We start from the raw sequence: 44,581 nt of genomic DNA, 5'->3' as shown, positions 1-44,581 counted from the left end.
GACCGCGCACCGGTCATCCCGCACAACCCATCACGGTCAATCTCGGCGGTGATCGCCACCATGCGGGCATCAATGGCATTGCGCTGACCAGCCAACTCCGCCAACTCACCAAACAACACCTCCAACCGCTCCTTCGGGCTCACCACCACCGCCGAAGACGAAGCGATCGAAGACATAACCCCATCCTCACAACCGGCCACGACAAACCACGGCCCCAAACCCCTAACCCCCGAGCGCCCAGACGCGCCTTATCCACAGCCACGAATTCATCCACAAACGCGCCCGACGGCCATCGGACCGGATCACCGGTGACTCGTCGGTGCGCCCGCGCTCAATGGGCAGCAGTCACACGCAATACGAAAGGAACCATGTCATGTTCGAAACACCGGTTACCGTCGTCGGCCACATCGTCAACAATCCCGAGCGCCGGCAGGTCGGAAGCCAGGAGGTAATGAAGTTTCGGGTAGCCAGCAATTCGCGCCGCCGGACAGCGGACGGCGGTTGGGAGCCGGGGAACTCGCTGTTCATCAACGTCAATTGCTGGGGCAAATTAGTCACCGGCGTCGGGGCCGCGCTCGGCAAGGGCGCCCCGGTGATCGTGGTCGGCTTCGTCTACACCAGCGAGTACGAGGACCGTGACGGCAATCGGCGTTCGTCGCTGGAGATGCGCGCGACGTCCGTCGGGCCCGATGTTTCACGCGCGACGTGCGGATCGAAAAGCCCGGCTACACCGGCCCCGACGTGGAACCGTCCGGCGCGGTCGCCGACACCGCACCCGAACCGGTCGCCGAGGACGACTCGGCCGAATCCGGTGACGGTCCCGAGGACCCCAGCCCGCTGTCTCTGTCTGCCTAGCTGACGGCGTCGGGTTACCGCCGTCGGGTGATGCCTAGGATGGTTCGCGAGATCTTCTCGAAGACCAGAAAGGCAAAACCGCGGCATGGCTGAGTTCATCTACACGATGAAGAAGGTCCGCAAGGCGCACGGCGACAAGGTGATCCTGGACGACGTCACGTTGAGCTTCTTCCCGGGTGCCAAGATCGGTGTCGTCGGCCCCAACGGCGCCGGCAAGTCGAGCGTCTTGCGGATCATGGCCGGTCTGGACAAGCCGAATAACGGCGATGCGTTCCTGGCCAACGACGCCACGGTCGGCATCCTGCTGCAGGAGCCGCCGCTGAACGAGGAGAAAACCGTTCGCGGCAACGTCGAAGAGGGATTGGGCGAGATCAAGGTCAAGCTCGACCGCTTCAACGAGGTCGCCGAGCTGATGGCCACCGACTACTCCGACGAACTCATGGAGGAGATGGGCCGGCTGCAAGAGGAGCTGGACCATGCCGACGCGTGGGACCTCGACTCACAGCTGGAGCAGGCGATGGATGCGCTGCGCTGCCCGCCGCCCGACGAGCCGGTGACCAACCTCTCCGGCGGTGAGCGCCGCCGGGTGGCGCTGTGCAAGCTGCTGCTGTCCAAGCCCGACCTGCTGCTGCTCGACGAGCCGACCAACCACCTGGACGCCGAGAGTGTGCAGTGGCTCGAGCAGCACCTGGCCAGCTACGCGGGCGCGATCCTGGCCGTCACCCACGACCGCTACTTCCTGGACAACGTCGCCGAATGGATCCTGGAACTCGACCGCGGCCGCACCTACCCCTACGAGGGCAACTACTCGACCTACCTGGAGAAGAAGGCCGAGCGGATCGCGGTCCAGGGCCACAAGGACGCCAAGCTGCACAAGCGGCTCCAGGAGGAACTGGCCTGGGTGCGCTCCGGTGCCAAGGCGCGCCAGGCCAAGAACAAGGCCCGGCTGCAGCGCTACGAAGAAATGGCCGCCGAGGCGGAGAAGACCCGCAAGCTCGATTTCGAGGAGATCCAGATCCCCGTCGGTCCGCGGCTGGGCAACGTGGTGGTCGAGGTCGACCACCTGGACAAGGGCTACGACGGGCGCACTCTGATCAAGGATCTGTCGTTCACGTTGCCCCGCAACGGAATTGTCGGCGTGATCGGTCCCAACGGCGTCGGCAAGACCACGCTGTTCAAAACCATCGTCGGTCTCGAGCAGCCGGACAGCGGCACCGTCAAGGTCGGCGAAACCGTCAAGCTGAGCTACGTCGACCAGACCCGTGCGGGCATCGATCCGAAGAAGACCGTGTGGGAGGTCGTCTCCGACGGGCTGGACCACATCGTCGTCGGCCAGAGCGAGATGCCGTCGCGGGCGTACGTGTCGGCGTTCGGATTCAAGGGGCCCGATCAGCAGAAGCCGGCCGGTGTGTTGTCCGGTGGCGAGCGCAACCGGCTCAACCTCGCGCTGACGCTCAAGCAGGGCGGCAACCTGATCCTGCTCGACGAGCCGACCAACGACCTCGACGTTGAAACCTTGGGTTCGCTGGAGAACGCCCTCGAACAATTCCCCGGATGTGCGGTGGTCATTTCGCACGACTGCTGGTTCCTCGACCGCACCTGCACACACATCCTGGCCTGGGAGGGTGACGACGACAACGAGGCCAAGTGGTTCTGGTTCGAAGGCAACTTCGGTGCATACGAGGAAAACAAGGTGGAACGACTTGGAGTCGAGGCCGCCAGGCCGCACCGGGTGACGTACCGCAAGCTGACGCGGGACTAGTGTCACCTTTGCCAGCAGCCCGCAGCGACGCGCCCGGTTCGGTCGCCGAGAAGTGGGGTGACTGGGCGTAGTGCCATCCGTCCTGAGTAGGGAGCTAACGGCATGACGATCGGGTCCGGACCGAAGCAGGAAACTACGCCGTGGACCGCGTTCTCCTCGATGTCGGACGTTCCCGCCTGGATCTGTAAGGCCTACATCGAGACCTATCGCGGCCCCCACGACAAAGAACCCGGAACCCTCGAACCCGGCGCCATCGACCTCAACATTCCGGCCGCGATCCTCACCCCGGCGTTGCTGAGTGCCCATTACCGGCTCGGCCAACACCGGATGCCCGGCGAAAGCTGCGTCGCGGTCTACCCGCCCGAGGATCCCGCGGGTTTCGGGCCCGCGCTGCAGGTCGTCACCGACCATGGCGGCATGCTGATGGACTCCGTCACGGTGCTGCTGCACCGACTCGGCGTCTCATACTCCGCGCTGATGACCCCGGTGTTCGACGTCCAGCGCAGCCCGTCGGGCGACCTGCTCAGCATCGAACCCAAAGCGCCCGGCACACCGCAATACGTCGGCGAGGCGTGGATCCACATCCAGTTCGTGCCGTCGGTCGACACCAAGGCGCTCGCCGAGGTCGAACGGGTGTTGCCGAAGGTCCTCAGCGACGTCCAACAGGTGGCCGCGGACGCGTCGGCGATCATCGCCGCGCTGAGCAACCTGGCCGCAGACGTCCAGAACAACATCGGGGGGCGCTTCACCGCGGCCGATCGCGAAGATGTCGCTGCGCTGCTGCGTTGGCTGGGTGAAGGCAACTTCTTGTTGCTGGGCTACCAGCGGTGCCGGGTGCACGACGGCCTCGTCTCCGGCGACGGGACAAGCGATCTCGGCGTGCTGCGCAGTCGCACCGGTTCGCGCCCACGACTGACGGACGACGACAAACTTCTGGTCCTGGCCCAGGCCACCGTCGGCAGCTACCTGCGCTACGGGGCCTACCCCTACGCCATCGGGGTGCGCGAATACGTCGAGGGCGGCGTGATCGAGCACCGCTTTGTCGGATTGTTCACCGTCGCCGCGATGAACGCCGACGTCTTGGAGATCCCGTCGATATCGCGGCGGGTCCGCGAGGCACTAAGGATGGCCGACAGCGACCCCGTCCACCCGGCTCAGTTGATCCTCGACGTGATCCAGACCATCCCGCGCTCGGAGCTGTTCACCCTCAGCGGCGAACGGCTCTTTACCATCGCCAAAGCCGTGGTGGATCTGGGATCCCAACGGCGCGCGTTGTTGTTCGTGCGCGACGACCGGCTGCGCTACTTCGTCTCCTGCCTGGTGTATGTGCCTCGCGATCGCTACACCACGGCGGTGCGGCTGCAGATCGAGGGCATCCTGGTTCGCGAATTCGGCGGGACGCGACTGGAATTCACCGCCCGCGTCAGTGAATCACCCTGGGCGCTAATGCATTTCATGGTGAGACTGCCCGAAGATGCGGGCCCGGTCGACGTCTCGGAGAAGAACCGGATGCGCATCCAGGCGTTGATCAGCGAGGCCGCGCGCACCTGGTCGGACCGCCTCGTCGCCGCCGCACCCACCGGAGCGATCTCGCACGCCGACGCCGAGCACTACGCCAGCGCTTTCACCGAGGCCTACAAGTCGGCGCTGACGCCCGAGGACGCGATCGGCCACATCAAGATCATCAAGGAGCTGACCGACGATTCGGTCAAGCTGGTATTCACCGATCGTGGCGAGGAAACTGCGCAACTGACCTGGTTCCTGGGCGGGCACAGCGCCTCGCTGAGCCAGCTGCTGCCGATGCTGCAGAGCATGGGTGTGGTGGTGCTCGAGGAGCGTCCGTTCACGGTCGTCCGGCCGGACGGGTTGCCGGTGTGGATCTACCAGTTCCGCATCTCGCCGCACCCGACCATCCAGCTGGCGCAGACGCAGGCCGACCGCGACGCGACGGCGGAACGCTTCGCCGATGCGGTCACCGCGATTTGGCACGGCCGCGTCGAGGTCGACCGGTTCAACGAGCTGGTGACGCGCGCCGGGCTGAGCTGGCAGCAGGTCGTGCTGCTGCGTGCCTACGCAAAGTACTTGCGGCAGGCCAACTTTCCCTACAGCCAGGCCTACATCGAATCGGTGCTCAACGAGCACCCGTCGACCGCGCGATCGCTGGTGCGGCTGTTCGAAGCGCTTTTCGATCCCAACACCGCGGGTTCGGCGACCAGTCGCGACGCGCAGACGGCCGCCGCCGCGGTCGCCGCGGACATCGACGCGTTGGTCAGTCTGGACACCGACCGCATACTGCGTGCCTTCGCGTCGCTGGTGCAGGCGACACTGCGCACGAATTACTTTGTGACACGCGAAGGTTCTGCGCGGGCTCGCAATGTGCTGGCGATCAAGCTGGATGCCCAACTGGTCGACGAGCTTCCGCTGCCGCGGCCCAAGTACGAGATCTTCGTCTACTCACCACGCGTCGAGGGTGTGCACCTGCGGTTCGGCCCGGTGGCGCGCGGCGGGTTGCGCTGGTCGGACCGGCGCGACGACTTCCGCACCGAGATCCTGGGCCTGGTCAAGGCGCAGGCGGTCAAGAACGCCGTCATCGTGCCGGTCGGGGCCAAGGGTGGATTCGTCCTCAAGCGACCGCCGCTGCCCACCGGCGATGCCGCGGCCGACCGCGACGCGACCCGCGCCGAGGGCGTCGCCTGCTATCAGCTCTTCATCTCCGGATTGCTCGACGTCACCGACAACGTCGACCACTCCACCGGCAAGGTCAGCCCGCCGCCGCAGGTGATCCGTCGCGACGGCGACGACGCCTATCTGGTGGTCGCCGCGGACAAGGGCACCGCCACCTTCTCCGACATCGCCAACGATGTCGCCCACTCTTACGGCTTCTGGCTGGGCGACGCATTCGCGTCCGGCGGCTCGGTCGGCTACGACCACAAGGCGATGGGCATCACCGCCAAGGGTGCCTGGGAAGCCGTCAAGCGACACTTCCGCGAGATGGGTGTCGACACCCAAACCGAGGACTTCACGGTCGTCGGCATCGGCGACATGAGCGGCGACGTGTTCGGCAACGGCATGCTGCTGAGCAAGCACATCAGGCTGATCGCCGCGTTCGACCACCGGCACATCTTCTTGGACCCCAACCCCGACGCGGCGGCGACGTGGCCGGAACGCCGGCGGATGTTCGAGTTGCCGCGGTCCAGCTGGGAGGACTACGACAGGTCGTTGATCAGCGAGGGTGGCGGGGTGTACAGCCGCGAGCAGAAGGCGATCCCGATCAGCCCGCAGGTGCGCCAAGCGCTGGGCATCGACGGCGAGATCACCGAGATGGCTCCGCCCAACCTGATCAAGGCGATCCTGCTGGCGCCGGTGGACCTGCTGTTCAACGGCGGCATCGGTACCTACGTCAAAGCCGAGTCCGAGTCCGACGCCGACGTGGGGGATCGTGCCAACGACCCGGTGCGGGTCAACGGAAATCAGTTGCGCGCCAAGGTGATCGGCGAGGGCGGCAACCTGGGCGTGACCGCCCTGGGTCGCGTCGAGTTCGACCTGGCCGGCGGGCGGGTCAACACCGACGCGATGGACAACTCCGCCGGCGTGGATTGCTCCGACCACGAGGTCAACATCAAGATCCTGATCGACTCGCTGGTCACCGCTGGCAAGGTGAACGCCGACGAGCGCAGCGCGCTGCTGGAATCGATGACCGACGAGGTCGCCACACTGGTGCTCGCCGACAACGAGGACCAAAACGACCTGATCGGCACCAGCCGCGCCAACGCCGCAAGCCTGCTGCCGGTGCACGCCATGCAGATCAAGTACCTCGAGGAGAACGGCGTCGACCGCGAACTGGAAGCGCTGCCGTCGGAGAAGGAGATCGCGCGGCGCACCGAGGCCGGTCTCGGGCTCACCTCGCCCGAGCTGTGCACGCTGATGGCGCACGTCAAGCTGCTCCTCAAAGCGGAGATGCTGACCACCGAGCTGCCGGAGCAGGACGTCTTCGCCTCACGGCTGCCCAAATATTTCCCGACACCGTTGCGCGAACGGTTCGCCCCGGAGATCCGTACTCATCAGCTACGCCGCGAGATCGTCACGACGATGCTGATCAACGACATGGTGGACACCGCCGGCATCAGCTACGCCTACCGGCTCACCCAGGATGTCGGCGTCGGGCACATCGACGCGGTGCGCACCTGGGTCGCCACCGACGCGATCTTCGGTATCGACCAGATTTGGCGCGGCATCCGCGCGGCTGACATCCCGGTCGCGGTGTCGGACCGGATAACCCTGGATACCCGCCGGCTGATTTACCGGGCCGGACGCTGGCTGCTCAACTATCGTCCGCAGCCGCTGGCCGTCGGCGCCGAGATCAACAGGTTCGCCGCCAAGGTCAAAACGCTGACCCCGCGCATGTCGGAATGGCTGCGCGGCGACGACAAGGCCATCGTCGAACAGGAAGCCGCGGCGTTCGCCGCGGAAGGCGCGCCCGAAGAGCTGTCCTACCTGGTGGCGGCCGGGCTGTACCGCTTCAGCCTGCTCGACGTCATCGACATCGCCGACATCACCGAGACCGATCCCGCCGACGTCGCGGACACGTACTTCGCGCTGATGGACCGGCTGGGCACCGACGGCCTGCTCACCGCGATCTCCGCGTTGCCGCGCTACGACCGCTGGCATTCGTTGGCGCGCTTGGCGATTCGCGACGACATCTACGCCTCGCTGCGGTCGCTGTGTCTGGACGTGCTGGCGGTGGGGGAGCCGGACGAAAGTGGGGAAGAGAAGATCGCGGAGTGGGAGCACATCAGCGCGTCCCGGGTGGAGCGGGCGCGGCGCACGCTCACCGAAATCTATGCCAGCGGCGGCAAAGACCTCGCGACGCTGTCGGTGGCGGCCCGGCAGATCCGTCGCATGACCCGCACCAGCGGGCGAGGGACATCCGGGTGAGCGTCGGATACGTCGCGTCGGTGCCGGTGCGCTGGTCGGACATCGACATGTATCAACACGTCAACCACGCCACGATGGTCACGCTGCTGGAAGAGTCACGGGTTCCCTTCCTCAAGCCGGCCTTCGAGGTCGACATCTTGGAGATCGGGCTGCTGATCACCGACGTACGGGTCACCTACAAGGCGCAGCTGAAGTTGGTGGATTCGCCTCTGCAGGTGACCATCTGGACCAAGCAGCTGCGGACCGTAGACTTCACGCTGGGCTACGAGGTGCGGTCGGTCAGCGCCGATCCGGAGTCCAAGCCGGCCGTCATCGCCGAGTCGCAGCTGGCCGCCGTTCACATCCAGGAGCAGCGGCTGGTGCGACTTTCACCACAGCATCGGGAGTATTTGCAACGTTGGCTGCGTTAGCCGATCGCGGATTGTGGCTGGGCCCGGAATCGATGCAGGCCCACCGCGCCGACCTGGCCGCGTTCGTCGATCACGCCATGCGACTTGATGATGCCGCGGTCGTTCGGTTGCGGGCTCGATCTTCGGGTTTGCTAACCGCCTGGATGGCAACGGGTTTCGACGTGCTGGCCAGCCGGGTGGTGGCGGGCCGGCTGCGGCCCGAGGGCATGACCGTCGCAGCCGACGGGCTGGCGCGCGGGCTGTCGGCGATGGACGGCACCGGCTACGTCGATCCGTGTTTCGCGATGGACTCGTCGTGGCGCAGTGCGCTACCGCCGGAATCCGGCTTCACCTACCTCGACGACGTGTCGGCGCAGGTGATGATGGACCTGGCGCAAGAAGGCGCCCGGCTGGCCAAGGAGCACAGCAGCTCGCACGGTCCGCCGGCGTCGCTGCTCGACCAGGAGGTGATCCGGGTCAGCTCGGCCGACGTCAGCGTGGGACTGCCGATGCGTTGCGTGTTCGCTTTGGCCGCAATGGGTTTCCTGCCGCAGTCAAGGGATGCAATCGACGCGAACGAAATGATCCGGGTCCGGACCCTTCCGGCCTGGTTGCGTCTGGACGCGCGTTTCGGTTCGGTCTACCGCCGGCGCGGCGAGGCCGCGATGACGTTGCTGTGAACCGTCAGGTCCGATACAGCAGCCACAGCGGCAGAACGGCATTCAGGTAATCCATGAATTTCTTGAGCCCCACCCGGTACTGCCCGAATCCGTATGGGTCTTCTGCGTACTCCGGAAAGGCGATGCCCAGCCCGAAGAGCCCCGGGGCCAGGATTCCGTTTCTCCGGTTGTAATCCAGCACGCCCCACTGCGGTGTCTCGGGCAGCTTTCTGCGCTCGAAACCGACGGTGTAGACCGCGCGATCGCATTGGGCGAGTAGCTTGTCGAATTCCGGGCTGGACACCCAGCATCGCTCCAGTCGCTCCGGGTACACGCCGTCGATGTTTTCCCGCGCCCACGCGGCCGCCCGGCCTTTGAGGCCGGTGTCGTCGAACAGGATCCAATCGTCAAGATACACGGCGTATTTCATTGGGCTCTGGTAGAAGTTGATCACCCTCTTGATGGGGTGGCGCAGCAGATTAGGCAGCACGATCATCGACGAGTGCGACGAGCCGAAGACGGCCACCGTGGCGCCGTCGAGCGACCGCTCGGTCAGCCGGTCGGGATCCAACGCGACCTCCACCGGAATCTCGTCGAGGCCGGGGTAAGCCAGCTTCTTGGGGACCTCGCCGACGGCGAGGATCACATTTTCGGAGACGACTTCTTGTCGGTCGGTTTCAATTCTCCATAGCCTATTGCCCAGGAAAAGCGCTGTCGCTGTCGTTTGGAAAACGTGTACCCGCTCGCGCAAGTGCGCGGTGATCCACACCAACGGGTCGGCGACCAGGTCGAGGGCGCACGTGTCGTTCGGGTCGACATCGTGCAGTCGCAGCGGTGGTGCCTCCGAGAACCGAAACGCCGCAGAGCTATTCAGGAAGTTCAGGAAGGTCTCGGCAATCGTGTTGCTCGACACCGCGCGCCACTTCTGGCCGAGATCGCCTGCCGCAAAAGCGGGATCGATCCAGGCGATCTTCTCTGCGGCGATGCCCTGATCTAAAAGCCTTCCCACCGCGGCAATTCCGGCGGGGCCGGCTCCGATCACTGCCCACGCATACGCTGCCATGTAACACATATAGGCCAGGGCGGGCTGCGGCGCGAATCGGCCTGCGGGTGGGAGGCTAGACCAACCAGGCGGCCGCGTCGGCCGGCAACTGACCGTCGACCAACGGTGCGCTGGCCAAAACGAGTTCGCCGGCCGGCAGCGGCATCGGGCGCTTTCCGGTGTTCAACGCGCAGACCAGACCCGCGGCGCCGCGCCGGAACACCAGCGTGTCGTCCGTTACGGTCAGCCACTCGAGCGCGCCGCCGCCGAATTCGGCACGCTCCCTGCGCAATTTGAGCGCGGTGCGGAAAAACGCCAACGTCGAGTTGGGATCGGCGTCCTGCTTCTCCACGGTCAGCGGAGCCCAATCTGCGGGCATCGGCAACCAGGTGTCGGGCGAACTGGAGAACCCGAACGGGGGAGTATCGCCCGACCACGGCAGCGGCACCCGGACCTTGTCGCGACCCCGCTCGGTGTGGCCCGAGCGTTCCCAGGTCGGGTCCTGCAGCACCTCCTCGGGCAGGTCCAACACGTCGGGCAACCCGAGCTCCTCGCCGTTGTAGATGAACACCGTGCCCGGCAGGGCGAGCATCGCCAGCAACATCGCCCGCGCTCGGCGCGTGCCGATCTCGCCGCCACCGTAGCGGGTGACCTCACGGTCGATGTCGTGGTTGGACAGCGTCCAGGTCGGGACGGAGCCATAGATCTTGGTGGCCGCGAGCGAATTCTCGATCGCGTCGTGGACCTGGGCGGCGTCGAAGCCGACCTTGGTCAGCCGGAAGTTGAAACCCAGATGCAGTTCGTCGGGCCGCAGGTACTCGGCCCACAGCATGTTGTCCAGCACCCACACCTCGCCGATGGCCACCGCGCCGGGATACTCGTCGACGATCTTGCGGATCTTGCGGTGGATGTCGTGCACGGCCGGGTTGTTGAAACGTGGGTCGTCGTCGGCATGCGACAACACCTTGACGGTTTCCTTCGCGTCGGGCAGGCCGGCCGGTTTGGCCATGCCGTGCGCCACGTCGATGCGGAAGCCGTCCACGCCGCGGTCCAGCCAGAACCTTAGCGACGTCGCGAAGTCGTCGAACACCTCGGGGTTGTCCCAGTTCAGGTCCGGTTGGTGGGTATCGAACAGGTGCAGGTAGTACTGGCCGGGGTTGCCGTCCGGTTCGATCACCCGCTCCCAGGCCGACCCGCCGAACACCGACGTCCAGTTGTTCGGCGGCAGCTCGCCGTGGGGTCCCTTGCCGTCGCGGAAGTAGTAGCGTTTCCGGGCGTCGCTGCCGGGGCCGGCGGCCAGCGCGGCGGCAAACCACGGGTGCTGCGAGCTGGTGTGGTTGGGCACCACGTCCATGGTGATCTTGATGTTGCGCTCGTGTGCCACGGCGATCAGCCGGTCGATCGCGGGCATCCCGCCGAACAGCGGGTCGATGTCACGGGGATCGGCGACGTCGTAGCCGTGGTCGGCCATCGGTGAGACGGTGACTGGGCTGAGCCAGATCGCATCGACGCCCAGACGCTCGAGGTGGTCCAGGTGCGCGACGATGCCGTCGATGTCGCCGACCCCGTCGCCGTTGCTGTCGGCGAACGATCGTGGATAGATCTGGTAAAAAACCGCGCTCGACCACCATGCGTCGGGGCTCATCCTGCTCCGTTCGGTTGAGGGGTAGCTACAGGGGCGAATTGACGAGTGAGTGTGCAGCCATTTCCAGATAGTTGAGCAACTCTCGGCGATGCTCGTCGTCGAGAGTCTGTGCGTCGATGGACGCGACGGCGGTGTGCATGCACCGCAGCCACGCGTCGCGCTCGATCGGGGTGATCCGGAACGGGACGTGCCGCATCCGCAGCCGCGGGTGTCCGCGCTGGTCTGAATAGGTGCGCGGGCCGCCCCAGTACTGCTCGAGGAACATCCGCAACCGCTCCTCGGCGCCCGCCAGGTCGTCGAGGGGATACAGCTCGCGCAGGATCTCGTCCTCGGGGACCTGGGCGTAGAAGCGCGCCACGATCGTTTTGAAGGTCTGGGCGCCGCCGACGGCGTCGTAGAAGGACTGTTGTTCCTGATCCATCACCCCCATTGTGGTGCATCGGCCGGCCCGCGCAGTCAAACGGGTCGCGAGATTCGCAGATGCGTTCCTGCTGTTCACCGGTTCGACACGGCGCGCACCTGCAATTAGGCGTGCGATTGGCGACGAATCATGGTGGACTATCCGCGGAGGATCTATGGCGCAGGGCAAGAGACGCCGCGGCCACCGAAATTCAGGGGCCACGGCAGGGTTAACCGGGCCCCCAACCGCGTCGTCCCTGCATAGCGTTTTTCACCGCCCCACCCCGGCCATCGAGACTCATCCGCCCAACCGGCACGAGAGCGCCTCGATCTGGAGCCGCCGCCGGGTGCTGCTGCTCAATTCCACCTACGAACCACTGACCGCGCTGCCGATGCGGCGGGCGATCGTGATGGTGATCTGCGGCAAGGCCGACGTGGTGCACGCCGACCCCGGCGGACCCGTCATCCACTCGGCGAGCGAGTCGATCGTGGTGCCGTCGGTGATCCAGCTGCGGTCCTATGTCCGGGTGCCGTACCGGGCCCGGGTCCCGATGACCCGCGCCGCGCTGATGCACCGCGACCGTTTCTGCTGCGCCTACTGCGGCGCGAAGGCCGACACCGTCGACCACGTGGTGCCCCGCAGCCGCGGCGGCGACCACTCCTGGGAGAACTGCGTGGCCTGCTGCTCGACCTGCAATCACCGCAAGGGCGACAAGCTGCTCGCCGAACTCGGATGGGCACTGCGCCGCGCGCCGCTGCCACCGACCGGACAGCACTGGCGCCTGCTGTCCACGGTCAAGGAAATGGATCCGTCCTGGGCCCGGTACCTCGGCGAGGGCGCGGCCTGACCGCCAATCTCGCGTCCAGACGCGCCGCCGGATCGGTCGGTGGGATACGGTTTCCGTCGTGAGCGCTATGGAGATTCACCTGTTGGTGGTTGGAATCCCGGCGTTGCTGGTGATCGTGCTGGCGGCGCTGATCTGGTCGCGTAAGGGGCCGCACCCCGCGACCTACCAGATGTCCGAACCGTGGACGCATCCGCCGGTGCTGTGGGCCGCCACCGACGAATTCGTCGGCCACCCACACGGATATCACGCATCGGAGTTCTCAGTCGGAGGTGGCGCCAGTGGCACATGGTGAGGTAGCGACGAAAGCACCGGCCGAACTGCCGGTGGGCTTTGCGATCACCTCCAGCGGACGGGTTTCCGGCGTCACCGAGCCCGGTGAGCTGTCGGTGCACTACCCGTTCCCGATCAAGGACCTCGTCGCCATCGACGACGCCCTGAAATACGGCTCTCGCCAGTCGATGACCCGGTTCGCCATCTACATCGGCGATCTGGGCAGCGACACCGCCGCCCGGGCCCGCGAGATTCTGGCCGAGGTGCCGACGCCGAACAACGCGGTGCTGCTGGCCGTCTCGCCCGACGCGGCCGTCATCGAGGTGGTCTACGGCGCGGAGGTCCGCGGCCGTGGCGCCGAGTCGGCTGCCCCGCTGGGTGTGGCCGCGGCCTCGTCAGCGTTCGAGCAGGGCCACCTGGTCGACGGGCTGGTGAGCGCGATCCGCGTGCTCAGCGCCGGGATCTCGCCAGCCTAGCTAGGCACCGTCGAAGGCGCGGGCGCGCAGGGCCCGCTTCACCCCGGCCTGGCCCTCCAGCACCAGGCGGCGCAGGGCCGGCGGCACTTCGGATTCCGGCGCGGACAGGAATTCGTCGGCGGCCGCGATGCCCTCCTCGCTGATGTCCCAGGACGGGTACAGCCCGATCACCACGGTCTGCGCGACCTAGCTGGACCGCCTCGCCCAGACGCCGGGGATCGCCTGGAAGTAGCGCGCGGTAAACGGCTTGAGCAGCTCGGCCTGGCCGGCGCCCCGAAGCCCGCTATGATCGAGCGGGCCGACGTGTTGGCCAGGGTGTCGTCCTCGACCACGGTGGTGAACGCCTGCTCCTTGACCTCGAGCTGGGGACGGGCCGCGGCGGCCTGGGCGACGTGGCGCTTGCCCGTCGCCGTCGGGTCGCGCCGGACCTCGGCGTCGATGAACGGCGTCTCGGTGCCGTCGGCGTCGATATCGCCGGCGGTGGCCAGGGCGGTCACGATGCGCCAGCGCAGGTCGGTGTCCACCTCGAGGCCCGCCAGGCCCAACTCGGACGGGTCGCGTTCCAGCAGATCGGCCAGCGCAGCGATGTGCCGGTCGGACAGCACCAACGAGCACAGCGTGTTGACGAATGCGAGCTGGTGATCCGATCCCGGTTCGGCGGCGCGGGCCAGCTCCAGCACCCGATCGGCGAACCGGGGCCAACCTTGGTCACGGGCCCACCCCGGCTCGGCGTAGGCGCCCAGCGCGGTCTGCGCCTGCAGCAGCAGCCGTTGTGCCACACCGACTTCCGTCTCGGCCTGCACACCGCCGGAGACCAGGGCGACGAAGTCGCGCGCCCGCAGTTCGGCCTCCCGGGTCATCTCCCACGCCGCCGACCACACCAGCGAGCGGGGCAGGGGCTCGGCGATGTCGGCGATGCGCTGCAGCGCGGTCCGCAACGACTGGTCGTCCAGGCGCAGCGAACAATAGGTCAGGTCGTCGTCGTTGACCAGAACCAGCTTGCCCGACGAAATGCCAACCAGCCCAGGGACTTCCGTCTCCGGCCCGTCGATGTCGAGTTCTTCCCGGTGCACCCGCACCAGCTTGCCCGCGCCGTCGTCGTCGTAGATCCCGACCGCCAGCCGGTGCACCCGGGTCTCACCCGCGCCCGGTGCGGCGCCGCTCTGGGTCAGCGCGAATCGGGTGAACTTGCCGTCGGCGTCGGTGTCGAACTGTGCGCGCAGTGTGTTCAGCCCGGTGGTTTTCAGCCACTGCTGGCCCCAATTCGACAGATCCTGGCCCGACGCCTGCTCCAGCGCCGACAGCAGATCGTCGAAGGTGGCGTTGCCGGACGCGTGCGTGCGGAAGTAATCGCGCAGCCCGGCCAGAAAGTGTTCCAGGCCGACATAGGCGACCAGCTGCTTGAGCACCGAAGCGCCCTTGGCGTAGGTGATGCCGTCGAAGTTCACCTCGACGGCGGCCAGGTCGGGGATGTCGGCGGCGATGGGGTGCGTCGACGGCAATTGGTCCTGGCGGTACGCCCACGATTTCTCGACGGTCGCGAACGTGGTCCAGGCTTCCGTGAATTCGGTTGCCTCGCTTTGGCATAGCACCGACGCGAACGTCGCGAACGACTCGTTCAGCCACACGTCGTCCCACCACGTCATCGTGACCAGGTCACCGAACCACATGTGCGCCATCTCATGTAGCACCGTCTCGGCGCGCCGCTCGTAGGACGCCCTAGTGACCTTGCTACGAAAGACGTAGTCCTCGAGGAAGGTCACGGCGCCCGCGTTTTCCATTGCGCCGGCGTTGAACTCGGGGACGAACAGCTGGTCGTATTTGCCGAACGCATAAGGCAGGCCAAAGTGCTTGTGGTAGAAGCCGAAACCCTGCTTGGTTTGGGTGAACAACCGCTCGGCGTCCATGTGTTGGGCCAGCGAGGTCCGGCAGTAGATGCCCAGCGGGATCTCGCCGTGCTCGTCGTGGTAGCTGTCCTTCCACTCCGCGTACGGGCCCGCGATCAGCGCCACCAGGTAGGTGCTCATCCGCGGGGTGATCGCAAAACTGTGCACGCCGTTGTCGATCGAGGTGGTGGCGCCGTTGGAAATCACCTTCCAGTGCGCCGGCGCTGCCACCCGCAGGTCGAAGGTGGCCTTGAGATCGGGTTGGTCGAAGCAGGCGAACATGCGCTTGGCGTCGGCGGTTTCGAACTGCGAGTACAGGTAGGTCTCGTTGTCGACCAGCTCGACGAAGCGATGCAATCCCTCGCCGGTGTTGGAATAGCGGCAGTCGGCGTCGACGACGACGTTGCGGTCGGCCAGGCCGCGCAACGGGATGCCGGTGGACTCGTCGTATCCGGAGACGTCGACCTCGCGTCCGTTGAGGGTGGCGCTGCGGACGGTCTCGGCGGCCAGGTCGATGACGGTGTCGGCGCCGGCCAGCGCGTCGAACACCACGGTGGTGGTGGAGCGGAAGGTTCGTGCGCCGGGCCCGCCGGTTCCGTCGGTGAGGTCGAGGTTGATCTGGTAGCTGTCGACGGTTATCAAGGCCGCGAGTTCGGCGGCCTGGTCGCGGGTCAGGTTTGGAAGGGCCACTCGTCCAACTTAGTAGCGTCGCAAGCTCACGGTGCGGAACGGGAACACGCGCGCGGCGACTACGGTTGTGCTGGTCGGTGTTCTAACCGTTCCCGATCTCTTCCGGAGAGGACAGCGCAATGTCCGAGAAGGCCCCCGCGAAAGACAAGGCCGATTTCTGGTTCGACCCGCTGTGCCCATGGGCATGGATCACGTCGCGCTGGATCCTCGAAGTCGAAAAGGTTCGCGACATCGAGGTGAACTTCCACGTCATGAGCCTGGCGGTGCTCAACGAGAACCGCGAAGACCTGCCCGAGCAATACCGCGAGAACATGAAGCGCGCGTGGGGACCGGTGCGGGTGGCGATCGCCGCCGAGCAGGCGCACGGCGCCGAGGTGCTGGCCCCGCTGTACACCGCGATGGGCACCCAGATCCACAACAAGGGCAACAAGGAGCTCGAAGACGTCATCAAGGTGGCGCTGGACGAGGTCGGTCTGCCCGCCGAGCTGGCCGCCGCCGCCGACAGCGACGCCTACGACGAGGCGCTGCGCAAGAGCCACCACGCCGGCATGGACGCGGTCGGGGACGACGTGGGAACGCCCACCATCCACGTCAACGACGCGGCGTTCTTCGGGCCGGTGCTGTCGCGGATCCCGCGCGGCGAGGAGGCCGGCAAGCTGTGGGACGCCTCGGTGACCTTCGCGGCCTACCTGCACTTCTTCGAGCTCAAGCGCACCCGGCACGAGAAGCCCGAATTCGACTAGTCCATCCCGCGTTGCGGAGCTCGGATCCGGCAGGGAAGTATGTCGGGCATGCGCGTCTACCTGGGTTCAGACCACGCCGGATTCGAGCTCAAGCAAGCGATCATCGAGCACCTGACCAAGACCGGCCACGAGCCGTTCGACTGCGGTGCGTTCACCTATGACGCCGAGGACGACTACCCCGCGTTTTGCATCGACGCCGCGACCCGCACGGTGGCCGACCCTGACAGCCTGGGCATCGTGATCGGCGGATCGGGCAACGGCGAGCAGATCGCGGCCAACAAGGTGCCGGGTGCCCGCTGTGTGCTGGCGTGGAGCGTGGAGACCGCCTCGCTGGCGCGCCAACACAACAACGCACAGCTGATCGGGATCGGCGGTCGGATGCACACCGTGACCGAGGCGTTGACGTTCGTCGACGCCTTCCTCACCACCCCGTGGTCGAAAGCCGAACGCCACCAACGGCGCATCGACATCCTCGACGAGTACGAGCGCACTCACCAGGCCCCGCCGGTGCCCGGCGCGCGGGCTTAAGGTGCCCGAAGGCCATACCCTGCACCGCTTGGCGCGGCTGCATAAGCGGCGCTTCGGGGGTGCGCCCGTCGCGGTGTCCAGCCCGCAGGGCCGCTTCACTGCGGCCGCGGTCGACGGCCGCGTGCTGCGCGCGTCGAACGCCTGGGGCAAGCATCTGTTCCACCACTACGCGGCCCGGTCGTGCATGTGCATCTCGGTCTCTACAGAACGTTCACCGAATGGGAACGCGCCGAGGAGCTTCCGCAACCGGTCGGCCAGGTGCGGATGCGGATGGTGGGCGCCGAGTACGGGACCGACCTGCGCGGGCCCACGGTATGCGAGGTGATCGACGAGGCCCAGGTCGGCGACGTCATCGCGAAACTCGGTCCCGACCCGTTGCGCAGCGACGCCGACCCGGCGTGGGCGTGGAATCGAATCACTAAGTCCCGCAGGCCTATTAGTGTATTACTGATGGATCAAGGCGTGATCGCCGGGGTGGGCAACGTGTACTGCAGCGAGTTGCTGTTCCGCCACCGCATCGACCCGTTCCGGCCCGGTCGGGCGGTCAGCGAGGCCGAATTCGACGCCGCCTGGACCGATCTGGCCGCGCTGATGAAGGTCGGCTTGCGGGGCGGCAAGATCGTCGTGGTGCGTCCCGAACACGACCACGGTCCGCCGTCGTATGCCCCCGACCGGCCCCGCACCTACGTGTACCGGCGCGCCGGCGAGGCCTGCCGGGTGTGCGGCGGGCCGATCCGCACGGCAGTGCTCGAGGGCCGCAACGTGTTCTGGTGCCCGAACTGCCAGAAGTGACGCCCTTCGAATTGGCAGGAAACTGACAGGAAGAAACGCTGGCGTCTATAGTTTTCGAACGCGATTTCGTAGGTAGAAGTTGCGCTTGTGAAACCGATACCGCGTTTAGCTGCAACGATTTTCGCCGGAGCCGCGTTGGCTGTGGCGGGGGGTGGGTGGGGCCGTCGAAGCTGCCGCGCAGTCCGGCCCCTTCCCGCAATGGTGCCCGGGGGAGTTCTGGGACCCGGGCTGGGGAAACAACTGGGACTGGAACAACTGCCATGACTGGCGTGGAGGCCCGCCGGGCCCGCCCGGAAACCCGTGGGACCGCGGGCCCGGCGGGCCTTAGGGGCCGGGAGGTCCGGGGGGTCCGGGCGGTCCGCCGCCGCCTCCCGGATGGCACCCCTGACCCAAGTCCACATCCACAAGCGCGCCCTGCCGACACCGTTCGGCAGGGCGCGGTTATCTGGGGTCAGACGTCGACGCCCAGCACCGCGTAGACCTCGTTGGACAGCGCCAGGCTGCGCGGGTCCGCGTTGGCCTTGGTGGCGTCGAAGCGATTCGCCACATACGCGTAGCCGATGCCGTGCTCCAGGTCGACGAACCCGAACGAGCCGCCCAGCCCGCCGTGGCCGAAGATGCGCGGGTTGGGGCCGTTGACGCAACGCTGGTTGAGCATGTAGCCCAGGCCCCAGCCGTGGTCGGCGACCCGCGGGCCGAGCACCAGGTCGGTCTCCGTACCGCCCTGGCACTCCCGGATCAGATCCATGTGCTCGCGGCTGAGCAGCTTGCCCTGGGCGAGCGCGTTGTAGAACGTGGCCAATCCCAGGGCCGACACCTGGCCGTTGGTGCCCGGGAATTCGAGCCGGCGCCACAAATCGAGGTCGTAGGAGCTGACCTCGTCGTCGGGCGCCCAGCCCATCGCGATCGCCAGCCCCGCCTTGGGATGCTCGTCCAGGCTGGTCGGATGGCTGGGCACATGCGCGATCAGGTCACGCATGTGCGGCTTGTTCACCCGCTCGGCGCAGCGCAGCTGCTCGGCGTCGGAGACCCCGATGTGGACGTCGGCGCCCAGTGGCCCGGCGATCTCGGTGCGCAGGTACTGGCCGATCGTTTGGCCGGTGACCCGGCGGAACACCTCGCCGCAGATGAAGCCGAAGGTCGTCATGTGATAGCCCTGCGCGGTGCCCGGCTGCCACCACGGCTCGGCGGCGGCGATTTGCTCGCAGGCGTAGTCCCAGTCGGTGACCTGCTGCCAGCTCATCGGCGCGCGCGGCCCGATGACGCCGGATCGGTGGCCCATCACCATCGTCAGCGTGATGTCTTCCTTGCCGGCCTGGCCGAACTCCGGCCAATGGCGGGCGATCGGCGCGTGCAGGTCCAGCTCACCGCGGTCGACCAGCTGATGGACGCAAGTGGCCGACAGGCCCTTGGTGCCGGACAACACCGTGGTCAAGGTGTCTTGCTGCCAGGGCCGAGTGCCGGCCTCGTCGGCCCAACCGCCCCAGAGATTGACGACAAGCTCCCCGTCGACCCAGACCGCGACGGCCGCGCCGTGCTCGAGACGCTCGGCGAAATTGCGTTTGAAGGCGCCGCGTACCCCGGCGAAGTCGGACGCGCAAGAGCCGTGAATGTCCACGTCCAATGCCAGGTCGCTCATGGCGCCTTTCTGTGGAGCACTACTTACCCCGAGCGGGCGACGGGAATCGAACCCGCGTAGCTAGTTTGGAAGACTAGGGCTCTACCATTGAGCTACGCCCGCATGTATTTAGTCGAGCGTGACTGTATCTGGCGACGAACATCAAATCTAATCGACTCTAATCGACGCGGCCTTGTGACCGCTTTGTTAGGTCTGCGAGGTCGTTGGTAGGCCGACGTCGCCGAGCCGTAGGATCGCGAGGTCAGCGCGGGGTGTAGCGCAGCTTGGTAGCGCATCCGCTTTGGGAGCGGAAGGCCGCAGGTTCAAATCCTGTCACCCCGACCATTCGCGCCGCACCACCGAGAAGAACGAGGAGCACACCCGTGAAGAGCAGTGTCGAGCAGTTGAGCCCCACCCGGGTGCGCATCAACGTGGAGGTGCCGTTCACCGAACTCGAGCCCGACTTCCAGCGCGCCTACCAGGAGCTGGCCAGGCAGGTCCGGCTGCCCGGGTTCCGGCCCGGCAAGGTGCCGACGAAGTTGCTGGAGGCCCGCTTCGGGCGCGAGGAGATGCTCGACCAGGTCGTCAGCGAGGCGTTGCCCACCCGGTATGGGCAAGCGGTCACCGAGACCGAGGTGCACCCGATCGGCCGCCCCGAAATAGAGGTGACCAAAAAGGAGTACGGCGAGGACCTCGCCTTCACCGCCGACGTCGACGTGCGCCCCAAGATCACGCTTCCGGACCTGTCCGCGCTGAAGGTGTCGGTGGACCCGATCGAGGTCAGCGACGACGACGTCGACGCCGAGCTGCAGTCGCTGCAGGCCCGGTTCGGCACCCTGACCGGGGTGGACCGTCCGGTGGCCGTCGGCGACTTCGTGTCGATCGACCTGTCGGCGACCATCGACGGCGAGGAGATCCCGGGCGCGGCCGCACAGGGCCTGTCGCACGAGGTGGGCTCCGGCCGGCTGATCGAAGGCCTCGACGACGCGATCATCGGTCTGTCCGTCGACGAGTCCAAGGAATTCACCGCCAAGCTCGCGACGGGGGAGCACGCCGGCCAGGACGCGCGGGTGACCGTCACCGTCAAGACCATCAAGCAGCGCGAACTGCCCGAGCCCGATGATGAATTCGCGCAATTGGCAAGCGAATTCGACACCATCGAGGAACTGCGCGCCAATCTGCACGACCAGGTGGCCAACCTCAAGCGCGCCGAGCAGGCCGGCAAGATCCAGGAAGCCACGATGGACGCCCTGCTGGCGCAGGTCGAGGTGCCGCTGCCCGAAGGCATCGTCGCCGAGCAGTTCGACAGCGCCATGCACGGCGCCATCGACAGCGTCAACCACGACGAGGCGAGGTTCGCCGAGGTGCTGGCCGAGCAGGGCAAGACACGCGAGGAGTTCGAAGCCGAGACGCGCAGCGCGGTGGAGAAGGACGTCCAGCGGCAGCTGTTGTTCGACGCGCTGGCCGACGAGCTGCAAGTCCAGGTCGGCCAGGACGACCTGACCGAGCGGCTGGTGGCGACCTCGCGGCAGTACGGCATCGAGCCGCGACAGCTGTTCTCCTACCTTCAGGAAAACAACCAGCTGCCGGCCATGTTCGCCGATGTGCGGCGCGGCCTGGCGATAGCCGCGGTGGTCTCCCGTGCGACCGTCACCGACACCGACGGCAACACGATCGACACGAGCCAGTTCTTCCCCGACCGGACGAAGAGCGACGCCGACGCCGACGAGGACGCTGACGACGGGGCCGACGAGCCCGGCGAGGAATGACGCAACCTTGACGCTGTGAGCGAACGCGGGGTGCGTGGCGCGAAACGGCGCGCTCGGTTGGTTAGTGTCGTCAGTACGGATCTGAAAGAAAGCAGGTAACCCGGTCGTGACTGATATGCGTTCGAATTCGGTGGGTCTGAATCTCACGGACTCGGTCTATGAGCGCTTGCTCTCCGAGCGCATCATCTTCCTGGGTTCGGAGGTGAACGACGAGGTCGCCAACCGGTTGTGCGCGCAGATTCTGCTGCTCGCCGCCGAGGACAGTGACAAGGACATCAACCTCTACATCAACTCCCCGGGCGGATCGATCAGCGCGGGCATGGCCATCTACGACACGATGGTGCTGGCGCCCTGCGACATCGCCACCTACGCGATGGGCATGGCCGCCTCGATGGGCGAGTTCTTGTTGGCGGCGGGCACCAAGGGCAAGCGCTTCGCGCTGCCGCACGCCCGCATCCTGATGCACCAGCCGCTGGGCGGGGTGACGGGTAGCGCGGCCGACATCGCCATCCAGGCCGAGCAATTCGCCGTCATCAAGAAGGAGATGTTCCGGCTCAACGCCGAATTCACCGGCCAGCCGATCGAGCGGATCGAAGCCGATTCCGACCGCGACCGCTGGTTCACCGCGCAGGAAGCCCTCGAATACGGCTTCGTCGACCACATCATCACCCGCGCCGCCCACATCAGTAATGGAGAAGCCCAGTGAACCCCGAAACCCAACCCCAGGCGCGTTACATCCTCCCCTCGTTCATCGAGCACTCCAGCTTCGGTGTCAAGGAGTCGAACCCGTACAACAAGCTGTTCGAGGAGCGCATCATCTTCCTCGGCGTGCAGGTCGACGACGCGTCGGCGAACGACATCATGGCCCAGCTGCTGGTGCTCGAGTCGCTCGACCCCGACCGCGACATCACCATGTACATCAACTCGCCCGGCGGCGGGTTCACCTCGCTGATGGCGATCTACGACACCATGCAATACGTGCGGGCCGACATCCAGACGGTCTGCCTCGGTCAGGCCGCCTCGGCCGCCGCGGTGCTGCTGGCCGCCGGCACGCCGGGTAAGCGGATGGCGCTGCCCAACGCGCGGGTGCTGATCCACCAGCCGTCGCTGTCCGGGGTGATCCAGGGTCAGTTCTCCGACCTGGAGATCCAGGCCGCCGAGATCGAGCGGATGCGCACGCTGATGGAGACCACGCTGGCCCGGCACACCAACAAGGACGCCGCGGTCATCCGCAAGGACACCGACCGGGACAAGATCCTGACCGCCGAAGAGGCCAAGGACTACGGGATCATCGACACCGTTCTCGAGTACCGAAAGCTGTCCGCGCAAACCGCCTGAGTTTTCGCCGAACGTGCTCTCATGGAGGGTTTTCGGCCGATTTCCCACCACCAGAGCACGTTCGGCGCGTCACTGCCGCGATGTTCTCGATTTCGGCGGGCCCGACGCGGCAACATCCGCCGACGATGCGCGCGCCGGCCGCGATCCACTGCCGGGCACGGTCGGCGGAGAACCGCGACCGGCCCATCCATTGCCGCTGGCGACTATCCCAACGCTCGCCGCTGTTCGGGTGGACGATCACCGGCTTGCCGATCGCCGACGCGATCTCGATGGCTCCCGGCACGTCGTCGGGGGAGCAGCAATTGACGCCGACCGCGACGATCTCGTCTACCCCGGCGGCGACCGCGAACGCCTCGCCCAGCGGTTGACCGGCGCGCGTAGACGTCCCGTCGATCGTGTAGCTGAGCCAGGCGGGCACCCCGACCGCGTGCACCAGCCCGACTAGGGCCTCGGCTTCGTCGGCGTCGGGCACGGTTTCGCACGCCAGCACGTCGGCCCCCGCGGCGGCCAGGATCTCCAGTCGCGGCCGATGCCATCGCGTCAGCGCTGACACCGAGAGACCGTAACGCCCGCGGTATTCGGACCCGTCGGCCAGCGCCGCGCCATACGGCCCGACCGAGGCCGCGACGAGCAGGCCGGCGGCGCCGTTGCCGTCGCGCGCCAGCCGGGCGAGTTCGACGCTGCGGCGCAACAATTCGGCGGATCGGTCGCGGTCAATCCCATGGGCCGCAAAGCCTTCGAACGATGCCTGGTAACTGGCGGTCGTCGCGATGCGGGCGCCGGCCCGAAAGTAGGCCTCGTGCACCGCGACGATTTCCTCCGGAGCATCCGACAGCAGCCGCGCCGACCACAGCGGGTCCGATAGGTCGTGACCGCGCGCTTCCAGCTCGGTGGCCAGGCCGCCATCGCTGATCAGCACGGATTCGTCCGCGTCGAAAATTCCCGCAGCCAATCCCACCCCGCCACTGTATGGTGGTGGCCTGGCAACCAGCTCGTTTGGTGTTAGCAGCCTCGGTGGGGTAACGACCGCGACACGCCAAAGACACGGAAAGCGCGTCCGCGCCAGTGACAGGGGTTGTCGCGCTATATGTTTTCGGACAGGCATGAATACCACCGACGCGATTCGGCGCTAATGGTCGCGTCGGGCCCGATCCAGCGGGTAGCGTCGGGGGAACACATGCGGCACGTTAAAAGGCGTACGGCAACAGGAAGTAGGCACTGAGGCACCATGGCGCGCATCGGAGACGGCGGTGATCTGCTGAAGTGCTCGTTCTGCGGAAAGAGTCAGAAGCAGGTCAAGAAGCTCATCGCGGGCCCGGGGGTCTACATCTGTGATGAGTGCATAGATCTTTGTAACGAGATCATCGAAGAGGAGCTTGCCGACGCCGACGACGTCAAGCTTGACGAGCTCCCCAAGCCTGCCGAGATCCGCGAATTCCTGGAGGGATACGTCATCGGCCAGGACACCGCCAAGCGCACGTTGGCCGTCGCGGTCTACAACCACTACAAGCGGATTCAGGCCGGCGAAAAGGGTCGTGACTCCCGGTGCGAGCCGGTCGAGCTGACCAAGTCCAACATCTTGATGCTCGGCCCCACCGGCTGCGGCAAGACCTACCTGGCCCAGACGTTGGCCAAGATGCTCAACGTGCCGTTCGCCATCGCCGACGCCACCGCCCTGACCGAGGCCGGTTACGTCGGTGAGGACGTCGAGAACATTCTGCTCAAGCTGATCCAGGCCGCCGACTACGACGTCAAGCGCGCCGAGACCGGCATCATCTACATCGACGAGGTCGACAAGATCGCCCGCAAGAGCGAGAACCCGTCGATCACTCGCGACGTCTCCGGCGAGGGCGTGCAGCAGGCCCTGCTGAAAATTTTGGAGGGCACCCAGGCGTCGGTCCCGCCGCAGGGTGGCCGCAAACACCCGCATCAGGAGTTCATCCAGATCGACACCACCAACGTGCTGTTCATCGTCGCGGGTGCGTTCGCCGGTCTGGAGAAGATCATCTACGAGCGCGTCGGCAAGCGCGGCCTGGGCTTCGGCGCCGAGGTGCGCTCCAAGGCCGAGATCGACATCACCGACCACTTCGCCGAAGTGATGCCCGAGGACCTGATCAAGTTCGGCCTGATCCCCGAGTTCATCGGCCGGCTTCCCGTCGTTGCCTCGGTCACCAACCTCGATATGGAGTCGCTGGTCAAGATCCTGTCGGAGCCGAAAAACGCGCTGGTCAAGCAGTACACCCGACTGTTCGAGATGGACGGCGTGGAGCTGGAGTTCACCGACGACGCGCTCGAGGCGATCGCCGACCAAGCCATTCACCGCGGCACCGGTGCCCGTGGCCTGCGCGCCATCATGGAAGAGGTGCTGCTGCCGGTGATGTACGACATCCCGAGCCGCGACGACGTCGCCAAGGTGGTCGTGACCAAGGAAACGGTGCAGGACAACGTCTTGCCGACCATCGTCCCACGCAAGCCGTCGCGCACCGAGCGTCGCGACAAGAGCGCTTAGCCAGGGCGGCTTTTCACGGTCGGGCAGCCCCGCCGAATTTCTTGCGCGCCCCGGACGGGGTCCAAATGACAACGCTGCGGACAACGTTTGATTACGATCCGGCGACGACGTGACCACGACCACAGTTTTGTGTCGTACTCGTCGGTAGCCCGTGCTGACTACGTGTTTTGCTTAAGATATCGGTAAGTAGGCGCAGTTGGAGACGTCCGTCCGACCCGAAAACCGGTGCAATAATTGGTACTACCAGTCTCATACAATCGTGTGGGCGCGGGACTCCCATTGACGGCGCGTAACCTGAAACTTTGGATGAGTGCCTGTCCGGTTAATAAATGGAAGGCGAGGACGTGGATTTGAACGGCAGTGGAGCCGGGTCAGATTCTCATGGCGGGTCTTCGGACCGTCAACGCCTGCAACAGGTGGTCATCCGATTCGCCGGCGACTCCGGTGACGGTATGCAGCTGACGGGTGACCGGTTCACGTCGGAGGCCGCGCTGTTCGGCAACGACCTGGCGACCCAGCCGAACTACCCCGCCGAGATCCGTGCCCCCGCAGGCACATTGCCCGGCGTCTCGTCGTTCCAGATCCAGATCGCCGACTACGACATCCTCACCGCCGGTGACCGGCCCGACGTGCTCGTCGCGATGAACCCGGCCGCGTTGAAGGCCAACATCGGGGACCTGCCGCGCGGCGGCATGGTGATCGCGAACTCCGACGAATTCACCAAGCGCAACCTGACCAAGGTCGGCTACGTGGCAAACCCGCTGGAGACCGACGAGTTGTCCGACTACGTGGTGCATTCGGTCGCGATGACCACGCTGACGCTCGGCGCCGTCGAGGCGATCGGTGCGTCGAAGAAGGACGGGCAGCGCGCCAAGAACATGTTCGCGCTCGGCCTGCTGTCGTGGATGTACGGACGACCGATCCAAACCAGCGAGAACTTCATCTGGGAGAAGTTCGCCCGCAAGCCCGACGTCGCCGAGGCCAACATGCTCGCGCTGAAGGCGGGCTGGAACTACGGCGAAACCACCGAGGCGTTCGGCACCACCTACGAGGTGTCGCGGGCGAGTTTGCCGGCCGGCGAATACCGCCAGATCTCAGGCAACACCGCGCTGGCCTACGGCATCGTGGCGGCTGGTCAGCTCTCCGGCATTCAGGTCGTGCTCGGCAGCTACCCGATCACGCCGGCCTCCGACATCCTGCACGAGCTGTCCAAGCACAAGAACTTCAACATCATCACCTTCCAGGCCGAGGACGAGATCGGCGGCATCTGTGCCGCAATCGGCGCCTCCTACGGCGGCGCGCTGGGCGTCACCACGACGTCGGGCCCGGGCATCTCGCTGAAGTCCGAAGCGATCGGCCTGGCCGTGATGACGGAACTGCCGCTGCTCGTTATCGACGTGCAACGTGGTGGCCCCTCGACCGGCCTGCCGACCAAGACCGAGCAGGCCGACCTGCTGCAGGTGCTGTTCGGTCGCAACGGGGAGTCGCCGGTGGCGGTGGTGGCGCCGCGGTCGCCATCGGACTGCTTCGAGACCACGCTGGAGGCGGTGCGCATCGCGGTGTCCTACCACACGCCGGTGATCCTGTTGTCCGACGGCGCGATCGCCAACGGCTCGGAACCGTGGCAGATTCCCGACGTGTCGACGCTGCAGCCGATCACGCACACCTTCGCGAGGTCGGGCGAGCCGTTCCAGCCCTACGCCCGCGACCCGGAGACGCTGGCTCGCCAGTTCGCCGTTCCGGGCACGCCCGGGCTGGAACACCGCATCGGTGGCCTGGAGGCCGCAAACGGTTCGGGCGCAATCTCTTACGAGCCGGTCAACCACGACCTGATGGTCCGGCTGCGCCAGGCCAAGATCGACGGCATCTCGGTGCCCGACCTGGAGGTCGACGACCCGACCGGGGACGCCGAGCTGCTGCTGATCGGCTGGGGCAGCTCGTACGGCCCGATCGGTGAGGCCTGCCGACGTGCACGCCGCAAGGGCATCAAGGTTGCCCACGCGCACCTGCGCTACCTCAACCCGTTCCCCGCCAACCTCGGCGACGTGCTGCGGCGGTACCCGATGGTGGTGTGCCCGGAGATGAACTTGGGCCAGCTGGCGATGCTGTTGCGCGCCAAGTACCTGGTCGACGTGCAATCGGTCACGAAGGTGCACGGCCTTGCCTTCCTCGCCGACGAGGTGGGACGGGTCATCCGCGCCGCACTGGCCGGGACGCTGGCCGAGATCGAGCAAGACAAAACAATGGTCGCCAGAATGGCGGCAGCAACGGTTGGAGCTAACGCATGACGGGCGACGGCGACGACGCAGAGCGAAAGCGATGAGGAGGAGCGGCGCTCGTGAGTAACGCGATCGGCAGCGACCTGGCGGGAACGGACCTCGGCCTGACGCCGAGGTTGACGAAGAACGACGGTGTGCCCCGCCTGTCCGCTGAAGACCAGCCACAGAAGGGCAAGGACTTCACCAGTGACCAAGAGGTCCGCTGGTGCCCGGGCTGCGGTGACTACGTCATCCTCAACACGATCCGGAACTTTCTGCCCGACCTGGGTCTGCGCCGCGAGAACATCGTGTTCATCAGCGGCATCGGCTGCTCCAGCCGCTTCCCGTACTACCTGGAGACCTACGGGTTCCACTCGATCCACGGGCGCGCGCCGGCGATCGCGACCGGTCTGGCGCTGTCCCGGGAGGACCTGTCGGTCTGGGTGGTCACCGGCGACGGCGACGCCTTGTCGATCGGCGGCAACCACTTGATCCATGCGCTGCGCCGCAACGTCAACATCACGATCCTGCTGTTCAACAACCGCATCTACGGGCTGACCAAAGGCCAGTACTCGCCGACGTCAGAGGTCGGCAAGATCACCAAGTCGACCCCGATGGGTTCGCTCGATCACCCGTTCAACCCGGTGTCGCTGGCGCTGGGCGCCGAGGCGACCTTCGTCGGCCGCGCGCTCGACTCCGACCGGGCCGGGCTGACCGAGGTGTTGCGCGGTGCCGCCGAGCACCGCGGCGCCGCGGTCGTCGAGATTCTGCAGGACTGCCCGATCTTCAACGACGGCTCGTTCGACGCGCTGCGCAAAGAGGGCGCCGAAGACCGCGTGATCAACGTGCGCCACGGCGAGCCAATTGTGTTCGGCGCCAACGGCGAATACTGCGTGGTGAAGTCCGGCTTCAGCCTCGAAGTCGCCAAGACCGCGGACGTGGCGGTCGAAGAGATCGTCAAGCACAACGCGCACACCGACGACCCGGCCTATGCGTTCGCGCTGTCGCGACTGTCGGACCAAAACCTCGACCACACCGTGCTGGGCATCTTCCGCGACGTCTCCCGGCCCACCTACGACGACGCGGCCCGCGCCCAGGTCGCCACGGCCCGCGCCGCAACCCCGTACGACGCGGCCGCGCTGCAGTTACTCCTGCGCGGTCGCGACACCTGGACCGCCGACTAAGGGGCTGCGCTGGTGTCCGATGCAGTGTCATTGGCCGCGGTAGTACTCGCCGGAGGCGAATCGCGGCGGATGGGCCGGGACAAGGCGACCCTGCCCGGTCCCGGCGGAGCCGGCACGATGGTCGAATATATAGTAGGCGTCGTGGCTGATCGCTGCGACCCGGTCTTCGTCATCGCTGCCCCGGGCCAACCGCTGCCGAAGCTCGAGGCGCGGGTGATCCGGGACGAGATACAGGGTCTGGGGCCGCTCCCGGCGACCGGGCGGGGCCTGCGCGCGGCCGCCGAAGCGGGCGCGCAGTTCGCGTTCGTCTGTGCGGTCGACATGCCGCTGCTGACAGCGGAATTGATCGACGAGCTGATGGTGCTGGCGACCAAGACCGACGCCGAAGTGATCGTGCCGTGGGACGGCCGCAGCCACTTTCTGGCCGCGGTGTACCGCACCAGTCTGGCCGACCGCATCGATGCGCTGGTGGCCGCCGGCGAGCGCAGGATGAGCACCCTGATCGATGCGTCGGACGCCCAGCAGATCGTGCTGCCGGATTCGCGTGCGTTGACCAACGTCAACACCGACGCCGAGTTCCGCGCGCTGGTGCTCCCCGGGGCCTGATCGGCGTCGGCGAGTTTCGCCTATTCGCGATTAGTTGTTTCCCATAATCCCGATTTATCGAGATCCACACTCCGCTTAATTGCGTGGCCAGTTAACCGATTGTTAATCGCAATTCGTTATTGGTAGGACGCAGATATCTCGTCCATTTGCGAGCGCATTGCTGTTGCATCTTGATACGACCCCATCGGCTTAGCTGGAGTCCGTTGGGGCACAAGATCTTTCGGGGTGCGGTATGCCTCCCGGGCGCCCGGGTGACAGCCGGCACCGCGATGCGGCCTCGGAAAGTGGCACCGGGAATTCGCTCAGCAAATTGTGTTGCGCAAAATGTCGGCGACGCGGAGTCCGCGGTCTGGCCCGTGGCGGTCGGCCGCGCCACGCGGGCCGCTCCGCGTGGCTCTCGATGGGGATGTCTTGGGCTAAAGCCCTTGGCGCACTGCGTAACTCGGCCGAAACCATTGGCTAGACGCGGTTACACGATGTTGACATTCGCCGCTGCGACACCCGCGCACGGTGGCGACGAATGACGTTGCCAGTGACCAGGTTTGGGGCGGCGTGCTGGGCATTTGAAGTTCGACTGGGCTTGAGCTGAACCGATCAAGATCATGAACACGCCCCTCGATCGTCCTCGCTCGCGACTGTCGGGTGGAACCTTGCCCAGCAACCTGGCGAATGCGTGGTCCAGCTCACAAAATGTACGTGATTCGAGTCACGATCGGGACTTGATCTTGACCTGGGCGTTTGAAAAGAAAACGCATAGCTGACCTGCAAAAATAATTCCCTGCCCTGGCCGTGATCTGCTCGTTATTGTTCCGAGATATCGGCGTGTCGGATATGACGAATGCCAAGTCCTCCCATACGGTGCCTTTTAGCCCGAGCAGGGTTATAGAAAATTTAATCCACGGACCCGTGTGTGAGCGGGGCTGCGGGCGGTCTTGGCCGCCCGGTGGCCAGCGGCTTTCGTCTGCTGGGCAGTTCATGCCCTCGCTGTCGTGCCGAAACGAGACGGCACGTTCCAGAGCACCTATCTCCACTGCAAGAACCCCAAAACCCAACCTGTGGGTTTGCTTTGGCGCGCGCGCTCGCGAAAGGAACACTTTGAATAACGTCCGCAAAACGTTGAATAACGTCCGCAAAACGCTCATCCTCGCTGCTATCACAGGCTTCGCTGGTGACGCTTTCGTCCGCCACCGCCAGCGCGGATGTGCCCCCGCCGCCGGCTCCCGACGCTCCGGCTCTTGACGCGCCCGCTGCGCCGGTGGGGTTCGACGTCCCGCCGCCCCCGGCGCCGGTCAAGGCCGTACAGGGTGAACTGGGATGCCATCGCACAGTGCGATTCGGGTGGCAACTGGGGGATCAGCACCGGCAACAGTTACTCCGGCGGCCTGCAGTTCACCCCGAGCACTTGGCGCGCCAATGGCGGGTCGGGTTCCCCGGCCGGCGCGAGCCGCGAGGAGCAGATCCGGGTGGCCGAAAACGTGCTGCACTCGCAGGGGATCGGCGCGTGGCCGGTCTGCGGTCGTCGCGGCTGATCGACAGTCGTACCACACGAGTGCCGGGCCTACGGGCCCGGCACTCGTCGTTTACGGGTCAGCGGGGAGGACGAACGCCGACCGCGCCGCCACCGCGGCCAGATGCCGGACGAAGAGTGCCTCGGGCACCAGCGCGGTCGCGCGGCTTGCGATGGCGCTGAGCAACGCCGGGCGCAGATTGATGACCCGGCCGAGGAGGGCCGATTCGCGCACCAACGACCTGATCCGCGGCCGGCGGAACGTAGCGAACCGCGCGAACGCCGTCGGCAAGTCGGAGGTCCGTTCGACGAAAGCCGCCAGGATCGCGGCGTCCTCAAGCCCCTGGCAGCCGCCCTGGCCCAGATGCGGCCGCATCGGGTGGGCCGCGTCGCCGACCAGCACCACCGCTCCTCGTGCCCAGTGGCGTGCGGGTTCGCGGTCGTAGAGGTCGTTGCGCAGCACGTCGTCGGGATTCGTCGCAGCCAGCACACTTGGAATCGGTTCTGGCCAGCCGGCCAGCATCGTCCGCAAGTGAGACAACTCGCCGTCGCGCGAGAACCGACCCTCGGGCGCACGTTCGGTGGCGTACCAATACGTGCAGTCGGCGCCGATCGGGACGTGCCCGGTTTCGATCCCGGGTCCCAGCGTGCCACCGGCGAGGTCGGCGTCTATGGCGCAGTTGGCTATCCCGCGCCAGGCGGTATAGTCGGCGTAACGACGGGTCAGCGGGCCGTTGAGGTAACGCGCCACCATCGAGCCGATGCCGTCGGCGCCGACCACCGCGTTCGCGTGCCGGGTGGTTCCGTTGGACAACCTGATCTGCATCCCATCGACGGTGGCGACGAGATCCTGAGCCGCCACACCGTACTCGACGGTGCCTGGGCCCGCCGCCGCGGTAAGGATGTCACGCAGCGCCGAGCGCTGTATTACCACCAGTGGCTCGCCGAGTGCGTCGATCAATTGCTCGGGTGCAGGGTGGCGCAACCATGAGCCGTCGCGGCACCGAGCGCGCCCGCAGCGATCCGGCCACCTGCGGTGCGGACCGCGTCAGCTAGGCCAAGGGTTTCCAGCGCCGCCAGCGCGTTGGGCCAGATGCTGATCGCGGCGCCGGTCGAGGTGTCGTCGCGCTCTTCAAGGACGCAGACGTCGTAGCCCTGCCGTCGCAGCGCGACCGCGGTCGCCAGGCCCGCGATGCCCGCTCCGATGACGACGATCCGCGGCGCCATGGGATGAACTTAACCCGATCTCGACCGGGTACCATCGCGACGATGACCGCAACGGGGCGTGACTTCGACATCGTGCTGTACGGGGCGACCGGCTTCGTCGGAAAGCTCACTGCCGAATACCTGGCACGAGGCGGAGTCGGTGCGCGGATCGCCCTGGCCGGCCGGTCACTGGACCGCTTGCGTGCCGTTCGCGACACCCTGGGCGAGGCCGCACAGTCTTGGTCCGTGCTGAGCGCCGACGCGACGTCGCCGTCGACCCTCGACGAGATGGCGGCCCGCACCCGGGTGGTCGTCACCACGGTCGGTCCGTACGCCCGGTATGGCATGCCGTTGGTGGCCGCGTGTGCGGCGGCCGGTACCGACTATGCGGACCTGACCGGCGAGGCGATGTTCATCCGCGAGGCCATCGACCTCTACCACAAGCAAGCCGCCCACACCGGTACCCGCATCGTGCACTGCTGCGGATTCGATTCCGTCCCTTCGGATTTGACGGTGTACGCGCTGCACCGGGCGGCACAAGGCGACGGGACCGGTGAACTCGGCGACACCAACTTCGTGATGCGCAAGTTGATGGGTGGGTTCTCCGGCGGGACGGTCGCGTCGATCATGGACGTGCTGGACGCCGCGTCTCGTGATGCCGAGACCCGCCGCCGACTCGCCGACCCGTACACGCTGAGCGACGATCGCGACGCCGAACCCGAACTGGGCCGACAGCCCGATCTGCCGTGGCGGCGCGGACGCTACCTCGCGCCGGAGTTGGCCGGCATCTGGACGGCCGGATTCTTGATGTCGTCGATCAACACCCGAATTGTACGGCGCAGCAACGCATTACTGAATTGGGCATACGGGCGGCGGTTCCGCTACGCCGAACACATGAGCCTGGGGTCGTCGCCGCTGGCGCCGGTGGCGTCGGCAATCATGGCCGGGTTCGGCAACGCGTCGTTCGGGCTGGGCAGTCGCTACTTCCGGTTGCTCCCGCGCCCGCTGCTGGACCGCATCGCAGCGAAACCGGGCAGCGGTCCGAGCGTTCAGGCGCGCGACCGCGGCTATTACCAGCTCGAGACCTACACCACCACAACCAGCGGTGCGCGCTATGTGGTGAGAATGGAGCAGCGCGGAGACCCCGGCTACCAGGCGACGGCGGTGTTGCTGGGGGAGTGCGCCCTGGCGCTGGCGTTGGATCGTGACAAGCTCACGGACCTGCGCGGCGTGCTCACCCCCGCGGTCGCGATGGGCGACGTTTTGCTGACTCGGCTGCCGGCGGCCGGCGTGTCGCTACGTACCGAGCGGTTGGATTAATCCTGCTGCGCCAACGCCTTTCGGTCCGAGTCGGATCGGACTAGTGTCGTAGTCGACTTGCCCGAAATGTCCGTGGAGTGGGCAACAGCGAACTGGTCAAGCAGCTGTTGCTGATCGTGCTTCTGATTGTGCTGGCCTACATCGGAAAACAGCTTTCCGGCGGCTCGTCATCGCGGGGGCGGTCCGGCGGCCTCGCCGAGGTCTTGGGCAACATTCTCGGTGGCGGCGGGGACAAGTCGCTGGGCAACATCTTTTCAAGCTTGCTGAGCGGCAAGGGCGGCGCACTCGGCGACATCCTAGGCGGCCTGCTCGGCGGCAAGAAGTAGCCAAGCGCCACAGCGGCTGTGACGGTTTCGATTGCCTCGAGGGAGGTATGCCAGCTCCGACCGACATTGAAGCGGGCGCCCGCTCATCGGGCACCGGCAACCGCGTCCGGCGCAGCGCGCGGGATCAGATGACGAGAGGAAATGCCATGTCAGACACGCTTATTGAAGGACAACAGCTGCAGCGGGGGCAATCGCTGGCCTCCAACAACGGCGCTTACACCTTGACGCTGCAAGACGACGGCAACCTCGTGCTAGCCGCGCGGGGCGAGGCGCTGTGGGCGACGGCGACCAACGGCCAGGATGTGCAGCGCGCAGAAGTGCAGCGCGACGGCAACTTCGTCTTGTACACGTCGGACAAGCCCGTTTGGCACACCGACACCAAGGGCAAAAAGGATATCCGACTCGTCCTGCAAGACGACTGCAACCTCGTGCTCTACGCCGCGGACGGACCGGCGTGGTCCAGCCACACCCAGACCCACGGTCCGCCACCTCCGGCGCCGGCCGCCGAGCCCGCGGATGTGATGACCGACACGGCCGAGCCGGTCGCCGAGCCCGCCGCGGAACCGATGTCCGGGCCCGTCGGGGGCGTCCCGGAACCCGCCGCGGACGCCGCCCCCGAGCCCACGCCGCGCACGTACACCGTCGTCTCCGGCGACACGATGTGGGCCATCGCCGAGCGGTTTTACGGTGACGGCAGCAAGTATCAGGTGCTCGCCGATGCCAGCGGCGTCGCCGATCCCGACCTGATCCACCCCGGCCAGGTGCTCACGATTCCCTGAGCGGCACGGCCGAACCGAGAGTGACCGAGCACACGCGTGTTCGGGCGCTTACACGCGGGCCCGTCGCGGTTCCTAGAATTAACCGGTGACCGCCAGCCCCCGCTCCGCCGCCGACCTGCCCAAGTCGTGGGATCCCGGTGCGCTGGAGACGGCGATCTACCAGAAGTGGGTGGACGCCGGTTACTTCAAGGCGGACCCGACCAGTTCCAAGCCCGGCTACTCCATTGTGCTGCCGCCACCGAACGTCACGGGCAGCCTGCACATGGGTCATGCGCTGGAACACACGATGATGGACGCCCTGACCCGCCGCAAGCGCATGCAGGGATACGAGGTGCTGTGGCAGCCGGGGATGGACCACGCCGGCATCGCCACGCAGAGCGTGGTGGAAAAGCAGCTCGCGGTCGACGGCAAGACCAAGGAGGACTTCGGCCGGGAACTGTTCGTCGACAAGGTGTGGGACTGGAAGCGGGAATCCGGCGGAGCCATCGGCGGTCAGATGCGTCGGCTCGGCGACGGGGTCGACTGGAGCCGCGAACGGTTCACGATGGACGAGGGCCTGTCTCGGGCCGTGCGGACGATCTTCAAGCGGCTCTACGACGCCGGGCTGATTTATCAGGCCGAACGGCTGGTCAACTGGTCGCCGGTGCTGGAAACGGCGATCTCGGATCTCGAGGTCAACTACGCCGACGTCGAGGGCGAACTGGTGTCGTTCCGCTATGGCTCGCTGGACGATTCGCAACCGCACATAGTGGTCGCCACCACCCGGGTCGAGACGATGCTGGGCGACACCGCGGTAGCGGTGCACCCCGACGACGAGCGCTACCGCCACCTGGTCGGGACCACGCTGCCGCACCCGTTCATCGACCGGCAGCTCATCATCGTCGCCGACGAACACGTCGACCCCGAATTCGGTACCGGCGCAGTCAAAGTCACGCCGGCTCATGACCCCAACGACTTCGAGATCGGGCTACGCCACGAGTTGCCGATGATCTCGATCCTCGACACCAAGGGCCGGATCGTCGGCACCGGAACGCGATTCGACGGAATGGACCGCTTCGAAGCCCGCGTTGCGGTGCGCGAGGCGCTGGCCGCCGAGGGCCGGGTGGTCGCCGAGAAACGGCCTTACCTGCACAGCGTCGGGCACTCGGAACGCAGCGGTGAACCGATCGAGCCCCGGCTGTCGCTGCAGTGGTGGGTTCGGGTGGAATCGCTGGCCAAGGCCGCCGGCGACGCGGTGCGCAACGGCGACACCGTGATTCACCCGGCCAGCCTGGAGCCCCGCTGGTTTTCTTGGGTCGACGACATGCACGACTGGTGCATCTCACGACAGCTGTGGTGGGGCCATCGCATCCCGATCTGGTACGGACCCGACGGCGAACAGGTGTGCGTCGGGCCGGACGAGACACCGCCGGAAGGCTGGGAGCAGGACCCCGACGTGCTGGACACCTGGTTCTCGTCGGCGCTGTGGCCGTTCTCCACCCTGGGCTGGCCCTCGCGGACTGCTGAGCTGGTAAAGTTCTATCCGACAAGCGTTTTGGTGACCGGGTATGACATCCTGTTCTTCTGGGTGGCGCGCATGATGATGTTCGGCACATTCGTCGACAGCGACGATGCGATCACCTTGGGCGGTTCCCGCGGCCCGCAAGTGCCGTTCACCGACGTCTTCCTGCACGGGCTGATCCGCGACGAATTCGGCCGCAAGATGAGCAAGTCCAAGGGCAACGTGATCGACCCGCTGGACTGGCTGGAGATGTTCGGGGCCGACGCGTTGCGGTTCACCCTGGCCCGCGGCGCCAGCCCCGGCGGTGACCTGTCGGTCGGCGAGGACGCCGTCCGGGCGTCACGCAACTTCGTCACCAAGCTGTTCAATGCGACCCGCTTCGCGTTGCTCAATGGCGCGCAGCTCGCCCCGGTACCGCCGATCGCCGAGCTGACCGATGCCGACCGGTGGATCCTGGGCCGGCTGGAAGAGGTTCGCGCCGAAGTTGATTCGGCCTTCGACAGCTATGAGTTCAGCCGGGCCTGCGAGGCGCTCTACCACTTCGCCTGGGACGAGTTCTGCGACTGGTATGTCGAAGTGGCCAAGGTGCAACTCGCCGACGGGCTCACCCATACCACCGCGGTGCTGGCGGCGGGGCTCGACACGCTGCTGCGGTTGTTGCACCCGGTCATCCCGTTCGTCACCGAGGAGCTGTGGCAGGCGTTGACGGGGGAGGAGTCCCTGGTCATCGCCGAGTGGCCGAAGCCGTCCGGTATCAGCATGGATCCTGTTGCGCTGCAACGAGTCAGCGATATGCAGCGGCTGGTGACCGAGGTGCGCAGGTTCCGCAGCGACCAGGGCCTGGCCGATCGGCAGAAGGTGCCGGCCCGGCTGGGCGGTGTCGAGGGTTGCGATCTGAGCGGCCAGGTCGCCGCGGTCTCGTCGCTGGCGTGGGTCACCGCGCCCGGCCCGGATTTCGGCGCATCGGTGTCCTTGGAGGTGCGGCTCAGCGGCGGCACCGTCGTCGTCGAGCTCGACACGTCGGGCGCCATCGACGTCGCCGCCGAGCGCCGTCGGTTGGAAAAGGATTTGGCCGCAGCGCAGAAGGAATTGGCTTCCACCACAGCCAAATTGGCCAACGGCGAGTTCCTGTCTAAGGCACCGGAACAGGTCGTCACCAAGATCCGCGATCGTCAGCGGCTGGCCCAAGAGGAAACCGAGCGCATCAACACCAGGCTGGCCGGGCTGAAATGACTGACGAGCCCGACTGGCTCGACGAACCTGGGCCCACCAGTTCTGCGCGCACGCCGGACGAGGCTCCGACGCCGGACGAGATCGCGTCCCTGTTGCAGGTCGAGCATCTGCTGGACCAGCGTTGGCCCGAGACGAAGATCGAACCGAGCGTGACCCGGATCAGCGCACTGATGGATCTGCTCGGCTCGCCGCAGCTGGGCTATCCGTCTATCCATGTCGCGGGCACCAACGGCAAGACCTCGGTGGCGCGCATCATCGATGCGCTGCTGACCGCGCTGCACCGGCGCACCGGCCGAACCACCAGCCCGCACCTGCAGTCGGCGATCGAACGCATTGCGATCGACGGAAGGCCAATCAGCCCAGCGCAATACGTGGCGGCCTATCGCGAGATCGAGCCGTTCGTGCAGATGATCGACGCGCAGTCGCAGGCCGCCGGCGGCCCGGCGATGAGCAAATTCGAGGTGCTGACCGCGATGGCGTTCGCGGCCTTCGCCGATGCACCCGTGGAGGTCGCCGTCGTCGAGGTCGGCATGGGCGGTCGCTGGGACGCCACCAACGTAATCAAAGCGCCCGTCGCGGTCATCACCCCGATCGGCATCGACCACGTCGACTACCTCGGCGAGGACATCGCGGGGATCGCCGGTGAGAAGGCGGGCATCATCACCAAGGCCCCGGACGGGGCGCCCGACACCGTCGCGATCATCGCGCGACAGGTGCCGGAAGCGATGGAAGTGCTTCTGGCGCAGTCGGTTACGGCCGATGCCGCCGTGGCGCGGGAGGATTCGGAGTTCGCGGTGCTGGGCCGTCAGGTCGCGATCGGCGGGCAGGTGCTGCAGCTGCAGGGCCTCGGCGGGGTGTACTCCGACGTGTTCCTGCCGCTGCACGGCGAGCATCAGGCGTACAACGCGGTGGTGGCTCTCGCCGCGGTCGAAGCCTTCTTCGGCGCCGGGGCGCAGCGCCAGCTCGACGTCGACGCGGTGCGGGCCGGATTCGCCGCCGTGACCAACCCCGGGCGGCTGGAGCGCATGCGCAGCGCCCCCACCGTGTTCATCGACGCCGCGCACAATCCGGCCGGAGCGGCCGCGCTGGCGCAGACGCTGGACAGCGAATTCGACTTCCGCTACCTGGTCGGGGTCCTGTCGGTGATGGCCGACAAGGACGTCGACGGCATCCTCGCCGCGCTGGAGCCGGTCTTCGATTCGGTCGTCATCACCCACAACGGGTCACCGCGGGCGCTGGATGTCGAGTCGCTGTCGCTGGCCGCACAGCAGCGGTTCGGACCCGACCGGGTGCTGATCGCCGACAACCTGCGCGACGCGATCGACGTCGCCACCGCACTGGTCGACGACGCAGCCGCCGACGGTGCGGCCGAAGAGTTTTCCGGCACCGGCATGGTGATTACCGGGTCCGTGTACACCGCCGGGGCCGCGCGTACGTTGTTTGGTCGTGACCCGCAATGACCGATAGCGACCAGAATCCGCTACCGGCCGACCCCTGGAAGAGCTTCCGGGGAGTGATGGCCGCGACGCTGATCCTGGAAGCGATCGTGGTGCTGTTGGCGATACCCGTCGTGGGTGCGGTCGGACCCGGCCTGAACGGGGCATCGCTGAGCTACCCGATCGGGCTCGCCGTATTGCTGATCCTGCTGTGCGGGGTGCAGGGCAGACCCTGGGCGATCTGGGTGAATCTCGGTGTCCAACTGGTCGTCCTCGGCGGGTTCGCGGTGTACTCGGGGGTGGGATTCATCGGCGTGCTGTTTGCCGGACTCTGGCTGCTGATCGCCTATTTCCGCGCCGAGGTCCGCCGGCGTCAGGACGGCGGCCAAACACCCCCGAGCTGAGTCCCGATTCGTTCTGTACGCTAACCGCCGTGACGGAACGGACCCTGGTACTGATCAAACCCGACGGGGTGCAGCGCCGATTGATCGGCGAGGTGATCAGCCGCATCGAGCGCAAGGGCCTCGCCATCGTGGCGCTCGAGCTGCGCAGCGTCAGCAAAGAGCTGGCCACACAGCACTACGCCGAGCACGAGGGCAAACCGTTCTTCGAATCGCTGCTCGACTTCATCACCTCGGGCCCGGTAGTGGCCGCGACCGTGGAGGGCCCGCGCGCGATCGCGGCGTTTCGCCAGCTCGCGGGCGGGACCGACCCGGTGGAGAAGGCCGTACCGGGGACGATCCGCGGCGATTTCGGGTTGGAAACGCAGCTGAATCTGGTGCACGGATCCGATTCGGTCGATTCGGCCAAGCGCGAAATCGCGCTATGGTTTCCCGGCGCCTAGGCCCCTAGCAACCCGACCGGCCGATCAGGCTCGTTTGGGCCCGTGGCGTGATGTGGGATACTGACAGCGGGTGAACGTCGCCGGACCGGCGTCAGACACCCGAATGAAGACTTAGACAAGCGCGACCATTGCCAGCTCGCGATGTTGCGCCGCATGTCAGGCCGACATTCAGCACGGCGCCGAGTTGGTTCTAGCCGAGTCGCTCGGGGCAAGACCATCACAAGCCCGGGAGAAGTGACCCGGGCACATAGCGAAGCCCTCGCGTGGCCGCGTCGACAAGACGCGCCCGGGGGCTTGAGGAGAATACGTGATAGACGGTGACCAGACTTCAGACTCTTCAACTGCGCCGGCTCAGGAGGACCTGCCGGACCGATTGAGAGTCCATTCCCTGGCACGGGCGCTGGGAACCACCAGCAAGCGGGTGGTGGACGCGCTCACCGCGCTGGACGGACGAATTTGCAGCGCACACTCCGGCGTGGACTACGAGGACGCGATCCGGGTGCGTGATCTGCTGTCGCCCCGGCCGCCGGCGAATTTCGTGGCCTTCAGCAGCGCCGAGTCGGCATCACCCGGGCAACCCGAACCCCGCGCGGTCGTCGACGCCGCGGTCGAGCGCCCGGCATACATGCCGCTGTTCGTGGCGCCGCAGCCGGTCGCGGTCGATGTGCAAACCCGCGCGGACGACAGCGCCGACACCGATAGCGACGATTCCGACGACGAAGAACAGACCGATCGGCCGGCCAACCGGCGGCGGCGCCGGGGCCGGCGGGGACGTGGCCGCGGCCGCGGCGAACAGGGCGGATCCGACCAGGACGACGACGGCGACGGCACGGGCTCGAAATCGGCCGATTCGGATGACTCCGACGACGCCGACGACCAGGACTCGGACGACTCCGATGACGGCGACGGCCCCGACGACGGTTCGCCGGATGGCGCCAGTCGGCGTCGCCGCAGGCGCCGTCGGCGCAAGTCGGGCTCCGGTGACGACAACGACGACAGCTTGTCACCCGACGATCCACCTAACACCGTCGTGCACGAGCGGGCGCCGCGCGGCAAGGGCGGCTCCTCCGACGACGGCGGCAGGGGCAACAACGGCTCGAGCAATGCCGAGATCAAGGGCATCGACGGGTCGACGCGGCTGGAAGCCAAGCGGCAACGCCGCCGCGACGGGCGGGACGCCGGACGCCGCCGCCCGCCGGTGCTGACCGAGGCCGAATTCCTGGCGCGCCGCGAGGCCGTCGAACGGGTCATGGTGGTGCGTGACCGGGTCCGCACCGAGCCGCCGCACCCGGGTGCCCGCTACACGCAGATCGCCGTGCTCGAAGACGGGATCGTCGTCGAGCATTTCGTGACGTCGGCGGCGTCGGCGTCACTCGTCGGCAACATCTACCTCGGCATTGTCCAAAACGTGCTGCCCTCGATGGAAGCGGCCTTCGTCGACATCGGCCGCGGCCGCAACGGTGTGCTGTACGCCGGCGAGGTCAACTGGGAAGCCGCGGGGCTGGGCGGGGCCGAGCGCAAGATCGAAAAGGCGCTCAAGCCAGGCGATTACGTCGTCGTCCAGGTCAGTAAGGACCCGGTCGGGCACAAGGGCGCCCGGCTGACCACCCAGGTCTCCCTGGCCGGCCGTTTCCTGGTTTATGTGCCGGGCGCGTCATCGACGGGGATCAGCCGCAAGCTGCCCGACACCGAACGCCAGCGTCTCAAGGAGATTCTGCGCGAGGTGGTGCCCGCGAACGCCGGCGTGATCATCCGCACCGCGTCCGAGGGTGTCAAAGAGGAAGACATCCGCACCGACGTCGCCCGGCTGCAGGAACGCTGGGAACAGATCGAGGCCAAGGTGGGCGAGATCAAGGAGAAGGCCGCCGGCGCGGCGGTTGCGCTCTACGAAGAGCCCGACGTGTTGGTCAAGGTCATCCGCGACCTGTTCAACGAGGACTTCGCCGGCCTGATCGTCTCCGGCGACGAGGCCTGGAACACGATCAACAATTATGTGAATTCCGTTGCACCGGACCTGGTTTCGAAGCTGACGAAATACGACGCGCCGCCCGGACCGGACGGTCAGCCCGACCCCGACGTGTTCGCGGTGCATCGCATCGACGAGCAACTAGTCAAGGCGATGGAGCGCAAGGTGTGGCTGCCGTCGGGCGGCACGCTGGTCATCGACCGGACCGAGGCGATGACGGTGGTCGACGTCAACACCGGCAAGTTCACCGGCTCGGGGGGCAACCTCGAGCAGACCGTCACCAAGAACAACCTCGAGGCGGCCGAGGAGATCGTGCGTCAGCTGCGGCTGCGTGACATCGGCGGCATCGTGGTCATCGACTTCATCGACATGGTGCTCGAGTCCAACCGCGACCTGGTGTTGCGCCGGCTCACCGAGTCGCTGGCCCGGGACCGCACCCGGCACCAGGTGTCCGAGGTGACATCGCTGGGCCTGGTGCAATTGACCCGCAAGCGGCTGGGAACCGGTCTGATCGAGGCGTTTTCGACGTCGTGCCCGAACTGCGGCGGCCGCGGCATCCTGCTGCATGCCGGCCCGGTCGACTCGGCCCAGACGGCGGGACGCAAGTCCGAGTCGGGTGGCCGGCGCGGCAAGCGGTCGAAGAAGAACCGATCCGAAGAGTCCTCCGACACGCTGGCCGTGGCCAAGGTGCCCGTGCACGCGCCGGGCGAACATCCGATGTTCAAGGCGATGGCCACCCGCGACAACGGCGAGGCCGACGAGGCCGGTGAGGATGTCGCCACCGAGATCGACGAGCAGACCACGGAGGTGGCGTCGGCCGAGCTGGCGGACGTGGACTCCGACGCCTTCGAGGACGACGAGACCGATCAGGACACCGACGACGTCGACGAGGAGGACTCGGTTGACGAGGACCTCGACGACGAGGATCTGGATGACGACGAGGACTCCGACGACGACGACGACAAAGGCGACGCGGAAGATTCCACGGACCACGCCGGGCCGGACTTCGGTCGTCACCGCCGCCGGCGCGCGGCGGGCAGACCGGCCGGCCCACCGATTCACGTCGACTGATTCATCTCAGCGCGATTTTCCGAGCCGTCAATTTACTCGGCAGTTACCGCGCGTTCGCCTGAGTTTCCTTAGATTGGCTTACTGTACTTACGCCTGATAGGTGATACACGGGAGACCGGCCCGGGTGTTCGCCCGGGCGCGCACCCCGCTCGCTGTGCAGGTCCCGCCGGCTGGATTGAGAAGACATAACTGACGAAATCGTCACATACGAGCTAACGCTCAGTCAAGGTCACTGACGAAATCCTCACAAGTGATGCATACTCGGTGGAATGACCGTGATGCCCGAGCCCAACCGCCTACAGCGGCGCAAGCAGCGCACCCGGGCGGCGCTGATCAAGGCCGCGCAGCGGTTGATCGCCGAGGGAAAACTCAACGTGCCGGTGCTGGAGATAACCCAGGCAGCCGACGTCGGGATGGGTTCCTTCTACAACCACTTCGACAGCAAGGAACAGCTGTTCGAGGCCGCGGTCGCCGACGTGCTCGACGCCCACGGGGGGATGCTGGACCGGATGACCGAATCGATCGCGGATCCGGCCGAAACGTTCGCGGCCAGTTTCCGGCTGACCGGACGGCTGTTTCGCCGGCGACCGCAGGAGAGCGAGATTTTGCTGGCGCACGGGCCGGCATTGCTGTCGTCCGAACGCGGCCTGGCTCCCCGCGCGCTGCGCGATATCAAGGCCGGTGTCGACGCGGGCAGGTTCGCCGTGGAGGATCCGGAACTCGCTCTGGCGATGGCCGGGGGTGCGCTGCTGGGGCTGGGAAAGCTGCTGCGCGACGACCCGGGACGCGACGACGCGCGCGCCGCCGACATCGTCACCGAAAACGTGCTGCGCCTGTTCGGGCTCAGTGCCGACGAGGCTCGCGCGGTCTGCGAGCGTCCACTGCCCGACGCGTTCGCCCAGACGTAACCGGGCGACCCTGTGCGATCGGGATTCGTCGTGCCATAGTCGGTTATCCGCACAAGTCCCGGACGAGGGGGTTGGCCATGGCCGTGGTCGTCAAACGTGACGGCGTCGAGATCCACTACAAGGACTGGGGAACGGGGCAGCCCATCGTGTTCAGTCACGGCTGGCCACTGTCGTCCGACGACTGGGACCCGCAGATGTTGTTCTTCCTCGAGCGCTGTACCCAAGGAAGTCTTCGACGCAGGGCATGACGGGTGACGCCAAGGCGCACTACGACGGGATCGTCGCCTTCTCTCAGACCGATTTCCCGGAAGACCTCAAGAGGATCACGGTGCCGGTTTTGGTGATGCACAGCAAGGACGACCAGATCGTCCCCTACGAGGTTGCCGGTCCGCTGTCGGCGAAGCTGTTGCCCAACGGAATCTTGAAGACCTACAGCGGCTTTCCGCACGGCATGATCACCACACAAGCCGATATCGTCAATGCGGACGTGCTGGAGTTCATTCGGTCATAGGCGCGGGGTCGGCGGGTCGCGGGCTGACCTGCCTGGGCCGAAGAGCCACCAGTAGCACCCCGACGGCGAAGACCACGGTGGTCGGCCAGGACAGCCGCCCGTCCGGAGCGAAGCCGACGGCGGCGACGGAGTGCAGTCCGTAGGCCGCCATCACCGCGCCCAGCAGCATGACCGGTTCGGCCCACCGCTGGGGCAGCGGAATGCCAAGCAGCGGAAGAGGAGCCGCGAACACCCGTCGTCCCCACCACAGCGTCACCAGCTCGATCGCGGTGACCAGGCCGAGGATGGCAACCCACTCCAGCCGGCCCAGCCACCATGCGGCCGTGCCTTCCGCCGGTTGCATCAACAAGCCGGCCGGGTAGCCGACCAGCGCCACGATCACGACAGGAATCATGTGCCACAAGTACAGGGCCATCACGTTGTCGTCGCCGACGGCGAGCACGCGCCGAATCGCGCCCGCGCGCAGGATGCGATTGAGCGCGGGCCCGGCCGCCATCGCGATTCCGGCCTGCGCGCAGCCGAAGGCCAGCATCGCCACCGTCGGTGGCGACGTGTTCTGCACGGCTTCACCGGGAATACCGATCATGCTGACCGGATAGTCGGCCTGCCAGATCAGTAGTGCCAGCGCGGTCCCCGAGACGGCGGCCAGCAGCACCGGCCTGCGGCCCGCGAGCAGCCCGCCGCGCCAAGCGATTCCGAGCTGATACAGCGTTCCCCAACACAGCAAATAGTTCAGCCAGCCGAGGTCATGTAAGGGGCCTTTCGTCAAGAC

At 66.5% G+C, this 44,581-nt stretch carries 32 protein-coding genes, 2 tRNA genes and 7 pseudogenes (1 of these 41 running past the window's edge); 31 read left to right on the top strand and 10 right to left on the bottom strand.

Going from position 1 to position 44,581, the window contains the following annotated elements; translation table 11 throughout:
- Positions 1–176, bottom strand: a pseudogene (locus T428_RS34720) (hypothetical protein); the annotation flags it as partial.
- Between the two features lie 197 nt (positions 177–373).
- On the opposite strand from T428_RS34720, the pseudogene T428_RS32140 reads away from it, so the two are divergent.
- The 5 genes and pseudogenes from T428_RS32140 to T428_RS0115960 all read left to right on the top strand — a co-directional run bounded on the left by T428_RS32140 (position 374) and on the right by T428_RS0115960 (position 8,621).
- Positions 374–855 (top strand): annotated as a pseudogene (locus T428_RS32140) (single-stranded DNA-binding protein).
- 85 nt (positions 856–940) lie between these two features.
- Positions 941–2,617, top strand: coding sequence for an energy-dependent translational throttle protein EttA (ettA, locus tag T428_RS0115975; protein WP_025737271.1), 1,677 nt, complete (start codon positions 941–943; stop codon positions 2,615–2,617).
- Between the two features lie 102 nt (positions 2,618–2,719).
- Positions 2,720–7,552, top strand: coding sequence for an NAD-glutamate dehydrogenase (locus tag T428_RS0115970; protein WP_025737270.1), 4,833 nt, complete (start codon positions 2,720–2,722; stop codon positions 7,550–7,552).
- Positions 7,549–7,962 (top strand): acyl-CoA thioesterase, encoded by a 414-nt coding sequence (locus tag T428_RS0115965; protein WP_025737269.1) that lies wholly within the window; start codon positions 7,549–7,551, stop codon positions 7,960–7,962. The genes T428_RS0115970 and T428_RS0115965 overlap by 4 nt, the downstream gene beginning before the upstream one ends.
- 32 nt (positions 7,963–7,994) lie before the next feature.
- Positions 7,995–8,621: a DUF8185 domain-containing protein gene (locus T428_RS0115960; RefSeq protein WP_051465259.1), complete on the top strand. Its 627-nt coding sequence runs from the start codon at positions 7,995–7,997 to the stop codon at positions 8,619–8,621.
- A gap of 4 nt (positions 8,622–8,625) precedes the next feature.
- On the opposite strand, the gene T428_RS0115955 is transcribed toward T428_RS0115960, so the two are convergent.
- The 3 genes from T428_RS0115955 to T428_RS0115945 form a co-directional block, all read right to left on the bottom strand.
- A complete protein-coding gene (locus tag T428_RS0115955; RefSeq protein ID WP_025737267.1) occupies positions 8,626–9,642 on the bottom strand; it encodes an NAD(P)/FAD-dependent oxidoreductase in 1,017 nt (338 codons plus the stop codon).
- A 76-nt stretch (positions 9,643–9,718) separates the two neighbouring features.
- On the bottom strand, positions 9,719–11,287 hold the full coding sequence (locus tag T428_RS0115950; protein ID WP_025737266.1) for a glycoside hydrolase family 13 protein: 1,569 nt from the start codon (positions 11,285–11,287) through the stop codon (positions 9,719–9,721).
- Positions 11,288–11,312: 25 nt separating this feature from the next.
- On the bottom strand, positions 11,313–11,708 hold the full coding sequence (locus T428_RS0115945; protein ID WP_025737265.1) for a globin: 396 nt from the start codon (positions 11,706–11,708) through the stop codon (positions 11,313–11,315).
- Between the two features lie 154 nt (positions 11,709–11,862).
- Here T428_RS0115945 and T428_RS0115940 point away from each other — a divergent pair, with 154 nt between their 5' ends.
- The 3 genes from T428_RS0115940 to T428_RS0115930 all read left to right on the top strand — a co-directional run bounded on the left by T428_RS0115940 (position 11,863) and on the right by T428_RS0115930 (position 13,280).
- Positions 11,863–12,534, top strand: a complete 672-nt coding sequence (locus T428_RS0115940; RefSeq protein WP_025737264.1) for an HNH endonuclease — start codon at positions 11,863–11,865, stop codon at positions 12,532–12,534.
- A 67-nt stretch (positions 12,535–12,601) separates the two neighbouring features.
- Complete coding sequence (gene ctaJ, locus T428_RS0115935; RefSeq protein WP_025737263.1) at positions 12,602–12,826, top strand: aa3-type cytochrome oxidase subunit CtaJ; 225 nt, start codon at positions 12,602–12,604, stop codon at positions 12,824–12,826.
- The gene (locus T428_RS0115930) at positions 12,813–13,280 is read left to right on the top strand and encodes a DUF5130 domain-containing protein (RefSeq protein WP_025737262.1); all 468 of its coding nucleotides are present in this window, start codon (positions 12,813–12,815) and stop codon (positions 13,278–13,280) included. The genes ctaJ and T428_RS0115930 overlap by 14 nt, the downstream gene beginning before the upstream one ends.
- Here T428_RS0115930 and pepN read toward each other — a convergent pair.
- A pseudogene (gene pepN / locus T428_RS28640) lies at positions 13,281–15,856 on the bottom strand (aminopeptidase N).
- Positions 15,857–15,975: 119 nt separating this feature from the next.
- Here pepN and T428_RS0115920 point away from each other — a divergent pair.
- The 4 genes and pseudogenes from T428_RS0115920 (at position 15,976) to T428_RS36290 (ending at position 18,247) form a co-directional block, all read left to right on the top strand.
- On the top strand, positions 15,976–16,599 hold the full coding sequence (locus T428_RS0115920) for a DsbA family protein (RefSeq protein WP_025737261.1): 624 nt from the start codon (positions 15,976–15,978) through the stop codon (positions 16,597–16,599).
- 48 nt (positions 16,600–16,647) lie between these two features.
- Positions 16,648–17,127: a ribose-5-phosphate isomerase gene (locus T428_RS0115915; RefSeq protein ID WP_036468195.1), complete on the top strand. Its 480-nt coding sequence runs from the start codon at positions 16,648–16,650 to the stop codon at positions 17,125–17,127.
- 1 nt (position 17,128) lies between these two features.
- Positions 17,129–17,919 (top strand): annotated as a pseudogene (locus T428_RS28635) (Fpg/Nei family DNA glycosylase).
- Between the two features lie 151 nt (positions 17,920–18,070).
- Complete coding sequence (locus tag T428_RS36290) at positions 18,071–18,247, top strand: Mtp family mycobacterial-type pilin (protein WP_483819036.1); 177 nt, start codon at positions 18,071–18,073, stop codon at positions 18,245–18,247.
- 123 nt (positions 18,248–18,370) lie between these two features.
- Here the strand turns inward: T428_RS36290 and T428_RS0115905 are convergent, their stop codons facing one another.
- Positions 18,371–19,558, bottom strand: coding sequence for a serine hydrolase domain-containing protein (locus tag T428_RS0115905; protein ID WP_025737259.1), 1,188 nt, complete (start codon positions 19,556–19,558; stop codon positions 18,371–18,373).
- 31 nt (positions 19,559–19,589) lie between these two features.
- Positions 19,590–19,660, bottom strand: a tRNA-Gly gene (locus T428_RS0115900).
- 145 nt (positions 19,661–19,805) lie between these two features.
- On the opposite strand from T428_RS0115900, the gene T428_RS0115895 reads away from it, so the two are divergent.
- From T428_RS0115895 to clpP2, 4 genes are all read left to right on the top strand, one after another.
- Positions 19,806–19,882, top strand: a tRNA-Pro gene (locus tag T428_RS0115895).
- A gap of 38 nt (positions 19,883–19,920) precedes the next feature.
- Entirely contained in the window at positions 19,921–21,306 is a 1,386-nt protein-coding gene (gene tig / locus T428_RS0115890; RefSeq protein WP_025737258.1) for a trigger factor, read from the top strand.
- A gap of 115 nt (positions 21,307–21,421) precedes the next feature.
- On the top strand, positions 21,422–22,012 hold the full coding sequence (gene clpP1, locus T428_RS0115885; protein WP_036468140.1) for an ATP-dependent CLP protease proteolytic subunit ClpP1: 591 nt from the start codon (positions 21,422–21,424) through the stop codon (positions 22,010–22,012).
- Entirely contained in the window at positions 22,009–22,644 is a 636-nt protein-coding gene (clpP2, locus tag T428_RS0115880) for an ATP-dependent CLP protease proteolytic subunit ClpP2 (protein WP_025737256.1), read from the top strand. The genes clpP1 and clpP2 overlap by 4 nt, the downstream gene beginning before the upstream one ends.
- A 19-nt stretch (positions 22,645–22,663) precedes the next feature.
- Here the strand turns inward: clpP2 and mmuM are convergent, their stop codons facing one another.
- On the bottom strand, positions 22,664–23,584 hold the full coding sequence (gene mmuM, locus T428_RS0115875; RefSeq protein ID WP_245604945.1) for a homocysteine S-methyltransferase: 921 nt from the start codon (positions 23,582–23,584) through the stop codon (positions 22,664–22,666).
- A 288-nt stretch (positions 23,585–23,872) separates the two neighbouring features.
- On the opposite strand from mmuM, the gene clpX reads away from it, so the two are divergent.
- The 5 genes from clpX to T428_RS33660 all read left to right on the top strand — a co-directional run bounded on the left by clpX (position 23,873) and on the right by T428_RS33660 (position 30,730).
- On the top strand, positions 23,873–25,153 hold the full coding sequence (gene clpX / locus T428_RS0115870; RefSeq protein ID WP_025737254.1) for an ATP-dependent Clp protease ATP-binding subunit ClpX: 1,281 nt from the start codon (positions 23,873–23,875) through the stop codon (positions 25,151–25,153).
- Positions 25,154–25,497: 344 nt separating this feature from the next.
- Complete coding sequence (locus T428_RS0115865; RefSeq protein WP_156942975.1) at positions 25,498–27,441, top strand: 2-oxoacid:acceptor oxidoreductase subunit alpha; 1,944 nt, start codon at positions 25,498–25,500, stop codon at positions 27,439–27,441.
- Between the two features lie 50 nt (positions 27,442–27,491).
- A complete protein-coding gene (locus T428_RS0115860) occupies positions 27,492–28,595 on the top strand; it encodes a 2-oxoacid:ferredoxin oxidoreductase subunit beta (RefSeq protein WP_025737252.1) in 1,104 nt (367 codons plus the stop codon).
- Positions 28,596–28,607: 12 nt separating this feature from the next.
- Positions 28,608–29,201, top strand: coding sequence for a molybdenum cofactor guanylyltransferase (gene mobA / locus T428_RS0115855; protein ID WP_025737251.1), 594 nt, complete (start codon positions 28,608–28,610; stop codon positions 29,199–29,201).
- Positions 29,202–30,400: 1,199 nt separating this feature from the next.
- Positions 30,401–30,730: a transglycosylase family protein gene (locus T428_RS33660; RefSeq protein WP_425412043.1), complete on the top strand. Its 330-nt coding sequence runs from the start codon at positions 30,401–30,403 to the stop codon at positions 30,728–30,730.
- A 51-nt stretch (positions 30,731–30,781) separates the two neighbouring features.
- On the opposite strand, the pseudogene T428_RS28625 reads toward T428_RS33660, so the two are convergent.
- Positions 30,782–31,935, bottom strand: a pseudogene (locus tag T428_RS28625) (FAD-dependent oxidoreductase).
- A 42-nt stretch (positions 31,936–31,977) separates the two neighbouring features.
- Here T428_RS28625 and T428_RS0115840 point away from each other — a divergent pair.
- From T428_RS0115840 to T428_RS32130, 10 genes and pseudogenes are all read left to right on the top strand, one after another.
- Entirely contained in the window at positions 31,978–33,234 is a 1,257-nt protein-coding gene (locus tag T428_RS0115840) for a saccharopine dehydrogenase family protein (RefSeq protein ID WP_025737250.1), read from the top strand.
- 77 nt (positions 33,235–33,311) lie between these two features.
- Positions 33,312–33,560 (top strand): hypothetical protein, encoded by a 249-nt coding sequence (locus T428_RS0115835; protein ID WP_025737249.1) that lies wholly within the window; start codon positions 33,312–33,314, stop codon positions 33,558–33,560.
- Between the two features lie 146 nt (positions 33,561–33,706).
- Positions 33,707–34,339 (top strand): LysM peptidoglycan-binding domain-containing protein, encoded by a 633-nt coding sequence (locus T428_RS0115830; RefSeq protein ID WP_025737248.1) that lies wholly within the window; start codon positions 33,707–33,709, stop codon positions 34,337–34,339.
- 85 nt (positions 34,340–34,424) lie between these two features.
- A complete protein-coding gene (locus tag T428_RS0115825; protein WP_025737247.1) occupies positions 34,425–37,073 on the top strand; it encodes a valine--tRNA ligase in 2,649 nt (882 codons plus the stop codon).
- Positions 37,074–38,533: pseudogene (folC, locus tag T428_RS0115820) on the top strand (bifunctional tetrahydrofolate synthase/dihydrofolate synthase).
- Positions 38,530–38,913: a DUF4233 domain-containing protein gene (locus T428_RS0115815; protein ID WP_025737245.1), complete on the top strand. Its 384-nt coding sequence runs from the start codon at positions 38,530–38,532 to the stop codon at positions 38,911–38,913. Before folC ends, T428_RS0115815 begins: the two are co-directional and overlap by 4 nt.
- 29 nt (positions 38,914–38,942) lie before the next feature.
- The gene (ndk, locus tag T428_RS0115810; protein ID WP_025737244.1) at positions 38,943–39,353 is read left to right on the top strand and encodes a nucleoside-diphosphate kinase; all 411 of its coding nucleotides are present in this window, start codon (positions 38,943–38,945) and stop codon (positions 39,351–39,353) included.
- A gap of 307 nt (positions 39,354–39,660) precedes the next feature.
- Positions 39,661–42,390, top strand: a complete 2,730-nt coding sequence (gene rne, locus T428_RS0115805) for a ribonuclease E (RefSeq protein WP_025737243.1) — start codon at positions 39,661–39,663, stop codon at positions 42,388–42,390.
- Positions 42,391–42,659: 269 nt separating this feature from the next.
- On the top strand, positions 42,660–43,298 hold the full coding sequence (locus tag T428_RS0115800) for a TetR/AcrR family transcriptional regulator (RefSeq protein WP_025737242.1): 639 nt from the start codon (positions 42,660–42,662) through the stop codon (positions 43,296–43,298).
- A gap of 77 nt (positions 43,299–43,375) precedes the next feature.
- Positions 43,376–43,809, top strand: a pseudogene (locus T428_RS32130) (alpha/beta fold hydrolase).
- On the opposite strand, the gene T428_RS0115785 reads toward T428_RS32130, so the two are convergent.
- Positions 43,796–44,581, bottom strand: partial view of an acyltransferase family protein gene (locus tag T428_RS0115785; protein ID WP_025737240.1) — the 3' portion only. Its footprint extends 543 nt past the window's final position; only the last 786 of its 1,329 coding nucleotides appear in the window; its start codon lies off the right edge, out of view; it ends in the stop codon at positions 43,796–43,798. The pseudogene T428_RS32130 and the gene T428_RS0115785 sit on opposite strands and share 14 nt — an antisense overlap.

It is taken from the genome of Mycobacterium genavense ATCC 51234 (assembly GCF_000526915.1).
In the GTDB taxonomy this organism is placed as follows: domain Bacteria; phylum Actinomycetota; class Actinomycetes; order Mycobacteriales; family Mycobacteriaceae; genus Mycobacterium; species Mycobacterium genavense.
Note: the sequence above shows the minus strand (reverse complement) of the source record. Positions and strands in the feature narration are given on the sequence as shown.

What these genes read in the sequence shown, in the direction of transcription:
- ettA (WP_025737271.1), top strand. Translation starts at nt 941, where the DNA reads ATGGCTGAGTTCATCTACACGATGAAGAAGGTCCGCAAGGCGCACGGC.
- T428_RS0115970 (WP_025737270.1), top strand. Translation starts at nt 2,720, where the DNA reads ATGACGATCGGGTCCGGACCGAAGCAGGAAACTACGCCGTGGACCGCG.
- T428_RS0115960 (WP_051465259.1), top strand. Translation starts at nt 7,995, where the DNA reads ATGCAGGCCCACCGCGCCGACCTGGCCGCGTTCGTCGATCACGCCATG.
- T428_RS0115950 (WP_025737266.1), bottom strand. Translation starts at nt 11,287, where the DNA reads ATGAGCCCCGACGCATGGTGGTCGAGCGCGGTTTTTTACCAGATCTAT.
- T428_RS0115945 (WP_025737265.1), bottom strand. Translation starts at nt 11,708, where the DNA reads ATGGATCAGGAACAACAGTCCTTCTACGACGCCGTCGGCGGCGCCCAG.
- T428_RS0115940 (WP_025737264.1), top strand. Translation starts at nt 11,863, where the DNA reads ATGGCGCAGGGCAAGAGACGCCGCGGCCACCGAAATTCAGGGGCCACG.
- ctaJ (WP_025737263.1), top strand. Translation starts at nt 12,602, where the DNA reads ATGGAGATTCACCTGTTGGTGGTTGGAATCCCGGCGTTGCTGGTGATC.
- T428_RS0115920 (WP_025737261.1), top strand. Translation starts at nt 15,976, where the DNA reads ATGTCCGAGAAGGCCCCCGCGAAAGACAAGGCCGATTTCTGGTTCGAC.
- T428_RS0115915 (WP_036468195.1), top strand. Translation starts at nt 16,648, where the DNA reads ATGCGCGTCTACCTGGGTTCAGACCACGCCGGATTCGAGCTCAAGCAA.
- T428_RS0115905 (WP_025737259.1), bottom strand. Translation starts at nt 19,558, where the DNA reads ATGAGCGACCTGGCATTGGACGTGGACATTCACGGCTCTTGCGCGTCC.
- clpP1 (WP_036468140.1), top strand. Translation starts at nt 21,422, where the DNA reads ATGCGTTCGAATTCGGTGGGTCTGAATCTCACGGACTCGGTCTATGAG.
- clpX (WP_025737254.1), top strand. Translation starts at nt 23,873, where the DNA reads ATGGCGCGCATCGGAGACGGCGGTGATCTGCTGAAGTGCTCGTTCTGC.
- T428_RS33660 (WP_425412043.1), top strand. Translation starts at nt 30,401, where the DNA reads ATGTGCCCCCGCCGCCGGCTCCCGACGCTCCGGCTCTTGACGCGCCCG.
- T428_RS0115840 (WP_025737250.1), top strand. Translation starts at nt 31,978, where the DNA reads ATGACCGCAACGGGGCGTGACTTCGACATCGTGCTGTACGGGGCGACC.
- T428_RS0115830 (WP_025737248.1), top strand. Translation starts at nt 33,707, where the DNA reads ATGTCAGACACGCTTATTGAAGGACAACAGCTGCAGCGGGGGCAATCG.
- T428_RS0115815 (WP_025737245.1), top strand. Translation starts at nt 38,530, where the DNA reads ATGACCGATAGCGACCAGAATCCGCTACCGGCCGACCCCTGGAAGAGC.
- T428_RS0115800 (WP_025737242.1), top strand. Translation starts at nt 42,660, where the DNA reads ATGACCGTGATGCCCGAGCCCAACCGCCTACAGCGGCGCAAGCAGCGC.